Origin of the sequence: Aquitalea sp. (genome assembly GCF_030150775.1) — a bacterium.
Taxonomy (GTDB): Bacteria; Pseudomonadota; Gammaproteobacteria; order Burkholderiales; family Chromobacteriaceae; genus Aquitalea; species Aquitalea denitrificans.
The window spans coordinates 111,386-165,806 of record NZ_JASLFG010000057.1 but is presented as its reverse complement, the minus strand read 5'-3'; the positions used below and the strand labels follow the sequence as shown (position 1 = coordinate 165,806).

The following is a 54,421-nucleotide window of genomic DNA, read 5'->3' as shown; positions in this document are numbered from 1 at the left end:
TGCGGTGCGGCCACCGTAGTGGCCACCCAGTACACACTGAAGCAACTGCCTTCCCCCGGCGTACTGCTGACATCGATACGTCCGCCCATGGCTTCGGCCAGGCGGCGGCAAATGGCCAAGCCCAGCCCGGTGCCGCCATAGCGGCGGGTGGTGGTGGAGTCGGCCTGTTCGAAAGCAGTGAATACCTTGCCCATCTGCTCCTCGGTCATGCCGATGCCGGTATCGCGGATATCCAGCTGCAGCCGCAGCATGTCGAAAGTGTCTTCCAGCGGCGCGATGCTGACGCTGACGGTAATGCCGCCCTGATGGGTAAACTTGATGGCATTGCTCAAAAGATTGCTGCTTATCTGACGCAAACGCGTGGCATCACCCAGCAGCCAGGCACTGCCCGCCGGACGCAGCCATGACACGGTCAAGCCGGACTCGGTCGCCTTGGGTTCAAACAGATTCACCACGCTGTCCAGCAGGCTGTACAGATTGAAGGGGCGCTGCTCCAGTGTCAGCTTGCCGGCATCAATCTTGGACAAATCAAGAATGTCGTTGATCAGCGCCAGCAGCGATGTACCACACTCCTGCAAGGTCGCCACCTGCTCGCTCTGTTCCTGTGTCAGCCGGCTGTGTGACAACAGTTCGGCCATGCCCAGCACGCCATTGAGCGGGGTGCGGATTTCATGGCTCATCACCGCCAGGAATTCCGATTTCGCCTTGGCCGCCATTTCAGCCTTGAGCAGCGCCTCTGACAATTGTGCCATTCGCCATTCAACAATTTTTTCCAGCTGTGCCGCCACGGTGGACAGCTCGAAATTGGCGTCATACAGCGCACGGCTACGCTGTTCCAGCAGGATTTCGGCTTCCTTGCGCGCGCGCTTTTCGCGCTGATAGCGCTTTTGGTAGCGCGCTAGCTGGTCTTGCAAATGGGTCAATTCATCCTGAGTCATACATGTTCCACCACAAAACGCACCTGACTGCCGGTTTCATTCAGCGGCTCGACAGCAATGCGGGCCTGCTCGCCAAAGTGGTCGAGCGCCCCCTGGATCAGCCCGGCCGCCAGCGGAGCCAGGCAGCGTGGCGAGTTGTACAGCAACTCCAGACGCTTCAGGTCGCGGCTCACTACCGTTATCTGTGGCAACTCGGCATCCGGATACAGTTTTTGCACCTCAATATGGATGTACTGGTCGACATTGCCCAGCACGGCAAAGGCATCGGCACACCCCTGTATGCTGTAGGGATAGAGCGTGGTAAAGCGGCCAAACAGATAATGGCCGAACATGTAGATGATTTCCTGGCTATCCATGCCGGTACGCTGTGACAAGGCAGCCAGCAGACGCAACAGCTCGGCAAACGGATAAGAACCGACGGCGGTATACGCACCGTCGGATGCGGTGTGGGCATCCTCGATGATGTCGTCCAGCATGTCGGCAGAGAAGCGCTCCTCCACCATTTCCATGAATTCGGTAAACACCACGCCTTTCATGCCGCTTCCTTTCCCCATCGCTGCCAGCCGCCCCCTTAACAAGCCATGCCACAGACGGCACTGCACCGGGTGATTAATTCAATGTAGGAACAAATAATGGCAAAAACCAGATAGCAAGCCTTACAAAACACGCTGTTCAATAAAGCTGGCTTGCATCAACAAAGCCGGCGGGCGCAGACTCGAAGCCTGTCAACTAGCCAGGAAAGGCGGGCAAGATGAGTCAGGCCATCCGTTTTCATCGCCACGGCGGCCCAGAGGTATTGCAGCTGGAAGAAGTAGCCATCAGCAGCCCCGGCCCGGGCGAGGTACTGCTGCAGCATGCGGCCATTGGCATCAATTTCATCGACACCTACCAGCGCAGCGGACTGTATCCGGTCAATCTGCCCAGTGGTCTTGGTAGTGAGGCCGCCGGTACGGTACTGGCTGTCGGTGCCGGGGTAAGTCATATCGCAGTAGGCGATCGGGTTGCCTATGCAGGTGGCCCGCTGGGTGCTTACAGTAGTCAGCGGCTGATTCCGGCCGCCGTGCTGGTGAAACTGCCAGATAGCATCAGTGACGAAGTCGCCGCCTGCATCATGTTGCAAGGCATGACAGTGGAGTACCTGATCCGGCGCACATTTGCCGTACAGCCGGGCATGACCGTGCTGTGGCATGCGGCTGCCGGTGGCGTGGGTCAGATTGCCGTGCAATGGCTGGCATCAATGGGGGTAGAGGTGATCGGTACCGTCGGCTCGGCGGCCAAGGGAGAACTGGCGCGCCAACTGGGCTGCAGCCATGTCATCAACTACAACGAGGAAGACGTGGTGGCGCAGGTGCGTGCGCTGACCGGCGGCAAGGGTGTGCCAGTGGTGTACGACTCGGTGGGGAAAAGCACTTTCGAGATGTCGCTGAACAGCCTGGCACCGCGTGGCACCTTCGTCAGCTTTGGCAATGCATCCGGAGCGGTACCGGCCTTCGAGCCGCTGCTGCTGTCACAAAAGGGATCACTGTTTTTCACCCGTCCCAAACTGGGTGATTACATTGCCAGCCGCCCGGAACTGGAAGCATCCGCCCAGGCATTGTTTGAACGTCTGGCCAGTGGTGCCATCAGGATTCAACCATCCGCCCGTTATGCACTGGCCGATGCAGCGCAGGCGCACCGCGATCTGGAAAGCCGCAGCACCACGGGTTCGCTCATCCTGCTGCCGTAATACGCCACGCAAGGTAAAGCCAACAGCGGTTAAGGAGCGACTGCCGGGACTCAGTGCCCGGCAGGCAGCGCAGCAGGTACCGGAATCAGCGCCTTGCGCACACATTCGCGCCTCTGCTGACCAGCGTTTTCCGCGCAGTTCAATTCGGCAGCGGCACGTTGTTCACAACGTGCCTTGCTGGTAGCCCGACTACAATCGGGAGCAGGCAACTGCTCGCGCACACAGCTGCGTCTTGCCTGGCCTTCACTGCCATCACATGCCGTCTGTGCGGCCTGCAGGGCTTCGCAATGGCGTGCATCGCGGCTGCGCTTGCAACTGAGTGCTGGCGTGTACTGCTCGATGCAGGATCGGCGTGCCCCTTCTGCCATGTCATTGCAGCTAAGCCAGCCCTGACGGTAACTGGCACAACGTTGCGGTGCCATTGCCTTGTTGCAATCCGGTGCCGCCAATACGGCCACCGACCACATTGCCGACACCAGCATGGCCATTCCAGCCAGCCGGCTACCGCTATTCCACATTCCCCAAGCTTTGTTCAAGGCCGTGATCCTTGCCACTGGCAATCTCCGGCTACCCATGCAGCCGGCTCAATCGTTCTGGTACTGCTCCTGCGACTTTTGCCGTTTGTCACGCCAGAAGTTGCGCTGCCCCGGCGGCGGCAATGGCGGACGGGAAAAACCATCCGGCGCAAACCGGTCTGGCCCGCCAGCGCCACCTGATGGCAAGCCCGGCGGCAGATGCTTGCGCTGCAGCCGTCGTGCATCTTCCGGCGACAAATCACCGGCCTGCACCGCCTCCTTCAGACGCAGATTGCGCAAACGGCGTTCCTCACCCGCCGACGGGCGGGGAAAATGCGGAAACTCCGTCACGCCATCTTCCGGGCCATTCGGGCCCTGTGCCGCCGCCGGCAAGGCGCAAGCCGTCACCGTGGCAAACAGCAAGACATAAATGGCATGGTACTTCATGGCTTTATTTTAACCTGACATCAGGCCTCCTGCCACGGCGATGCTTGGGAATCGCGGCAGAAGGCGGGTGGAGAGAAGCGCCTTGGGCGCCGACAATATTATTTCTCGCCTGTCGGGCGGCGCATGGTACCGGACATGACCGCCGACTGGCTGCCGGTCGCTTCGACCGGTACCACCACGCCAGACGACCCGGACTGCGCCAGCGCCATCTGGCGGGCTTCACGGATATCCGCACCATTGCCACCATGCTCGGTGGCACTGGCCAGTGGCGACAGCGCCAGGGCAGAAACAGCAACTACCATTAAAATCAGTGGCTTATTCATCATGATGATCTCCGGCAGGCAGGACACGCTTGCAGTCTAGAAGCCCGCTTTTGCGCAACCGTGTGCCGCATGTTACCAAATGTTAACTTATGTGAATGCCCGTCAGCGTTGACACATAAATTCATGATCCCCCATCGCCTGCCGGGCCGGGGCAGGTTAAGCTTTGCCATCAGCATGCGGGCCGGATCGCGCTTGCCCCGGTCACCAAGGAAAACATCATGGAACACAACAAGATTCTCATCGTCGACGACGACGCCAAGCTGCGCGAGCTGCTCACCCGCTATCTGGGCCAGCAAGGCTATGTGGTGGATACCCTGCCAGATGCACGCGAACTGGACCGCAAACTGGCCCGCAACCGCCCGGACCTGATGGTGCTGGACGTGATGATGCCCGGCGACGACGGCTTGGCCGTGGTACGCCGCCTGCGCGCACAGGGCGAGACCGTACCGGTCATCATGCTAACCGCACGCGGTGAAGATGTGGACCGTATCCTGGGTCTGGAAATGGGTGCCGACGATTATCTGCCCAAGCCCTTTAATCCGCGCGAACTGACGGCGCGCATCCAGTCAGTATTGCGCCGTCATCATGCCACGCCGGCATTGGCCGCCCGCCACGAATCCGACGAAATCATCGAATTTGGCGACTTCCAGCTCAATCTTGGCCGCCGCGAATTGCAAAAGAGCCAGCAGGTACTGTCGCTGACCACCGCCGAATTTGCCGTGCTCACCGTACTGGCCACCCACCCGCGTCGCCCGCTCACCCGCGAACAGCTGATGGAGATGGCACTGGGCAAGGGCAATGGCGAATCGCTGGACCGCAGTATCGACGTGCACATCTCGCGCCTGCGCAAGACGCTGGAAGGTGGCGACAGCCCGCTGCGCTTCATCCAGACGGTATGGGGCTATGGCTATGTCTTCGTGCCTGATGGCAGCGAACGGGAGTAAGCGGTGCTGCGACGCATTACCGGTTCCCTGCTGTTTCGCCTGATCGTGCTGGTGGTGGTGGTGGTGGTCACCACCCAGGTAGTCACCGTATACATTGCGGCAGGCGAGCGTCACAAGCTGATGGACAAGCAGCTGTATGCCCAGGTGGTCGACACGCTGGCCTTTCTGGAAGGTTCGATGGACAACATGAACCCGGCGCAGCGCACCGCGTTTCTGGCCAGCTACAACCGTCCCGGCCTGCCACGGCTGCTGCCGCAGGAGGCCTCCGCCCGCCAGCAATTCGACCGCGAGCTGCCGCGCGTGGCCGACAGCCTGGTCAGCCGTCTGAGCAAGGGACTGGATGATACGGTGCACGGCTACATGGTGCACCGCGAGGACCGCAACGAGCTGTGGGTGAACGTACATGTACTGGACACCCCCTACTGGCTGGTGATCCCCTTTGGCCGTTACAGCGACCGCCCCATCTATTCATTGATGCAGGCCGCCTTGCTGGCAACCTTGCTGGCAACCTTGCTGGCCTCGCTGGTGGCATGGCGCATCACCCGCCCCATCGGCAAGGTCGTGGAAGCCTCGCGCGAACTGGCGCGCGGCAATATGCCACCGGCGCTGCAAGAGGACGGCCCGCGTGAACTGGCAGCCCTGGCGCGCGGCTTCAACCATATGGCCAGTGCGCTGGACAGTGCCGCCCGTGAACGCCGGCTGATGCTGGCCGGCCTGTCGCACGACCTGCGCACGCCGCTCACCCGGCTGAAGCTGATGCTGGAATTGCAAGACACGAGCCCGGACACCCCGGACATGCTGGCCGATATTGACGAGCTGTCGCGCATCGTGCGCCAGTTCATCGACTTTGCCCGCGCCGAGGAATCGGCCCGGCTCGAACCGGTGGCACTGGCCGAACTGGCCGACAGCGTGGTGGCACGCCTGGCCCGCAGCGGGCTGGATGTCAGCCTGCTGCGCCATGCCGAACCCGAGCTGCAGGCCGATGCACTGGCACTGGAACGCCTGCTGTCCAACCTGCTGGAAAACGCCCGCCGCTATGGCAAACCGCCGGTACGGGTGGAAGTCGACCAATGTAACGGCATGGCCGTGCTGAGCGTGATCGACCATGGTACGGGTATTCCCGCCGCACTGCGCGAGTCGGCCCTGGCCCCGTTTGAACGCCTGGCCGAGCACCGCGGCACCGATGGCGGCAGCGGCCTTGGGCTTGCCATTGTTTCGCGCGTGGTGAAACAACACCATGGCCAGCTGCAGTTTGCCGATGAGGCAGACGGTGGCTTTCGCGTGCGCATTCTGCTGCCACAAACCAGCTTGTCTACAGCCTGAAGCCGGCTGGCGGCTCAGGACTGACGCCGCCAGCCCAGCAGCAACACCCCACCCAGAATCAGCAATCCACCCAGCAGCATCAGCAGCCCTACCGGCTCATGCAGGAAGATCACCCCCCACAACACGCCAAACACCGGCACCAGATAGGTGACACTGCTGGCACGGGTAGCGCCCAGCCGGTCGATCAGCCGGTAAAAAATCAGGTAGGCCAGTGAGGTACATCCCAATGCCAGCAGCAACACCGCAGCCCATACCATGGGTGACGGCGGCTGCGCCGGCAGATTGAGCAAGGCCAGCGGCGTGACCAACACGGCACCGCTGAACAGGCTGCCAGTAGCCGTCACCAGGGGCGGCAGGCCCGGCAGCCAGCGACGCGCCATATGGCCGGACCAACCGTAACAAGCCGTTGCCCCCAACATGGCCAGCACCGGCAGCAAAGACTGCACATCAAAGGTGGCACCACGCCCCAGCATCAACACCAGCACGCCAGCCAGACCCAACAGCAAGCCACTTGCGCGTGGCAGCGTCATGCGTTCACCCGCCAGCGGTATCGCCCACAAGGCCGTCATCAACGGCGTGGTAGCATTCAGTACCGACGCTACACCGGCAGGCAGGCTGAGGCTGGCCCAGGCGATCAGGCAAAACGGCAGTGCCGACAGAAAAACCCCCACCACGGCAATGCGCAGCCAATGCTGCCGCCACAGCGGCAGGCCACCGCGCAGCAGCAGGACCGGCAGCAACACCAGTGCCGCCAGTGCCAGTCGCAGCGCAATCAGCGCAAAGGCCCCCAGCTCGGGTACTGCCACCCGCATGAACAGAAACGAGCCCCCCCACAATGCCGCCAGCAGCACCAGTCCAGCCATATCGCGATTCATCGTCGCACCTCCCTGTTGTCATGGCTGCCAGCATAAATGGACAGGCACTGGCCCGCACCCGCTTTGTTGCGCCCTAATTCCTATGCGGGGGATAACTAGTTACTGCGGTGAATAGCCAAGGCCCCGGACAAGGCTGCACACTCGACACTACCCCCCTTGTAGAGTGCCTACCCGTATGGATATCCACGATTTCAACGCTCTGCTGGCCGCAGCCCGCCAGCAAGCCGAACCGCAGCATCTGCTGATGGTGTTTTCCAAGGCCGTACTGCATGACGACCACAAACCGCAAGAAGCCGAGCGTTTTGCCCGTGGCGAAGGTGGCATCCTTCTGCCCGTCATGTGTCTGGACCGTGCAGCCAGCGAACTGGTGGATTTTGCCAGCCTGCAGGCCGAATCTGCCCGCATCGGCGAGCCGTGGCAGATCATGTTTGTCGCCTGTCTGGACGGCAAGGCCGGTCGCCAGCCTGAGGCTGCCGATATTGAAGCGGCGCTCAAGCGCATGATCCAGACCATCCAGACCGGTGGCGATGTTTCCCGCTACCTGGCCTTCAACCTGCAAGGCGAGCCGGTACGCTTTCACTGAAACCGGCCATGCAGCCAGCCATGGCACAAGCCCGCGCCGGACGCTAAGCTGAAGCACCCTGTGCGACCCGATCCACCATCCGGTCGCACAGCATCTGCCCTCAGCCACGCCCGCCGGAGCCTGCATGAACCTGTCCCTGCTCAGCCGCTATGCCTTTTTCGTCGCCTGCATCCTGTTCAGCCTGATCGGCCTGGTATTGCACCAGATCGAATGGCTGTGGCCCTTCACCCTTGCCGCCATGGCCCTCAGCCTGTTGGGCGTGCTGGACCTGACACAAACCCGCCACGCCGTGCGGCGCAACTACCCGGTGCTGGGCAATATCCGCTATCTGGTGGAAGCCATCCGCCCGGAAATCCGCCAGTACCTGCTGGAAGCCGATGGCGAACAGCTGCCCTTCTCGCGTGACCAGCGCTCGCTGGTTTACGCCCGCTCCAAGAACACCCAGGCCGACAAACCCTTCGGCACCCTGCTGGATGTGTATGGCAGCGGCTTCGAATTCATCAGTCACTCCATCCGCCCAGCCCCGCGCAGCGACCCGGCCGGGTTCAGGGTGCAGATTGGCGGCCCGCAATGCCGGCAGCCCTACTCCGCCTCGGTATTCAATATTTCTGCCATGAGCTTTGGCGCGCTCAGCACCAACGCCATCCGCGCCCTCAATCAAGGGGCCAAGCAGGGCGGCTTTTACCACGATACCGGCGAGGGCAGCATCAGCCCCTATCATCTGGAACACGGTGGCGACCTGGTATGGGAGCTGGGCAGCGGTTACTTTGGCTGCCGCGACGAGCAGGGCCATTTCGACCCGGAGCGCTTTGCCAGACAGGCGCAAAACCCGCAGGTGAAGATGATTGAAATCAAGCTCAGCCAGGGAGCCAAGCCCGGCCACGGCGGCATTCTGCCCAAGCACAAGGTGACGCCAGAAATTGCCGCCACCCGTGGCGTGCCGCTGGGGCAGGATTGCGTATCGCCCTCCAGCCACAGCGCGTTTTCCACCCCGCTGGAGATGATGACCTTCATTGCCCGGCTGCGTGAGCTGTCCGGCGGCAAGCCGGTAGGTTTCAAGTTTTGCCTGGGCCATCCGTGGGAGTTCATGGCCATTGCCAAGGCCATGCTGGAAAGCGGCATCCTGCCGGATTTCATCGTGGTGGACGGCAAGGAAGGCGGCACCGGCGCGGCTCCGCTGGAGTTTACCGACCACATTGGCGTGCCGCTGCGCGAGGGCCTGCTGTTCGTACACAACACCCTGGTGGGGCTGAATCTGCGCGACAAGATCAAGCTGGGTGCCAGCGGCAAGATCATCAGCGCCTTCGATATTGCCAGCGTGCTGGCCATCGGGGCCGACTGGGCCAATTCCGCCCGTGGCTTCATGTTTGCCGTGGGCTGCATCCAGAGCCAGAGCTGCCACACCAACCGCTGCCCCACCGGCGTGGCCACGCAAGACCCGCTGCGCCAGCGCGCACTGGTGGTGCCGGACAAGGCCGAGCGGGTGTATCACTTCCACCGCAACACCCTGCATGCGCTGTCCGAGATGCTGGCCGCCGCCGGCCTCACCCATCCGGAACAACTGGAAGCCCACCATCTGGTACGCCGAGTAAGCGATACCGAAATCCGCCTCTACTCGCAGCTGCATGTGTTCCTGCAGCCGGGCGAGCTGCTGGGCAGTGACATCAAGGCCGAGTTCTATGGCCGCATGTGGCGCATGGCGCAGGCGGGCAGCTTTACTCCGGCCACGCACCGTGCGTGATTTGACAAGATAATGAGGCGGGCCGGATAAGTGTTTGCTGTTCGGCCCCTATATCAAGCAAGCCTATTCTGCACGAAAATCTGCCCAATCCGGAGTCCAACCAACACGGTCATTACATTTTCTTGAATAGATAGACCTTACTCTGTTGTTCATCAACAATAAAACAAACATCTCCAGCCTTTACATTGAAGGCTGAATCGCTTGTTCCATCAACTGGCTGCTTCTTTTTGAAGCCATAACCTTAATCGGACGCGGAGAACAGCCAACGACTAGCAGCCCTATCAATAAAACTAGCCATTTCATAGACGGATTCAGAGACCGGATACCTAATCTATCCATCCAGCCCCATGGTCAGGACAAATGATGAGCGCCTTTAATATTGTATAGTCTTTGGGGTCGGCTTTAAAAAAACTAAATTCCCCATCATCAATTAAAAAGCAAGACTCATTCTTTTTTAGTCTAAATTTCTCCTTCTTCAATTCTGAAGTTTCGAAGACAATCCTACTGTCATTTTGCTCAATATGTTTGATCAGTTTTATATTTTTGTGCCAAAAAATTGGCCTAGCAACTAGGTAGTATATAAATACAGTCCCAGCGCCAAGAATCATGCCGATGAGCAGTGTAGGTAACTTCATGATCTTGCTTTATCCTGAGGTAGATATTTATCTAAAGAAAACACTAGACTTGTCCAATACTGCCCATATACAGCACCAATTATATGAAAACTATAATCCGCTATAGCATCATAGACCCTTTACCCAACCGGCACCTAAGCCTGGGCAGATGACAAATTTGTTTAGTATCATAAAATCTTTCGGATCAATCCTAGCAAATGAGCTGGACTTATCATCCATTCGATAGCAACGTGCTCCCTTATGGATTAAAAATGCAGCTTCCTTCCCCTGTTCCGTTTTAAATGCCGTAATGACTGCGGACTCAAAATGTACTTCAATCACTTCAACCGAATTACTCCAAAATACAGGACTAGCCAGCCGATGGTATAGAGGTGCTATTAATGCGCCAAGAATAATACCGATGAACAACATAGTTAATTTCATTATCTTGTCTTTGGATAGTAATTTTTCTTTACCAAACGATTCGACTTTCCTAATACTGCCAGTAATTCAGCCGGCGTGACCGGGAATGGCAACCATCGTGGATCATGTGCAAGTATTCCAACAAGTTCCAAGGCATCTGCCACGTTTGAAGAACATGCGTTGTTTAACACGCTGTAACTGGACGGGTTATTTACCTATTAACTGCTGCACTTATTTTTTGAACTCGCTCACCTATATTATTCACTTTTAATATTTTTAACATAAAATTCAAAGAATTTTCCATTTTCATACCCATCAACAATGATCATATATTCATGGGTTTTGTCGAATTTATTATTTGCGATAATGTCCATGCAAGATGGCAATGCCATGCCATATGTAATTATACTGGGCAATGCAGGTGTGCATTGTTTAGAATCGTCATTAGTAACAATCCAACCCGCATAACCGCTTTTGTTTTTCGATTGATCAGCTACTTGAATACTCCGAATAACAATGTTTTGCGTTTTATATAAAGCTTTAGCATCTTCAATTGCCTGTCCCATATAAAATACGGGATTATTCTCTTCATCTCCAACTTTTATACTGGGAATTTCTGGAAAATTTTCATCACGCCACTCATTAGGCTTTGCCTCCGGCTCAGGCAAGCATGCTGTTAATGTGATTAATAAAAAAATATAAATTAAGTATTTCATCTTCTATCCGTTGCATTTACAGGCAGCAGTCTTTTGTCTGCTGGATTATCGAGAAATGGCTTTATAACTTCAAGCAAATATTGAACTCTTCTTATTGAGTGGTTTTCATTTGTAAATATTGTAATATCATAGTACCCAGCTACCAATTCTGCTTGCTGCTCATTATTATATGTAGAAAAATGACGTGGAGCTTCGTGCTCCCATGGAATATAATAGGCATCCCTTCCAATTTCGGCTGGTGTTATTGGCCTTGGAGGTTGCAAGTTAAAATCGGCAATGCTTCTTTGCCATATATGTGTCATTTCATGAATAAATAACAATGTTGCCAATCTTTTTATTCTGATATTACCATCAGGATTTGAAAAATCATTTTGAAAATAATGGCTATTTGTTGGATTTTCAGGCTTAGGAGGAAAATATAATACTCCCTTTTCTGCAATAACTCCGGGGCTTGGTTTATTTTCCTCTATTTTATGCACTGCAGCTAAAATTCTCACTCTTTCATAATTAATCGTATCCCTAAATAATTTCTTACAAATTGAAATTTCACCAAGCGTTAATTTTCTGACTATATCAACGTGCTTTGTTACATAGGAATAGCCAAGATTGTTAGGATTGGTTTTTACATCAGACAGTGAAAGTCTCAATATTAATTTGCAAGTACGTTCACAATTGTCAATTGGTTCGATATTGTTCATTTCACTCCACTTCCAGTGTGATGGATAAAATTTCGACTGGCTTATCAGATATAACTCGAGAAGTCTTGCCATCATGATTTAGGTAGCCAGAAACTTCCCGGCCATCTTCTAAATAAAGTGTATAGCTCATCTCGGTCAATGGAGAACCATCACTTAAATTGATTCTAAGTTGCTCATCATGACTATTAAATATGTTTGGAAATTCTAATGTCGAGGCGTAGCTAGTAGATACTTTGCTTATATGCGGAGAGGATTCAGGCTGGATGTGACGTGCTGCTATTTCGTCTGCGAGGATGTGATGAGCTACATGCTGTGAAACCGCATTTAGCCGTGGTTTTGGCTCACACGCACAACAACAGATATCACCATGCAAGGCTACGGCTCTTGCTTGGCCTGCGTGAATTTCGTTCATTACATTCCGTGGCCCTATGCAAATAATATGTCCGGTAGTATTACAGGCAGGGCATTGAAACCGGTCCCGTTCCAGTATCATGTTCAAGCCCCTGATCTTGCCACGCCCGGTTCCAATGATTCTGGCCGGTGGCTTGCTGGTACTCATATCACCGCTTACGGCAATGGCACGTTTCCTCATGTCCTGCTCCTGTTTTGTCTTGCGACACCAATCAATACGGTTATTGACACCGAACCCCATTACCGACCAGGCATGGAAATTCCTGATCAAGGGAGATCAAATAATTTGTTTGGCAAATTCAGAAAACAAGGACAAGAAATTTGATTAGCTATTCGCTGGCGTGTCTGCCTTGCCATCTGCTGAATACAGAAAGCACGACAATAGATTCATTTCCAGCATCGCTGTAACTGGCAGGTCTGACAGATACAGGCGATTCGTCACGCTGGCATCTATTTGGAGAGGAAGGAAATAAAACAAGGCCGCAGCGCGGCCTTGTTATTTGATTTACTACACCACACTTTCAAAGCCGGACAACACGTTCACCGCATTCACGCCGATGTCCTCCACCGCATAGCCGCCTTCCATTACAAACAGCGTGGTCAAACCCAGCCCGGCGATGGTCTCACCCATGCGCAGGTAGTCGGCATTTTTCAGCTTGAAACGGGAGATCGGGTCGTGCTCGAAGGTATCCACCCCCAGCGACACCACCAGCGCGTCCGGTGCGTAGGCGGCAATCTTGCTGCAGGCATCGGCCAGAGCCGGGCCGTAGTGCGACCAGTCGGTGCCATGGGCCAGCGGGTAGTTGTGATTGAAGCCCAGCCCGGCACCCTCCCCGGCCTCGTCGGCATGGCCCAGGAAGAAGGGGTATTCCACCGTCGGGTCGCCATGCAGGGACAGGAACTGCACATCGCTGCGCTGATAGAAAATGCTCTGCGTGCCGTTACCGTGGTGGTAGTCCACATCCAGAATCGCCACCCGCTTTGCACCACGGTCCAGCATGGCCTGGGCGGCGATGGCGGCGTTGTTGAGGTAGCAATAGCCGCCCATGTAATCCGCCGCGGCATGGTGGCCGGGCGGGCGGCACAGCGCGAAGGTGCTGTGCCCGGTGGCCAGCATGGCGTCCAGTCCGGTCAGCGCCACATTGGCCGAGGAACGGATGGCCTGCCAGGTGCCGGCGGTGATCGGCACCCCGGCATCGAAGGAGTAATAGCCCATCAGGCCGTCGATGTCCTGCGGAATGCGGTCGGTACGCAGGCCGCGCACCGGCCATACCAGCGGTAGCGCGTCGTGGTTGCGGCCTTCGGCCTGCCACAGGCTCCAGGCCTGCTCCAGAAAACGCACATAGCCGGCGTCATGCACGCGCAACAGCGGCTCCAGCCCGTGTTCGGTGGGGGCAATGATGTCGCCCAGCCCGGTTTGCCTTACCCGCTGCAACACCATGTCGGCGCGGCTGGGCATTTCAAAGCAGGGCTTGAGGGTGCCGTCGATCAGCTCGGCATTGCCGTGGTGCAGGTGGTGGTCGTCACTGTAAATCGTCAGCATGCAGGTCTCCTTGCCGCGGGCGAAGTGCCAGCGGCATTGTGTTGTGTTTGCAAGGGAAAGCCGGCCTCAGCCGGCGACACTTATTTCTTCAACTTGGTCCACACCCGGTCGCGCAGGGCATTGGCCTTGGCCGAACAGTTCTTGTTGGGCACAAACAGCGCGCGCATGGCGGCGGTGGGGTTGATGGCCGGGTCGGCCTTGAGGTCGGCGACAAAATAGGCAGAACTGCCCTTGATTGCGTTGTTGTAGCCGGTGAAGTTGGAGGCTTCGGCAATATTCTTCGGCTCCATCATCCAGTTGATGAACTTGAGCGCGTTATCGCGGTTTTTCGCACCCTTGGGGATCACCAGATTGTCGTTCCAGAACGGGATGCCTTCTTTCGGATAGACAAACACCGCCGACTTCAGCTTCTGGCGGGTGCGGTAGGCGGCACCGTTCCATTGCTGGTGCATGATGACTTCCTGCGCCTGCATGCGCTCGATGGTGCCGTCGGAGTTATACATGGCCAGCATGGGCTTTTGGGCTTCCAGCAGGTCCTGGATGCGCTTGGCCTGCTTCGGGTCTTCGGTGCACTGGTCCAGCTTCAGGTAGATGGCCGCCGCCTTGTACAGCTCGGCCACGTCATTGAGCGCCACCACCTTGCCCTTGAGCGCAGCCGGCGGGGTGAAGAAGCTCTTCCAGCTATTGTCCAGCTTGCCGCCCGGCACACGGCTGGCGTCATAGGTAAAGCCGGTCACGCCCCACATATAAGGTGCGGAATATTCGCGCTGCGGGTCGAAATCCGGCTTGTTGAGCGGAGCCTGCACCAGCTTGAAATTGGGCATCTTGCTGACGTCGATTTTTTCCAGCAGGCCTTCGTCGCGCATGATCTTCACCATGTAATCGGATGGCACCACCACGTCATAGCCCTTGGCCCCGGCCTTCAGCTTGGCCAGCAGGGATTCGTTGGAATCAAACACATCCAGGTTCACCTTGATGCCGCTTTCCTTCTCGAAGCGCTTGAGCAAATCCTGCGGAATGTAGTCGGACCAGTTGTACAGGTTCAGCTCACCTCCGGCCATGGCCGAGGCCGATACCAGCAGACCAGCCGCCAGGGCCAGCGAATGCAGTTTGCAGACTTTCATGGCATTTCTCCTTCGTATGTTGTGCAACAAGCGAAACATGAGGGGCGGAACAGCCGCCGACCCGGTTCAGGACTTGCGCTGGCCCATCCAGTAGGACAGCGCGACAAAAGCAATCGACACCAGCAGCATCAGCGCCGACACCGCATTCACTTCCGGGGTAATGCCCATGCGGATCAGGCCGAAGATGTACACCGGCAGCGTGGTGGCACCGGCACCGGCCACAAAAAAGGTGATGACGAAATCGTCCAGCGACACGATAAAGGCCAGCATGGCTCCGGACAGCACGCCGGGCAGGATCAAGGGCAGGGTCACCCGGCGGAAGGTGGCAAACGGCCCGGCGTACAGGTCCGCCGCGGCTTCCGCCAGCCGTGGGTCCAGCCCTTCCAGCCGGGCGCGGATGGGCAGGTAGGCAAAGGGAATGCAGAACACGGTGTGGGCAATCAGCACCGTCATCAGCCCCAGGTCCAGCCCCAGCGCCAGGAAAAACAGCAAGGAGGCCACGGCGGTGACGATTTCCGGCACCAACAGCGGCAGGCCCAGCATGGCATTGATGAAGGCCTGGCCGCGAAAGCGCTTGCCGGCCATGGCCAGCGCCGCCATGGTGGCAAAGCTGGTGGCCAGCACCGTGGCCCCGCAGGCGATGATCAGCGAGTTCTTGGTGGCCCGCAGGATGTTGTCGTTGTCCATCACCTTCAGATACCAGTCGAAGGAAAAACCGGTCCACAACGTGGCAATGCGGTTGGCGTTGAAGGACAGCACCACCAGCACCACGATGGGCAGGTAGAGATAGACAAAGGCCAGCATGGCGGTGGGGGTGACACCACGAAAGCGCCACAGGGTATTGGATGCTTGCATGTCATTCTCCCGGTGGGCGCTGGAAGCGCCTGGTGTAGATCCACATCACCAGCAGCACCAGTGCCAGCAACATGAAGGACAGCGCGGCACCGAACGGCCAGTTACGCGCAGTACCAAACTGGTTCTGGATCAGGTTGCCTATCATCAGGCTCTTGCCGCCGCCCAATAGCTCGGGGATGTAATAGGAACCGATGGCCGGGATGAACACCAACAGGCAGCCCGCCACGATGCCGGGCATGGCCAGCGGCAGAATCACCCGCCGCAGGGCCTGCCAGCGGTTGGCACCCAGGTCGAACGCCGCTTCCACCAGCCGCCAGTCCATTTTTTCCAGACTGGTGTAGATGGGCAGCACCATGAAGGGCAGGAAGGAATAGACAAAGCCGATGGCCACCGCCGTGGGGGTGTACAGCACATCCAGCGCGCCCTGGCTTAGCCCCAGCGCCGCCAGGCTGCTGTCGATCAGCCCGCCGTTGCGTAGCAGCAGCATCCAGGCGTAGGTACGCACCAACAGGTTGGTCCAGAACGGGATGGAAATCAGCAGGATCAGCCGCTGGCGGGTTTTTTCCTCTTTCAGCGCGATATACAGCGCGGTGGGAAAGCCGATCAGCAGCGTCACCACCGTGGCAAAACCGGCCAGCAAAAACGAACGGCCGAAGATTTGCAGGTAATCGCTGTTCAGCGTCAGGCTGTCGTCCAGATCGCGCTCGTACAGAAACTGCACATAGGCATCCAGGCTCCATTCATGCCAGCGCACGCCGCCATAAGTGTCCGGCGCCAGCACCGACATCCAGGCCATCAGCAGCATGGGCAGCACCATGAATAGCAGCAGGGTGAGCGTGGTGGGGGCCAGCAGCAGCTTGCGGCGCAAGCGCCGTTGCGGGTCAAGCGACATGGTCGGCCTCCTGCAGACGATGGAAGGCACCCGGCAAGGCGGTAATTGCCACGGCATCCCCTTCCCGCGCCAGCCGCGCCGCGCCGGCGCTGTTGCTGCTGCGCACGCGACAGGGCTGACCGTCGGCCAGTTGCACGGTGTAGACGGTATCCACGCCGCGATACACCACCTCGGACACCACACCGGCCAGCCCGCTGCCGCTGGTGGACAGTTGCAGGCGCTCCGGGCGCACCGCCAGTGCGGCAGCCCCCTCGTGCGACTGGTCCAGCACCTGGCCAGGCAGGCTGCCTGCCTGGCCGAAATGCAGCAGTCCATCGGCCACCCGGCCTTGCAGGAAGGAGGTTTCACCGATGAAATCCGCCACGAAGCGGTTGGCCGGGCGATCGTAAATATCCTCCGGGCTGCCCACCTGTTGCAGCTTGCCCGCCGACATCACCGCGATGCGGTCGGACATGGTGAGCGCTTCTTCCTGATCGTGAGTGACGAAGACAAAGGTGATGCCGGTTTCGCGTTGCAGGCGCTTGAGTTCCACCTGCATTTCCTTGCGCAGCTTCAAATCCAGTGCGGACAAGGATTCGTCCAGCAGCAAGACCTTGGGCGACGGTGCCAGTGCACGGGCCAGCGCCACCCGCTGTTGCTGCCCGCCGGACAGCTGGTGCGGACGGCGGCGGGCAAAACCGCCCAGCTTCACCAGCTCCAGCTTTTCCGCCACGATGGGCTTGATGTCGGCGGCTTTGACACCGCGCATTTCCAGCCCGAAGGCCACGTTTTCTTCCACGGTCAGGTGTGGAAACAAGGCATAGCTCTGGAATACGGTATTTACCGGGCGCTGGAAGGGCAGCTTGCCGGACAGCGATTCGCCATACAGGCGGATGTCGCCACCGCTGACATCCTCGAATCCGGCAATCATGCGCAGCAAGGTGGTCTTGCCACAGCCGGAGGGGCCAAGCAGGGTGAAAAATTCGTTCTCGCGGATTTTCAGCGCAATGCTGTCCAGTGCCAGTACCGCGTGTTCATCATGGCCAAAACGCTTACAGACATGGTCGATCTCAATTGCCACACGATTGCCGGTCATGGCAGTCCTCCTGTGGAAACCAGTGAAATGAGCGTGCCAGCCCGGTCTGCCGCCGGCAGAGCAGTGGCACTACGTGCAAGGGAATGGAATCAGCCGCAGTGCGGCGTGCGGGTATGATCGTCCAGCGTCAGCAGCGGGCGAAAGCGGTCTGGCAGGCAGCCGCACGCACACTCAAGGGCCGCAGGCTGGTATGCGCGCCCGGCCCTGCTGTCTGAAGGTTCAGGGATTTGGCCAACTGCCAGTTGTGCTGGCGCGGGGCTGGTGCAACCGCCATCTGCTTGGCGACAACAGCGATCTTGCTCATGTGGTTTCTCCTCCGTTTTGTGTGATCGGACATGGTGCCGCCGCGGGCGATGACAGCATGGGGCTGCCGCTCGGGCTGGCATTGCGAGCAAGAGATCCGGCCTGCCTGCGCCATACCGTGGCTGTGGTATGGCACTACCCTGGCTAGGATGTGCAACAGGTCTGGTCAACTACCCGGAGTGGTCCGTCTTTTTTTATTCATTCTGCCAACAAGCCCGGCAGCGGAAAGATACATAGCGGTCAACTAAGGGATAATTACGGCCAAAAAGGCGGCAACAGAATGCGACTACACGCTGTGCGCCAGCTGAGCCGAGCGCTGCGTTTGTCTACTGGCCGAAGAGCAAGAACCAGCAGGGAAACCGGGGCTGACGGGAAGATGGCAACAGACCTTAGCGCCGCAAATCAGATGGCCGTTTGCCGGTCCAGCGGGCAAAGGCATGGCGAAAACTGGCTGATTCGGCAAAGCCCAACCGCTCCGCGATCATGCCGATCGACAGGCTGGTTTCCTGTAACAAATGCAGGGACTGCTGGTGCCGGGCCTGATCCAGCAAGGCCTGGAAGGAGGTTCCCAATGCTGCCAGCTTGCGTCTGAGCGTGCGTTCGGACATGTGCAAGGTGGCGGTCAGCTCATCCAGCCGGGCAAAGCGTACCGGGTCGGACTGAATCAGACGCAGCACCCGTGCCACCAGCGCCGAACCATGACTGCTGGCCCATTGCTGCTGCTGGCGCTGGCATTGCTCCTGCGCCATGTGAAAGCTGACCGCATCGGCCAGCGGCTGTGGCCGATCCAGCCATTTGGCCGGAAACACCAGCGCATTATCCGCCATGGCAAAGCTGCCGGCCTGGCCAAAAATGGCCGGATAAAGCCCGGCATGCGCGGGCTGGGAAAAGCGCATGTGTACCGCCTTGGGCGACCAGCGCACCCCCATGCAGTCACGAGCGATGGTCCACATGGAAGACAGGCACATCTCGGCATTGAAACTGAGCAGATCGGCGCGGTAGCGATAATCATCGGCAATCAGCCAGGCGTCCTTGTCTCGCAGCTCCAGCCGCAGGGTGAAATAGCTGGCCAGCAGCAAGGGAAAGCGGATGGCAGTTTCCAGTGCCACCCGCAGCGTGGGGCTGACCAGCATGGTGTAGCCTAGAATGCCGTAGTTGGAGGTATGCATGGCATGGCCCAGCCGCAGGCCAAGGGCATCGTCCTGTGACAGGCATCGGGCATTGTCGAAGACGGTGAGTTCCTGATGGTGGTTGATCAGCCGGGCCGGCTCCAGCAGACGCTCTGGCGGAATGCCGCTGCCTGCCAGCAGATCGGCCGCGGCAATGCCTTGCTCAGCCAGCACGTTTACCGTGGCCACGATGGCATGTAGCGACACTGGCCGACTGGATGGGCTGTCGTGGCCGGGCAAAGGGGCTGGGGCGGGACTGGCAGGCCGGTTCATGGTTCATCCTTGCATTAGCCATTGCCGGACAGACAAGCGCTGCCGAGCGTATTTCACATGCGGTTAGCTGCCTGATCTTGCCGCCTTGCCAGCTGCACGGCAAGCTGCCTGACCCGATGTCCTGCACCTTTGCTGCAGCATCAAATTTTGTAAAAACACTTGTAAATCCGGTGTCCCAGCCGGAAGAATACGCGTGCGCACGCAGCCCGAATCCACTACGGTATGGCTGGCAGGCGCAGACACCATCTTGCCACTGCCGTTTGCCGGCAGGTCGATTGCCCGCACAGGGCCGATGCGGCAATGACCTTTCACTCGCAAGATTCCGTTCTGGATGGATAAAGCCGATACCATGATCACACTGAAGAAAACCGTTGCCTCTTCCTGCTTTCTGATGCTGGGCCTGCTGTGTGGCCAGGCCAATGCCGCCGTTTCCCTGCTGTCGGTATCCGACAGCGTGAGCGCCACCGTGGGCAGCGTGTCCACCTCGCTGCAGAATTCGTCCAAGGCCATCGGTAATATCGCCGAGGGTGATTACAAAGTGGTTGCCGTCGCCCAGGCCGACCAACCGGGCAAAACCCAGCTGACGCTGGTACCGGTAGCCGCCGCCAACACCACAGAACCCTTCAACCTGTTTGTGGCCCAGGCCGATGTGAAGCACGGCGGCGTGGAAGTAGGCCAGATCGTACATGCCCAAAAACAGGCGTATGGCCTGGCCTTTGCCCGCGCCGACAACCAGCAGCCGTTTGCCCTGCTGCTGGATCAGGCGTGGAAGTCTGAAGTGCAACCCAAGGTGGTGTCCTGATTCTGCCTGGCATGTCGCCAAACCTGCGCATGAAGGCGTGGTGGCTGGCAGGGCTGTTGGCGGTGTCGGCCTGTCTGGTCAAACCGGCCGCTGCCGGCTCGCTGCTGTTTTGCGAGCAGTCATCGCAGCAGAGCGTGGCACGCAAGAGCGACCTGCTGCTGTTCAGCCAGCAGGTACGCCAGCTGCTGGATGAATCCGGCCATCAGGCGGCCATCATCTCCCGCTCCGGGCTGGACCTGGAACGCTTTCATATCCGCCTGTCGCACGCCGGCATCAGCCTGCGCAACAATCCCAATTCGCCATGGTCGGTACGCCAGCTGTATTACGCCTGTGACGAGCAGCGACCGCATTTGTACGATCAGGGCCTGCCGGGTTTCCTGATCGACCAGCCACAAGGCAGCAATGTCTACCTGTCCATCCTGCTTTTGCCGGCCAAACAGGAAGACCAACTGGTACAGGCCGCGCTGGACAACAAGCTGTCACTGCAACTGCTGGGGGCGGATTACAGCGCCAACGCCTACCCCTTTTCCACCCGCTACCAGAACTGCAACCAGTGGCTGGTAGAGCTGCTGGCCCACGCCTGGGGGCAGTTGCCGCGCGCAGGTGATGGCCGCAAGCAGGCACAGGACTGGCTGCAACAACAGCGTTACCGCCCGGATACCATCGATGTGAAACACCGCTACATGGTGTGGGCCACCAATGTGGTACCGCTGGTGCACAATGGCGACCACCCGGACAGCGAGTTGGCGGAAAACCACTATCTGCTCAGCCTGCCCACTGCCATTGAAGGTTTTGTGCGCCAGCAGGCCGAAGGCACCGAGCGCATCCAGGTTTGCCTGCGCGGCAAAACCCTGATCACACATCGAGGCTGGGACGACATGGCGGATGATTGCAGCGCCGCCGCCGGCGACACAGTGCAGCAGCTGGATTAAGCCTGTCACGCCATCGCTTAACCTTTCTTTACCTTATCTTTACATCTTGCACCCTCATGTCGCCGCTGCCACATGCCGATAATGCAGCATCCGATCATCATTTGTATGCAGCGAGACCGTGATGGATATCAGCAAAACAAACGCGGTGAACAATAGCGGCACCAGCACGCTAGCCAGCCCCGGCAAGACAGCCGCCAAGGGCAGCAAGGACGGCACCACACTGGACAAGGACGGCAAGACGGCCAGCAACGCTTCACCTTCCACCATTGTGAAGCTGCAAAGCCAGGGCAAGGCCGATGCTGCGGGCAGTGACAGCAATGCCGCCAGCGCGGACGATAGCTCGCCTTCTGCGGTGAAGTCCTTCACCTATGGCGTGCTGAATCTGCCGGACCCCGCCGCCGACCCAGCACCGGCCCCCACCCAGACAGAAAACAGCTACTTCACCGCCGGGCGCTGGGCAGCGGCGGCGGTAACCGTCGGTACCCTGATTTCGCTGGTGGTCTGACACCACGCCTCCCACATGCCAAAGGCCGCTCTGCAGCGGCCTTTTTGCTTGGTAAGCCCAGCTCAGCGCCGGGCAATCAGCACAATCCCCATCCCCACCAGCAACATCCCGGCCAACTCACGCTCCAGCGGCCATTCTCCCAGCTGCAGCGCGGCCATGGCCACCGCCAATAACGGTATCACCAGCGCATTGAAACTGAGCGTACTGGCCGGCAGGCGTTTCAGCAGCCACAGCCAGGCCAGCCAACCCACCGCACTGGACAACACCCCGGCATACAGCAGTCCCAGCACAAAACCGACCGACCATTGAATATGGGCAAAGTCCGCCCACGGCCACAAAGCCAGCAGGGGCAGCAGGCCAATCAAGGCCTGCCAGGCAGAAAAATTCAGGCTGTCGAGCTGGCCACCGCGCGTCGCCCGCTTGCTCAGCACCGAACCCAGCGCCCAGAAGAAGCCGGCCAGCACCGCCAGCAACATCGGCAGCACCCCGCCATGCATTTGCCAGGGCGCCACAATCAGCATCAGCCCGACAAAACCGGCAACCAGCGCCTGCCGGGTACGGCGGCCAAACGGTTCGGCCAACAGCCAGCGTGACAGCAGCGCCACCCAAAACGGCATGGTGAACACCAGCACCGAAGTCCGCCCGGCGGCCCCCGTCACCAGCGCCAAGGTGATGGACAAGCTGTACAGACAGGTGGTGCTTAACCCTACCTGCGTAGCCTGCAGCAGGCGTTGCGGCCGGATGGCCCTGCCGCGCGCGAGCAGCACGCCAAACAGCGTCAGGCTGCCCAGCGTGGTACGCAGAATCAGGTGAGTGATGGGCGTGGTAGCCTGCAAGGTCTGCTTCATCACCACGTAGTTGTAGGCCCACAAGGTAACCAGCCCGGCAAACAGTGCCAGCGGTAGCCAGCGTGACTGCGTAGCCTTGTGGGACAGAAAAGGGTTCAGGGTAGTGCTGGAAGCTGACATGCGGCATCTCCGATGGATGCCGCCAGTTTAAGCAGCGCACCAGCTTGCACTGATGCGTTTTACTGCAGCAGAATGCACGCAAACTGAAGATTTCGAATATCCAATGCAGGAATACTGAGATGGCCGAGGACAAACAGCTGGACAGCTACGACCGCAAACTGCTGGCCCTGCTGCAGGAAGACGCGCGCCGCACTCACGACGAACTGGCCGAAGCCGTCAGCCTGTCGCCCACCGCCGTTACCCGACGGCTCAAGCGGCTGCGCAGCGAGGGTATCATCCGCCGCGAAGTGGCACTGGTAGACCCGGCGGTGCTGGGTCGGCCACTGCGGCTGGTGGTGAACGTGATTCTGGAACGGGAGCGCATTGCGCTGGTGGATGCCTTCAAGCAGGCCATCCGCGCCGCACCGGAAGTGGTGGAGTGCTACCACGTGACCGGGCGGCCGGACTTTGTGCTGGTGGTGCTGGTACGCGATATGGGTGATTACGAGCGCTTCTGCCGCGAGCACATCATGAGCAATGACAATGTGCGCGAGTTTGAATCGCTGGTGGTGATGGAAACCACCAAGTACAGCACGGCGGTGCCACAAGACACAGCGGGCTAAGGCAGATAAGCCCGGCCCGCCGCATAGGGATCAGCCTTCGTGCAGCAAGGCATGCTGGATTTCCGACAGCGCCTGCGGCACGCGCATGAAATTAAGCGGCATGCCCAGCCGCCGTGCCATGTGCGAGGAAGAGAACATGCCACACAGCTGGTAATGACCGGTGTTCAGATCCAGCTCTGCCACCAGCGCATGCTGACGGCCCTGCTGCTTCAACGTGGCCACCATATGCCCCACGGTGGCGTTCTGCACATCAGCCAGCGACAGCATTTCCAGCTCGCTGCGCGGGGTCATCACATCGCGCACCAGTACTTCATCGTGGCGTTTGCCATGTTCCAGCATGCACTGCACCGGGCGCTCGCCCAGAATGTCGGAAGCCGTGATCAAGCCCACCAGCCGGCTGTCGTCATCCTGCACAAACAGCAAGCGGATACCGCGGCTGATCATCAGATTGTGGGCATGACGCAGCATTTCATCTTCGCCAATACTCACCGGGTCGATGATGCGCAAATCGGTCATCACCTCCAGGGCCGGACTTTTCAGATTGATGGGGCGCTGCGGGCGCTGGTCCAGATGAACCAGATCGGTATGTTTGGGCATGGCCATGGATGGCAGCGCTTGAAATGAAGTTTCCATGTGACTCTCCAGCTGGATCGATGTTGTTGTCTGGCTAGGCTGCAAGGCCTGGTCACAGTGGCGCGGCAGGCTGGCTGACACGTCGCTGACGGGCTGTACCGGCGCTGTCTCCCCCACACCGGTCCAGATTTCATTCTAGGCAGGATTTTCCGGATGCAAGGCCGCTGTTAAGCCCAAGCTGCAAATAAGTGTTGCCTGTTCAGCAATTGCTGGCAGTGTCACAAGCAATGCTGACAAATCATCGGCCTCCCCTGCCTGACCTGCCCCTTGTACGGCATCTTTGCCATGTCGGCCAGACACCACGGTCACGCCTGCGCGTAGCATGACCAGTACAGCCCGCCATGGCCGCAACAAAAAAACCGCCGATGACGGCGGTTTCTTTTCTGGCTGCAAGGCTGCAAGGCTTACATCTGCATGATGGCTTCCAGCTCTTCCACCGTCTTGGGGATGGGTTCACCCAGCACACGGCTGCCGGTTTCGGTCACCAGCACATTGTCTTCAATACGGATGCCGCCAAAACCGGTCATGTCGGCAAAGCGCGCGTAGTTGATGTACTGGCTGTGACGGCCCTCCGCCTGCCAGGACGCAATCAGTGCCGGGATAAAGTAGATGCCCGGCTCCACCGTCAGCACCATGCCGGCTTTCAGCGCCTTGCCCAGCCGCAGATAGCCCAGGCCGAACAGCCCGCTGCGCTGCACGCTGTCGTCATAGCCCACCAGCTCCTCGCCCAGGCCTTCCATATCGTGCACGTCCATGCCGATCTGATGCCCCAGGCCATGCGGGAAGGCAATGGCGTAAGCGCCGGATTCGACAATTTCCTCCACCAGGCCATGGAAGAAGCCCAGCGCACGCATGCCTTCCACCATCACAGCTGCGGCCAGCTTGTGCACATCCAGATAGCGCACACCTGGCCTGATGGCGGCAATGGCCTGCAACTGCATGTCCAGCACAATGTTGTACAACTCGCGCTGTTGCTGGTTGAAACGCCCGCCCACCGGGAAGGTGCGGGTGATATCGCTGGCATAGCCGCCACCGGAGGTACAGCCGGTGTCGTTCAACACCAGGTCACCCTTTTGCAGCACATTGTCGTGAGCATGGTTGTGCAGCACCTCGCCCCGGCGCGAGAAAATGGAAGGATAAGCCAGCTGCCAGTCGTGACGGCGCATGATGCCTTCCATGATGCCCACCACCTGATGTTCCACCACACCGGGGCGCGAGGCCTGCATGGCGGCCACATGCATGGCACCGGTCACCGCCAGCGCGGCTTCCATTTCCGCCACTTCTTCCGCGCTCTTGATTTCACGCAGCGCCACCACCGCGCGGGTCAGCGCAGCGGAAAAACCTGCCGCCACCTCGGCCGGATGCACGCCAAGCAGGCGGCCCAGCTCCAGCCTGGTCTCGCCACGGTAGGGTGCCAGATAATGCACGGCGCGCCCGGCAGCACGGGCTGCGGCCACGGCCTGCTCCAGCGCGGCATAAGGCTGGCTGTGGCTGATGCCGGCAGTGGCGGCGCGCTCGGCCAGCGTGGGCTGCGGCCCGGTCCACACAATGTCGGCCACCTCCGGCTCATTGCCGAACAGGGTGGTAGTGCCTGCGGCAGTATCAATCAGCGCCGCCATGCCCGGCTGGTTCTGGCCAAAGAAGTAGCGGAAGCTGGAATCCTGCACAAAGGGAAAGATGTTGTCGTGGTAGTTCATCGGCGAATCCACATTGCCGACAAACAACAACAGGCTGTCCGGCATGGACTGCTGCAGCGCGCTACGGCGCTGTTGATAGGTAGCAGCAGAAAACATCACACACACTCCTTTATCTGGCCATACCATCAGCGCAAGTGCCGGCTAGCTGGCATTTTATGGCGGAAAATCGCTCAAACTGCGGATTGTATACAGCCCGGCAACTGTACACGGCAGAGCCCTACATGGCTAGCACCACCACTGCCGTGACCACCAAAAAAATCTGCGCCAACATCCATATCAGTGCAATGTCATGCTACCCGCCGAACATTACTTTTCACCAACAGCAACCGTACTGCAATTCATAACTTGAACTGTCATTTTTTCAAAAAAATCTGCCAAATCATGTGATGGATTGCCTAGGGTCGAGCTACCTCTCACACCAGATATTTCCTCCAAACCGCCACGTAAATCACTACAAAAACACTACCCATTCCCGTATTGATTAGGAAATTTCTTAACTACATCAGGGGTTTTATATCGCAATTTATCCAGAATGGTCATTAACCATTTCAGCTACACCACTTGAATCCGGTTACTTATCAGATAGAAAATTATTTCGTTGATACATTTTATTCGTACTGAATACTAGCACTCACTTACTCGGCACATTTATTTAAAATAAATAAACACCTCAAGAATCATGCTTAAAAATTGCGTTCCCTGCTGCATTTCATGATGTGCATGCATGACTCACCATCTCAACAACATTAAATAAGTTGATAATCTATCGCGAGGATCACATGAAATACTTCTACACCATTTTACTTGTCTTGCTATTTTCACCAATAAGCTTCGCCGCATGTATTAATCCATCCACTAATCCCAAACAGGTCATTAACATTCCAAGTTTCACCTACAACCGCAATACCATTCCTATCGGAGGAGTTATTGGCAGTGAGTTGATCGGTCCACCATTTGATGTAACAACTTGTGACGCAGGTGATACCTGGAGAAATATTACCTTTAACCGACAATCTTTAACTACCGCCACAACCATCAATGGACGTACTGTTTTTTATTCTGCAAACACCCAATCTGTTGGATTTAGTATGGGCATAGAAATGCTCAATGCCTGTACAAGCCAAGGCACCATGTGGATAAGCTCTAGCGTTAATTGCGCAGACACTGCAAACCTTGATAAAACTTACACATACCAAGCTCGTCTACATATCATCCTATACAAGCTTTCCAATAATATACCAGCCACTTCTATTATCATTCCCAACTCGTCGAATTTGTTTGCACTGTCCAGCAGCTCGAACAATGATACTTTAGTTGCCTATTATTTATCTGGCAATATTTTCAAAATAATAACCAATGCAGGCTGCACATTACAAAACAGTACTGTCAGTGTCGCTTTACCGACTGTCTACGGCCAGAAATTTCAGAATGTTGGCAGTACCTCTGGCAGCACTCCATTCAATATCAGTATTAATTGTCCAAGTCCTACACAGCTTGCTCTGACCTTTACTGACAATAATAAAATAGGGCAAACCGGCAGCGCACTTACCCCTACAACAACATCCACCGCAACAGGGATTGGCATTCAGCTGCAATATAACGGGCAGGTAGTCAACTTTGGCCCGGACTCCTCTGACCCCGGCACCATTAACCAGATAGTGCTGAATTCTAACCTCACCGGCGTTCAAAGTTTCCCGTTCACCGCGTCTTATGTCCGTACCGGAGCAGTGACACCTGGCTCACTCTCAGCCACGGCCACCTTCACCCTGTCCTACCAATAAAAATGACCGCTTGCACATGCAGGCGGCCATTGTTTTTTCTGACTCAACACTCAGTTTTTGCCCTGCATCACCGGCTTGCTGGCCGACGGGCACGGCCCATTCTTGCCACTGTCCCGCAAAGCATCACATCTTTCGCACCCAATGCTTACAATAGGATAGCACTAATTTATATTAAGAATTTTCTTACAGAAATAGAAAACTATCTGTTTTATATATTTAGAGAAAAATCTTCTGGATGACTTCAGAATATTCGTCAAACCCCACCATTCACTTTCCTACAAGGTAAAAAAATGGCAAAAAACACTTATCGCATTTTATTGGCAATATTTTTTTCCGCCATTTATTCAACCTCTTCGGCAAACATATATTGTACTGGTCTAAATAATGTTGGTTCTCATGCATTATGGACTGCAAGCTCAATAAATATCATGCCGACGCCGATAACATGGATAGGAGCCGCCAACTCCATGACAATTGGCGCAGCACTTTCCACGGCAACAACCGGCACTGAAAAAAATGTATTCTATTGCCAAAACCCTACTCTCTTTTCAAAAGCACAAACTGCCAACCCCCAAGTATGGGTCTCCCCCAAAGACACACCACTCAGTGGCATTACATATACGATAAATGGCACATCTTACCCAATATTTCCTACGGGTATAGTAGGAGTCGGCTACATTTTACAGGTAGGTAGTCCTGATGCCAACTTGGGAAAAACTTTACCACTTGGATCATCTGCACAACAGATATTGAACGCACCCAATGACGGCTGGGCATCATATGGTTTTAATTATCTCTTACAATTCGTCAGCACTGGCACTCTCACTACAGGGACTAATTTTACCGTATCCAAAACTATAGCCGACATCCAGATGAGAGATGGTGCCACCAATGTAACCACAACGGTCCCACTTATCTTGAATAGCACATCACTCACTATTACCGCCGCATCGTGCTCTGTCAACGCTAAAAACCTCAATGTCAACTTACCCTCCGCCACGGTAAATAATTTTGCAAATGTAGGCAGCACTTCAATATTTACTCCATTCAGCATAAATTTAACCTGCCCAAACAGTGTAAATACATACATGATTTTTACCGACAACAATAATATTGTCAATACAAGCAATCAGATTTTAATCAATAGCAACTCTATCGCCAAAGGTATTGCCGTACAAATTAAAAAAGGTGATGGCAGCCTGGTATCACTTGGCCCGGATTCACCCAATATCAACACTACAAATCAGTTTCTGGTAAAGAGTAATATGATAGGAACACAATCCATTCCATTTACTGCTGGAATTATTCGCACTGGGCCAATAACACCTGGCGCATTTACAGCCGAGGTTACATTTACTTTTTCGTATCAGTAAACATGTAAATCCAGCTCCGCAAACTGACAGATTCTTTCTATACATTTAAAAATGGCCGCTTGCACATGCAGGCAGCCATTGTTTTGTCTGGCGCAATTTTCAGTTTCAGCCCTGCATCAGCGCCTTGCCGGCTGATGTGCTTTTATGGCCAGCCTTCAGCAGCCCACTGACACTTCCACCGGAGAGCACCCTCATGCCCGGCAGGTTCTGGCCAAAGAAATAGCAAAAACGGGAACCCTGCACAAAGGGAAAGATGTTGTCGTGGTAGTGCATCGGCGCATCTACATTACCGACCAATATCAACAAGCTATCCGGCCTGGGCTGCTGCAACGTGCTACGGCGCTGCTGATAGCAGGCAGCAGAAAACATCGCAGAAATCTTATTACATACCAATTAAATATTGCTTTGACATATTTACTGCTAGTCAATTTTTGAGACAGAGAAATTTCCAATGCTTTTCAGGAAAAATCATTGATATGGCATTATTTTATTTGACTAGAATTTAAAACCTGATTCAGCCTTGAAAAGCTCAAATCAAGCACGTAGGCCAGCATTCTTGCATCATCAATAAAATTACAACATCGCACATTAAACTCAATTAACAGGAAACCATATGAGGTTTGTTATATATAAACCGGCAAACATGGCTTTGCCATGTAGCACAAGCCATTTTTTTATATTGATAATACTTTCATTCTTCCTTTCCCACGCAGGACTTGCTGCCTGCACTGGAAGCGAAGTTGTAGTTACGATACCAAACCTTAATTTCAATTTAAACAACATTCCACTGCAGGGGAAAATTAGCAGTGAAATCATTACGCCGGAGCAATCGCTAGGCTCGTGCAAGGCTACCGGCACTGAAAACCCTAGCCTTTCATATCGAACAGTAAGTGATCCCGGAGGTAGTTCAAGCCTGATCATGGGAAAGATGATTTATACGACGAGTGTGCCTGGAATTGGCTATGCAATTGGACTAGAACCCACAAATTTTTGCTTGGGAAATGGAATTTATTGGGTTCCCTTTACTACCTGCAAAGTACCTGTCAGCGGTACAACCACCGCAACATTCAATGCCAAACTCCACTTCCAACTTTACCGGATTGGCGCCATCAGCAATGCCACCAACATAACCATTTTCAGAAATAATTTTGCCATAAGAGAATATAATCTCTTCGATAGCGAAATAACATTCACGTCTACATATCAGTCATCTTTGCCATTCAATATGACTGTTAATACTTGCAGCTTACAATCAGCCAGCATTAGCAATATCATCCTCCCTAAAATAACCAGCAATGCCTTGCCCAGCATAAATAGTCGTGCAGGCAGCACGCCATTCATCCTGACGATTAATTGTCCGAACAATACCAATCTGAATATCACTTTTACCGACAATAACAAGATTGGCCAAACCACGAATATTCTGACCTCTACTACAGCATCGATCGCCAAAGGCGTAGGTATTCAATTGCAATACAACGGTAATATCATCAGCTTTGGTCCGGACTCAGCCGAGCCTGGCACCACCAACCAGATTGTGCTGAATTCCAACCTCGCCGGTGTGCAAAGCTTCCCGTTCACCGCCTCATATATCCGTACCGGTGCGGTGACACCCGGCTCCATGTCAGCCACAGCCACCTTCACCCTGTCCTACCAATAAAAAATGGCCGCTTGCACATGCAGGCGGCCATTGTTTTGTCTGGCGCAATTTTCAGTTTTTGCCCTGCATCACCGGCTTGCTGGCCGGCGTGCTTTTGGGGCGCGCCTTCAAGAGCCAGCTTACGCTGCCACCGGCCAGCACCGCCCACAGCGGCGAACCCAGCCCGGCGATGGTGACACCCGATGCAGCCACCACAAAAGTGAGCAAGGCGGCTTCGCGGTGGCCTTCGTCCATCAAGGCGGCAGTGAGCGAGGACGCCAGCGTGCCGAACAGCGCCAGCCCGGCGGCAGTCACCACCAGCGCCTTGGGCAGCAGCAGCACCAGGCCGGCCAGTGCGCCACCGGCAATGCCCAGCACGATGTAGAGCGCACCGCACACCAGCCCGGCCATATAGCGGCGTTGCGGGTCCGGATGGGCTTCCGGCCCGGTGCAGATGGCGGCGATGATGGCCGCCAGCGTCACACCATGCCCGCCCAGCGGGGCGGTGATGACCGAGGCCAAGCCCAGCACGGTAACCGGCGAGCGGGCCGGAATGTGATAACCGGAAGCAGACAGCACCGCCATGCCCGGCAAGAACTGGCTGGTGAGTGCCAGCAGCGCCAGCGGCAGCGCCAGGTTGATGAAGGCCGTCCACGACCACTGCGGCATGGTGAACAAGGGGCCGCTGCTGCCCTGCCAGCTGCCCGCCGTACCATACATGCCTTGCCAGCTGGCAATGGCCAGCCCCAGGCCAATGGCGGCCAGCAGCGCAAAGCGCGGAAACAGCTTGCGGCCGACAAAGAACAGTACCGTCATCGGCACCACCAGCAGCGCCTGCTGGCTGGCGGCACCGGCCACATCGGCAACAAAGTGGAACAGGATGCCGCCCAGCATGGCGGCAGCCAGCGAGGCCGGGAAAATCTTCATCAGTTTGTCGAAGGCACCGCTCACCCCCACCAGGGTGACAATGACGGCGGCAGCCAGAAACGCCCCCACCGCTTCGCCATAGGGCACGCCGGGCAGCGCCGCCAGCAACAGTGCAGCGCCGGGCGTGCTCCAGGCGGTAATCACCGGCACCCGCCAGCGCAGGGTCAGCCAGATACCGGCCACGCCGGAGGCAATGGACACTGCCCATACCCAGGAGCCAAGCTGGGCGGCACTCAGCCCGGCGGACTGGGCAGCGTGCACAATGATAAGAAAGGGGCCGGAATAACCCACCAGCAGTGCCAGCACTGCGGCAAGCCCGGCCGAAGGCGAGAAATGGGACCAGCTGAACGGCACACGATCAGCATGCGTCTGGCTGGCAGCGGACTCTCGCGGGGAAAGCGTGGACATGGATGAACTCCAGGATGCGTCAATGCACACAGGGTAAACAATGTCGGCCGGTCTGCCTTCCCACACGCCAGGCAAACAGCGTAGACTGGGCTGAATCTGTTATATAGAACAGCGATGACCGACACTCCGCTCTACCTGCATATCGCCCGCCAGCTGCAAGCGCGGCTGGACAGTGGCGAATGGCCGCCGGGCAGCCGCCTGCCCGCCGTGCGTCAACTGGCGGCCGAACACGGCGTCAACACGCTGACGGCACTGGCGGCCTATCGCTATCTGGAAGAACAACAGCGTGTGGTGGCACGTCCGCGCAGCGGTTTCTTTGCGGCCTTGCCGCGTCATGTGGCGGAAAACAGCCATGCCACCCTGCCCGGCCCCACCGCCGCCGCACTGGTGGACGTGGACAGCCGCATGAGCAATCTGATCCGCCTGTCGGCGTCCTCCACCCGTCAGCAATTGCATATGGCCGAGGCGCACCACAGCCTGTATCCGGCGCAGGAATTGTCCCGGCGCATGCAAATGCGGCTGGCCCGCCAGCCGGAGCTGATTGGCGCTTACCTGCCCACCGCCGACCAGCAACAGCTGTACCAGCAAATACGTCGGCTGGCGGCTAGCTGGCAGCTGGATATTCCGGCCGACCACATCCTGTTCACCCAGGGCATCACCGAGGCCATCAGCCTGTCGCTGCGCCACCTCACCCGCCCGGGCGATGTGGTGGCAGTGGAAACACCGGTGTACTTCGGCCTGCTGCAAACCCTGCAGACGCTGGGCCTGAAGGCGCTGGAAATTCCCTGCACGCCGGATGCCGGGCTGTCGCTGGAGGCGCTGGAATTCGCCCTGCGCCACGGTGCCCCGGTGAAATGCCTGGTGACGGTGACCAACTTCCAGAACCCCACCGGCGCGCTGATGCCGGACGACAACAAAAAACGCCTGCTGCAACTGGCGCGCCGCTATGGCCTCACCATCATCGAGGACGATGTGTTTGGCGAGCTGTATTTCGGCAACCAGCACCCCAGCCCGCTCAAGGCCTGGGACCGTGACGGCGACGTGATTTACTGCTCGTCCTTCACCAAGAGTTTTGCCCCGGCCTTCCGCCTGGGCTGGCTGTCCGGCGGGCGTCACCACGCCGCGCTGGAACGGCTGCGCGAAAGCAGCAGCCTGGTCAGCCCGGCCATCTTGCTGGCGGTATTGTCCGAGATGCTGGCCAGCGGCGACTACGCCCGCATCAGCCAGCGCATCCGCCAGCAGCTGAAACAGCAAATGGAACAACTGAGCGATGCCGTGCTGGACGCCTTCCCGCGCGGCACCCGGGTACGGCGGCCGCAAGGTGGCATGCTGCTGTGGGTGGAAGGCCCGGAAGGGCTGGACAGCCAGGCCTTGCTGGAAGCCGCGCTCTCCCGCTCCATCAGCTTTGCGCCCGGTCTGGTGTTCTCCGCCGAGCCGCGTTTTGGCCACTGCCTGCGTATCAACTGCGGCCAGCCCTGGTCCACCCAGCTGGCCGAGGACATTCACTTGCTGGGCTGGCTGGCAGCAGAACAACTGGCCGGGCGGCTGTGATGGAGCAGGTGGATTGCGTGGTAATAGGCGCGGGCGTGGTGGGGCTGGCCATTGCTCGCCAACTGGCCATGGCCGGGCGCGAAGTGCTGATTTGCGAGGCGGAAGGCCAGATTGGCCAGCACTGTAGCAGCCGCAACAGCGAGGTGATTCACGCCGGGCTGTACTACCCCACGGGTAGCCTGAAGGCGCGGCTGTGCGTGCAGGGCCGGGCCATGCTGTACCGCTATTGCGCCGAGCGGCACATCCCGCACCAGCGTATCGGCAAGCTGCTGCTGGCCAACACAGCTGACGACATGCCGCGCTTGCAGGACATTGCCCACCGCGCTGTCGCCAATGGCGTGGACGACCTGCAATGGCTGGATGCCGCCGGGGTGCGGGCACTGGAACCGGCGCTGCACACACATGCTGCCTTGCTGTCTCCCTCCACCGGCATTATCGATAGCCACGCCTTGCTGCAAGCCCTGCTGGCTGATGCCGAAGCCCACGGCGCGCAACTGGCCTGCCACTCCCAGCTCAGCCGTGGCCGGGTAATGCGGGATGGCATGGAACTGGAAATCGCCGGCATCACCATCCAGGCCAAATCAGTCATTAACGCAGCCGGGGCCTGGGCACCTGCCGTTGCCGCCAGCATGGCCGGTGTTCCACGTGAAACCATCCCGACAGCCCACTACGCGCGTGGCGTGTATTTCAGCCTGAGCGGGTGTTCGCCGTTTTCGCGGCTGATTTACCCGCTGCCGGAAGCGGGCGGGCTGGGCTGCCACCTGACGCTGGATCTGGCCGGACAGGCACGCTTCGGCCCGGATGTGGAATGGATAGACAGCGTGGACTACCGGCTGGACCCAACGCGCGCTGCTGCCTTCTATCACAGCATCCGCCGCTGGTGGCCGCAGTTGCCGGACGGCGCGCTGCAGCCGGGCTATGCCGGGGTACGAGCCAAACTGGCGGGGCCGGGCGAGCCGGATGCCGACTTTGTCATTCAAGGCCCAGCCCAGCATGGCGTGGCCGGGCTGATCAACCTGTACGGCATTGAATCCCCCGGCCTGACCAGCTGCCTGGCGCTGGCTGCGCTGGTGGGTGCCATGGCCAATCACACCACATGAGGCAGACATGACAGACAGCCCCACCCTGCACTCCATCAATCTGGCAGCGGTCAGCCCGATGCTGATCGAAGGCCGCCGCATCATGAGCGGCATCAACAAGCTGCCGGTCAGCACCCTGCAACGGCCCGAAGCCATTGCGGTGGGCAAGCTGGGGCTGGCGGGCGACGAGCAGGCCGACCCCACGGTGCACGGCGGGCTGGCCAAGGCTGTTTACGCCTATCCGCTGGAACACTACCCGTTCTGGCAGCAAGCCTGCCAGCAGCATGGTTCGCGCCATGCCGGCAGCCCATTGCACCACGGCATGCTGGGAGAAAACCTCACCATCAGCGGCCTGCTGGAACAGGATGCCTACGTGGGCGATGTGCTGGAATTTGCCGATTGCCGACTGCAAATTACCGAGCCGCGCCAACCCTGCTTCAAGTTTCAGGCGCACATGGACATGCGCCTGGCGGTGAAGCTGATGGCGCAAAGCGGCCATTGCGGCTTTTATCTGGCGGTACTGCAAACCGGCACACTGCGCGCCGGGGAGTCCTTCCGCATCCTGCCCGGCCCGCGCCAACTGAGCATGGCCGAAGCCTTCCGCCGCCGCTTGCGCCGGCTGGATTGAAGCCGCCGCGTAAGCCGACAGCATTTGGCGAAATGCGCCGCTCATGTAGAATCAGGCAGCCTCCAACACCGCAGCATACTGACAAACGACCCGCCACCATGATCATTCTCAATCAGCGCCAGCAGGAACTGCTGGGCATCGTCCATCGCGAAAGCTATGTCACCGTGGAAAAGCTGGCCGCCCATTTTGGCGTCACCCACCAGACCATACGCCGCGACATTGCGCTGATGGCGGAACACCAGCTGCTGCAGCGCTATCACGGCGGTGCCAGCGTGCTGTCCAGTGTGGAAAACGTGGCCTACAACGCCCGTCAGGTGCTGTGCATCGAGGAAAAGCGCCGGCTGGCCGCGCTGCTGGCCAAACAGATTCCCGACAATGCGTCCTTGTTCATCAATATCGGCACCACCACCGAGGAAGTGGCCAAGGCACTGCACCGCCATCGCGGCCTGCGGGTGATCACCAACAACCTGCACGTGGCCGACATGATGTGCGACTACCCGGACTGCGAGGTCATCGTGCTGGGCGGCGTGTTGCGCAAGCGCGACCGCGGCATCACCGGCGAAGCCACGGTGCAGCTGATCCGCCAGTTCAAGGTGGACTACGGCATCATCGGCATTTCCAGTATCGAAAACGACGGCGTGCTACGCGATTACGACTATCGTGAAGTACGCACCTCGGAAGCCATCATCCAGCAATCGCGCCAGGTGCTGCTGGCGGCGGACCATTCCAAGTTCGGCCGCCCGGCGCTGGTGGAACTGGGCCATCTGTCCCAGGTGCATGCCTTGTTTACCGACAAGCCGGTGCCGCCGGAAATGCAGGCGGTGATTGCCGAAGCAGGTACCCAGCTGTTTGTGGCGGACTAAGACCCGCTGACAAAACCCCCGCTCCTGCGGTGCGCCTCCTTGCCGTACACTTTGTACTGTCTGCGTCGGCGCGCCTTGGCCCGGATTCTCTACGCGGTTTTGTTAACAGCGCTGAGCGAACCTCTGCCACGCCAGCCTGCCCAAACCAGTTCCCGCCACGCGTGTGCACAATCGGTTCACGATCTGGCGAACGACGGGTCAGGCAAGGCGAAAGGGCGTGAAAAAGCGCAAGGGACATGGCGTCCATCCGCATTTTGAACGACATTCCAACGCAGGATCGCCCGAGTATCACCGCTCGTTAACTGCTTCCAAGGAGTCATGCATGTCCGCATTCACCCGCCACACCCTGTCCATCGGCCTGTCTGCCCTGCTGCTGGCCGCCACTGCCCAGGCCGAACTGGCCAAGGGTGCCGCCGCACCGGACTTCAACACCGAAGCCTCGCTGGGCGGCAAGCGCTTTCAGTACTCGCTGAACGAGGCGCTGAGCCACGGCCCGGTGGTGCTGTATTTCTATCCGGCGGCCTTTACCAGCGGCTGTACCGTGGAAGCCCACCTGTTTGCCGAAGCCACCGACAAGTTCAAGGCGCTGGGGGCCACGGTGATTGGCGTATCCGGCGATGACATCGAAAAGCTGCAACGCTTTTCCGTGTCCGAATGCCGCAGCAAGTTTCCGGTGGCGGCGGACGGGGATCGCAAAATCATGAAAGCCTACGACGCGGTGATGATTCCCGGCACCAGCTACGCCAGCCGCATTTCCTACGTGATCACCCCGGATCACAAGGTGTGGTACAGCTATAACGCCATGGCCCCCGACCAGCACGTCAGCAATACGCTGAAGGCGCTGGAAGCGTGGAAGGCGGCGGGTCACTAAGACCCGCTCACAAAACCCCCGATTCTGCGTTGCGCCGACTTGCCGTACTCACTGTACTGTCTGCGTCGGCGCGCCTTGACTCGGGTGCTCTACGAGGTTTTGTGAGCGGCTCTAAACCGGTCTCAGCCAGCCCGCGCCGCCAGCGCCGCCCCGCCGATGATGGCAAGGCAGGACAGCAACAGGCTCCAGCTGGGCGTGGCCAGACCTGCGCCCAGCAGCAATAGTGTAGAGATCAGCGGTGCTGCGTAGGACAGCACGCCAAGCAGCGGCAGATTGCCCTGCTTCATGCCGATATCCCAGGTGAAGAAGGCAATGCCCACCGGCCCCAGCCCCAGCGCCAGCACGCCCAGCCAAGCCGTCCACGGTGCCATCCATACCGTGGTTTCGCCATACAGATGACACAGCGCCGCCAGCACGGCAGTTGCGGCACAGAACCAGCCCACCGCATCGGTCGGCACCTGTGCCACCAGACGGCTGGCCACCGAATACAGCGACCAGATCAGCGCGCACAACAGCGCCATCAGATAGCCCGGCAGATACTGGCTGGCAAAACCGCCCAGCCCGCCGCCCAGCAACAGCCAGCAGCCGCCTAGCGCCAGCAGGCCACCCAACAGATGCCAGCGTGACAGGCGATGGCCGGGCAGCAAGGCGGAAAACAGCAGAATCAGCAGCGGCCACAGATAGGCCAGCAGGCTGACCTGCACCGCCGGGGCCAGCCGCATGGCCAGAAAATAGCAAAAGTGATAAGCAAACAGGCCACCCACTCCCAACGCCCAGGCTAGCGGCGGCTGACGCAGAAAGCCAAGCGGTGACTGACCGGTGCGCAGCCATTTGGCCAGCATCAGGCCGAAGGCCAGCGCAAAGGTCATGGCCAGCAGCTGGAATGGTGGAAACACCCCGGCAGTCAGCCGGGTCAGCAGGGCAAGACTGCCCCACAGCATGATGGACAGACTGCCGATCAGGGTAGCCTGGTGACGGGTAAGCATGGGAAACACTCTCAGACAAGCAAAACCGCAGTGTAGGCAGGATGGCACGCGGCGACTTTGCCGGTCCGGCGGGCTTATTTGGCCGGATGGCGAAAATGGCTGGGCGCAACGCCGAAATGGCGGCGGAAGCGGTCGCTGAACGCGGACAGGCTGGCATAGCCGCACTGCTCGGCCACCTGCTGCACCGGCAAGCTGCCCTGCTCCAGCAACAGCCAGCCATGCTGCATGCGCTGCTCCAGCTGGTACTGGCCGGGGCTCATGCCCAGCTGACGGCGGAACAGCTCCGACAGCTGGCGCACGCTCAGGTGGGCCGCCGCCGCCAGCTGTGCCAGGCTGATGTCTTCGGCAAAGCGCGCATCCAGCACCGCACGGGCCGCGGCCACGCGCCGGTCCAGCCGGCTGTCGGCACCGGCACGTTCCGCCAGCAGCTGGGTGAGCAACAGCAGCATCTGCCGCCGGCTGTGTTCTGCCGCTGCCGGGCGGGAGAGCTCGGCACGTAAAAACCCGACATAAGCCAGCAAGCTGGCATCCAGCGGCAAAAAGGCAGGCAGGCTGGCCAGTTGCGGTGCCAATGCCGCCGGGACATTGGCCACCACGAAGGCATTGTCACCGGGCGCAGCAAAGCCATGGCTGTTACCTGCGGCAATCACCGCCAGCTGGCCGGCCTGCACCACGCCGCCACGGCCCTCGACATCCAGCTCCAGGCAGCCATGCGCCGGCAGCACCAGCTGATGGTAATCATGCTGATGCTGGTGGCTTTCCTGCTGGTAACTGCGCAGCTCCAGCAGCAGGTCGTCTTGATGGGGCATGGCGCTATGGTAGCGGCACGGAGCGGGGCTGCGTAAAGGGTCACGCAAAAAAAGCCCACCAACAAGGGTGGTGGCCACAGATTACTCTCGCTTTCTGCAAGGAAAGCGAGGCTCCCTTGCAGGGCAAGGGCGGGGGAATTGGGAATAGATAGAAAGGCTGCGGAATCAGTCAGTAAATCGAAAGGCCCGGCTTTGCCGGGTCCTTTGCAATCGCACCAAATCACTTTGTCAGCAGCCTGGGCCTACGGGAGGAGATGGGCGCAAGCCCTGATACAACAAGATACGACCACAACAAATCGTGACGCTTAACCCGGCTGGGCGCTGTGTACTGCCGGGCTATCCGGCTGCACCGCACGCTGGCGGTAAGCGGCCAGCCAGTCTGTCAGCACCGTGCCGGCATTGGCAGGCAGATGCAGACGCAGCTTGCTGCGCCGCCACAGGATGTCTTCCGCGCTAACCGCCCATTCCTGATCCACCAGATAGTTGAGTTCTGCTTCGTACACGCCCGGCAGGATTTCCGCGCCCAGCTCGGCCAGACTGCGGGCGCTGCCGATCAGGGTGTTCAGGCGCGTACCATAGGTTTTCACATAGCGTTGCAGCAGCGCTGCCGGCAGCCAGGGATGGCGCTGCTGGCTGACGGTAAGGAAAGCCGTCGCATCGGCATTCGGCATGTCGCCGCCCGGCAGCGGCACACCGGCCGTCCAGGTAGGTTGGTGATTGCCCAGCAGCGGGGCCAGCCGGTCCACGGCTTCTTCGGCCAGCTTGCGATAGGTGGTGATCTTGCCGCCAAACACCGACAGCATCGGCGCGCCATTGCTGTCCAGCTCCAGCGCATAATCGCGGGTCACACTGGAGGCATTGCTGGCGTCGTCGTCCAGCAGCGGGCGCACGCCGGAGTAGGTGCTCAGTACATCGTCCGGGCCAATCTGGCTGTTGAAGTAGCGGTTGCTCATGCGGCACAGGTAGTCCACCTCGTCGGCATCAATCTGCACGGTACCCGGATCGTCGTGGTATTCCACATCGGTGGTGCCGATCAGGGTGAAGTCGTTTTCGTACGGGATGGCAAAGATGATGCGCTTGTCCGGGTTCTGGAAAATATAGGCATAGGGGTGATCAAACAGCTTTTTCACCACGATGTGGCTGCCTTTCACCAAACGGATGGACTTGGGCGATGGCAGCTGCAAGGTGTCTTTCAGCAGACTTTCCACCCAGGGGCCGGCGGCATTCACCACGGCGCGTGCCTTCACCTGTTCCTGACGGCCATCTTCGTGTTGCAAGGTGCATAGCCAGTGCTCGCCTTCGCGCCGCGCTGCCACACAGGCGGTGCGGGTGACAATGCGCGCGCCGTGTTCGGCTGCCGCCATGGCATTGAGCACCACCAGGCGGGCATCCTGAACCCAGCCGTCGGAATAGACAAAACCACGCTTGAACGCGGCTTTCAGCGGTGCGCCGGAGGGGTGCTTGGCAAAGCTGATGGTTTCCGAGCCGGGCAGTACTTCGCGGTGGGCCAGGTGGTCGTACAGAAACAAGCCGCAGCGGATCATCCATTCCGGGCGCTGGGCCTTGTCGTGCGGCATCACGAAACGCAGCGGCCAAATGATGTGCGGCGCAGCCTTGAGCAGCACTTCGCGCTCCTGCAGCGCCTTGCGCACTAGGCCAAACTCATAATATTCCAGATAGCGCAGGCCGCCATGTATCAGCTTGGTACTGGCCGACGAGGTGTGCGAAGCCAGATCATCCTTTTCGCACAGCAGTACGGACAGGCCACGGCCTGCCGCATCGCGGGCAATGCCTGCACCATTGATGCCGCCGCCAATCACCATCAGGTCATAGAGTTTCACAGTGCAATCCTCGGTCTTGTCTGTATCCGGCCTGCGCCTGTCACTACAGGGCAAGAAGGCGGATTTTGCTGGTTGATGCTTGTTAGCATAGAGTCATGCGAATATAAATTCAACATCAAATGTTCGTTTGCGTTCGTTTTGTGCGCTGCAATGTGCGTATTGACCACAATGATCTTTGTTTAGTTTTCCATCTGCCAGCCAGACAGCACCACCCTGTCTAGCACGAGCACAGGCCGCCCAACCATGCACAGCCGGCCGCACCAGCACGACATGCACATAAAAAAAGCCACCCGCAGGTGGCTTGCCGGCCCCGCAAGCACGGGGCGACCAGGAGCAAATCGGTTTACAGATGGGTATAGGTAAGCGCTGCCAGCGTGCCACCCAGCAAGGAGCCGACCACCGGCACCCAGGCATAGCCCCAGTCGCTGGAACCCTTGCCCGGAATGGGCAGCAGCGCATGCATGATGCGCGGGGCCAGATCGCGCGCCGGGCTCATTGCATAGCCGGTGGTGCCGCCCAGCGACACACCGATACCCAGTACCAGCAAGGCCACCGGCAGGGCATCCATCGCGCCCAGCGACAGCTTGGGTGCCACCATGCTGAGAATGGCAAACACCAGCACAAAGGTGGCCAGCACCTCGGACAACAGATTGCCCGGCAGGCTGCGGATGGCCGGGCCGGTGCAGAAGGTGGCCAGCTTGAGATCGGCGCAGTCGGTGGTCTCGTAATGCTTGCGGTACATCACCCACACCAGCAGCGCGCCCATCATGCCACCCAGCATCTGCGCCAGGATGTAACCCGGAGCACGTGCCCATTCAAACTTGCCGGCCACCGCCAGCGCCACGGTAACCGCAGGGTTCAAGTGCGCACCACTGATGGCCGCGACGCTGAATACACCGACAAACACCGCCATCGCCCAGCCAAAGGCAATCACGATCAGGCCGCTGTTATGGCCCTTGGTATTGCTCAGCAGCACATTGGCCACCACGCCATTGCCCAGCAACACCAGCAGGGCGGTTCCGATAAATTCACCAAACAAAGGGTTCATGCAGGGTCTCCGCGCCATGACTCCCGCTACCACCGGCTACTCTGGCAGATGGCTGCTCTTTCATGGCGTCAGTTACTGGCAGCAGGCCCGGGCGGGACGATCTTGCTGTCGTCCGGCTCCGGCTTGCTGTCCGTCATCACACAAGGAAATCACACAGCCGGACCGCTGGCAGTAAGCCCCCTGTGCACGACCCGGGCATGGCCGTGACAGGAATGGCGACGGCTGTGTGCAGGAAGGTCATCAGGCGTCGGCCCAGGCCTTGGCGGCATTGACGGCGCGCACCCAGCCACGGACATTGGCCTCTACCTGTTCCGGGGCCATGCTTTGCCGGAAGCGGCGGTCCAGTTGCCACTGGCCCTGGATGTCCTCCACCCCGGCCCAGTAGCCCACGGCCAGACCAGCCAGATAGGCCGCGCCCAGCGCGGTGGTTTCGGTAATTTTCGGCCGTACCACGTCCACGCCGAGAATGTCGGACTGGAACTGCATCAGCAGTTCGTTGACGGTGGCTCCGCCATCCACGCGCAATTCGGCAATGGCCATGCCGGCATCGGCTTCCATGGCCTTGAGCACGTCCATGGTCTGGTAGGCAATGCTGTCCAGTGCAGCGCGGGCAATGTGCGCGGCCTTGGTTCCCAGCGTGGCGCCGACGATGGTGCCGCGCGCATCCTGGTTCCAGTGCGGCGCACCCAGGCCGGCAAAAGCCGGAACCAGGTAGACGCCGTCACTGTCGGCCACTTCCTGCGCCAGCGGGCCGACATCGGCCGAGTGGCGGATGATGCCCAGGCCGTCGCGCAGCCATTTCACCACCGCGCCACCAATGAAAATGGACCCTTCCAGCGCGTAATGCACCTTGCCATCCACTTGCCAGGCAATGGTGGTCAGCAGCTTGTTGGTGGATTCAATCGGCTGTTCACCGGTATTCATCATCATGAAGCAGCCGGTGCCGTAGGTATTTTTCACCATGCCCGGACGGGTGCACTGCTGGCCGAACAAGGCAGCCTGCTGGTCACCGGCTACGCCGGCAATCGGGATTTCCACCCCCAGATGGGCGGCATGGGTGTGGCCATACACTTCGCTGGAGCTTTTTACTGCCGGCAGCATGCTGGCCGGAATGCTCAGGATGTCCAACAGTTCGGCATCCCACTCCAGCGTGTGGATGTTGTACAGCATGGTGCGTGAGGCATTGGACACGTCGGTCACGTGTACCTTGCCGTGGGTGAAGTTCCAGATCAGCCAGCTGTCCACGGTGCCGAAGGCCAGCTTGCCGGCCTCGGCACGGGCACGTGCGCCCGGCACATTGTCCAGAATCCACTTGATCTTGCTGCCCGAGAAATAGGCATCCACCAGCAGGCCGGTCTTGTTGCGGATGGTGTCGGCCAGGCCGCGTTCTTTCAGCTGGTCGCAGAAAGCGGCGGTGCGGCGGTCTTGCCAAACGATGGCGTTATACACCGGCAGGCCGGTTTCGCGGTCCCACACAATGGTGGTTTCGCGCTGGTTGGTGATACCGATGGCGGCAATGCTGCGGCCGTCGATACCGGCCTTGGCCACGGCTTCGGCAGCCACACCGGCCTGACCGCCCCAGATTTCCTGCGGGTCGTGTTCCACCCAGCCCGGCTGCGGGTAAATCTGGCGGAATTCCTTTTGCGCCAGCGATACGATGTCGCCGGCCTGGTTGAACAGAATGGCACGCGAACTGGTCGTGCCCTGATCCAGCGCCAGAATGAACTGGTTCTTCATGTGAGATGTCTCCTTGGCAATCCAAAGGCCGTTGCTGGCCGAGCGTTTTTGCTGACTGGTTTTGACGGCATCGCCTCAAGCCCTGCGGTACGCCGGGGCGGGCTGGCAATCTTTGTTATGTTGTTTTTTGTATTTATGATGTTCGTTTTATTTTCGGCCAATTCTAGTTAACACGCTTCAGCTGTCAATCAGCACGCATAAAACTTTCGTACATGTCTGAAATCCGACCTCGCCATCGCCGGTTCCAGCGCATTTTGCAGCGCAAGATATCGTAAATGCGAATGGTCTGTAAGTACCGAACTACAAGGATTTGCGCTTTTCTTGCTTTGCAGCAAGCAAGCGTTGCGGCATAGAGGGGCAAAATAACAACACCAATGGCAGGCTGCGCAAGAAAAACGCGCATAAAGCGCGCCCGGATTTTTTCCCAACTGACAAGGTGGCAACACCCAGCCCAAGTGCCTGCAAGGTAGCAAAGCCACTACATTCCAGTTGTGGCAGCATGTTGCGAAAAGCAAGAGACCAGAGTCGGCAACCCGCCGACTGATCAGGTCCACCCGACAACACCCCGCCAGCGCAGACCGGCACCGACAAGGACAAGTACATGCTCCGCAATACCAAGATTCTCGCCACGCTGGGCCCGGCATCCAGCACCCCGCAGCAAATCCTGGCGCTGGCCCGCGCCGGGGTGAACGTATTCCGTCTGAACATGAGTCATGGCAGCCACGACGATCACCGTGCCCGGCTGGCTGCCATCCGCGCCGCCGAAACCGAGCTTGGTCGCCCCATTGGCGTGCTGGTGGACCTGCAAGGCCCCAAGCTGCGCATTGGCACCTTCCCGCAAGGGCCTGTCACCGTGCGCGTCGGCCAGCCCTACCGCTTTGTGCTGGACCTGGTGGACGGCGATGCCAGCCAGGTCACCCTGCCGCACCCGGAAGCCTTTGCCGCGCTGGAACACGGCCATCACATCCTGGTGAACGACGGCAAGCTGTCGTTTCACGTGGAACGTGTGCAGGACCGGGTGATTGAAACCACGGTGGTGGTGGGCGGCGAGCTGTCCGACCGCAAGGGTTTCAACCTGCCGCAAACCATCCTGCCGCTGTCGGCCATTACCCCGAAAGACCGCAAGGACGCCGAATTCGCCCTGCAGGAAGGAGCGGACTGGATTGCGCTGTCCTTTGTGCAAACAGCTGAAGATGTGCGCGAACTGCGCCAGATGATAGGCAGCAGCGTGGGCATTGTGGTGAAGATTGAAAAACCGTCCGCCGTGGACCAGCTGGACGAGATTGCCGAACTGGCCGATGCGGTGATGGTGGCACGCGGCGACCTGGGCGTGGAGCTGCCGCCGGAAGACGTGCCGGTGGTGCAGCGCCGTATCGTGCACCAGTGCCGCCACCTGGGCCGTCCGGTGATTGTGGCAACCCAGATGCTGGAATCCATGATTACCGCCCCCACCCCCACCCGTGCCGAGGCCAACGACGTGGCCACCGCCGTGTATGAAGGTGCCGATGCAGTGATGCTGTCGGCGGAAACCGCCGCCGGCTCCTTCCCGATAGAAGCGGTGCAAATCATGGACCGGGTGATCCGTCGCGTGGAAAGCGCACCGGACTACCGCCGCGTGATGTCGCTGGACTACAGCGCCGCCGATGCCCCGGAACAGGCCGACGCCATTGCCGCCTGCGTGCGCAAGGTGGCCGCCATCCTGCCGGTCACCGTCTCCGCCGCCTTCACTACCTCCGGTTCCACCTGCCTGCGGCTGGCACGCGAACGGCCGCATACGCCCATCATGGGCATCTCGCCACGGCTGAGCACCGCCCGCCGTCTGACTCTGGTATGGGGCGTAGTGGCCTATAACGGCCCGGATGCAGAGAATCTGGAAGACATGGTGGTGAAAACCACCTTCTGCGCCACCAAGCTGGGACTGGCTGAGCAGGGCAAGCCAATGGTGATTATCGCCGGTGTGCCGTTTGGGACACCGGGTGCCACCAATCTGCTGCGTATTGTCTACCCCTGATTCTCCCTGCACATGAAAAAAGCCGCCAGAGGAGCCATTCCCTGGCGGCTTTTTCATGTGCGCTCCAATCAGTCGGTGCCGTAGTGCGGCGAGTACGGCCCGAACAGCAAGCCATTGTAATGACCGGCCGACAACAAGCGATTGCTGGTAATACCAGCCACATCATGGCCGCTGTCGCTCAGGTTGTTGGCAATCTGCTTGATGGCCGCGGAAATCAGCATGCCCACCAGGCCACCGTTATTGTTATTGTTCTGGTTTTCGGCGCTGGAAGCACTGGCACTGCCGCTCCACAGCTCGGTACCTGTACGCAGGTCCACCAACCGGGCCGAAGCCGCCACCACGGTGACACTGTCCAGCACGGTGTAGGTGGAACCGTATTTGCTGATGGTGACATACAGCCCCGCATCGGCACCAAAGATGTCACGCAGCTTGGCCGGTGCCACTTGATGGATATCACCGGCCACGGTCAGGCCGTTCTGCTTGAAGGTGCTGTCCACCAGTGCCACCGGCAGTACATAGTAGCCGGCTTCAGCCAGCGGGTAGGTCAGCACCGACAGTACGCTGTAGCTGGCGTTGACATCCGGCGAGTTGTTCAAGGGCGGCAGCACCAGGATGCTTCTGGGCTTGCTTTCCTTGTACGCAGTGTAATCACGCTTGGCTGGCGGCTGGCTGGCGGCGCAGGCAGACAACAGGGCTGCCACGGCCAGGCAGCTGATCAATCGGAAAAAATGTCGCATGGTCGGTCCTTACTTCCGGTATTTCTTCAGCAGGAAATCGATATAGGCTGCCGACTCGGGAAAGGCGGCTTTCTCGGCCTCTAGCTGCTGCAAGGCCAGGTCGTCGCGCCCGGTTTCGGCATACAGCATGCCCAGATGCGCCCGGTAGCCCGGCGGGGGAACATTGCCCTTGGCAGCAATGCGCTCCAGACCTTTTTCCAGCTCGGTGATCTGCTGTTGCGGGCTCTGGCCCTTGAAGTGCTCATACACCTGCGGTTGATAGCCTTCCCACTGGTACAGTGTCTTGGGTACCTGTACACAGGCCGCCAGCAGACAAAGGCTCAGCAGCGGCAGGACCCGGCGTGATGCTTTGGAAATCGTCATGACCAAGCACCCCGCCTTAGTTACGAGCCGGTTGCCAGGTACCGGCATCCACTGCTTCGGTCAGGCGGTTTACCGCTTCGCGGATGGCCAGATCCAGTACCTTGCCATTCAGGGTGGAATCATAGCTGGCGGTGCCGCCAAAGCCGATGACCTCACGATTGGACAGGCTGTACTCACCGGCACCCTGGGTGGAATACACCACTTCGGATGTGGCAGTGTTGACGATATTCAGATTCACTTTGGCATAGGCAATCTGTTGCTTGCCACGGCCCAGAATGCCAAACAGTTGCTGATCGCCCACTTCCTTGCGGCCAAATTCGGTGACATCGCCGGTGATCACGTAATCAGCGCCCTTCAGCTTCTGCGCCTGTTGCTTGATGCTGGCTTCCTGCTTGGTTTCCGCCATATTTTCGCGATCCAGCACATTAAAGCGGCCAGTCTGCTGCAGATGGGTAATCAGAATGGTCTTGGCCTGGCTGCCCAAACGGTCAACACCATCAGAAAACAGCCCGCGCGCATAACTGGACCGGTTATCGAACTTGCCGATGGAAATCGGTGCGCGGACACCCGTATAAGGTTTGGCAACGCTATTGACCTGTGCCACGGCCAGGGATTGCGAGCTCTCGGTCGCGCAGCCAGTCAGGCCCGCCAAGACGCCCAGCAGCAACAGGGCAGTTGTTTTCTGTTTCACGACAATTCTCCACGAATATTCATCACATCTTGATTGGCAATGGCCGCATCCCCGCTGCAAGCCATTAAATGGGCTACGCTACCATACCATTTACATTAATTTAACCATTTAAAATGACGATGAAATACATTATGCCCTGATGAAAATCGTAGGCTTTTGATCTGCAAGAAAAAGCCGTCGCCACCTCAGAAAATACATGGCACACGGAATGATGAATACTTGATGCAGATCAGCCGGTTCAGACCACAGCAGGCGGGCACCATCAGCCAGCTCAACGCTCTGGAGGCGGACTTGACCACCGCTGCGCCAATGCTGGCAGCCTGCGTAAAAATGCATCTACCTCAGTCGCCCACAATGCTGACGCATGTCGGCTCAGGCCGTGGCCGTCACCATCCGCCACGGCGGGTGCATGGACAAAATATGTCGGGCTACCGCCAGCAGCGAAAGCCTGGTGCCAGGCGACAGGCTCATCCGCCCCCCAGTACTGGTCGTTCACTGCGTAAATCCACAGATTGGGCAGCGTGGTATGACGGCCAAAATCGGCATACAAAGCGGCCAGGGCTTGCGGCTCGCAGCTTTGTCCGGGCGATTTTTCCGGATTGCCCCCGGCTCCACCGGCAAAATTGATATAGCCGATCACGCCCGGCGGTGAACTGGCCCCCACAGCCACCGTCAGCAGACCACCAACCGACTGCCCCTCCAGCACGATGGGCTGGCCCGCCCCCCAGGGCTGCTGGCTGATCCAGCGCAGTGCTGCTTGTACGGCCACGCTGCCGCCAGCGGCTGTCTGGCGATAATCCGGATGGCTGCTGCACACCCCCGCTGCCAGCATGCGGGCGCTGTGATATTCCGGATCGCCACCGCCGGTATTGCCATAGCCGGGACGTATCGGTGCGACGACGGCAAAACCCTTGCCCAGCCAGTAAGCCAGCTGACTGCGACCCAGCGGGTACTTCAGCTGATGCCGCTGCTGTGTGCTGCCGGCGCGGCCATGGGAAAACAGCAATACCGGAAACGGACCAAGACCCGCGGGCAGATACAGCAGTGCAGGCATGTCCAGCGTACTGCCGAAGATGCCGGCCCCAGGCAAGGGAATGCTGACATCCTGCGGGCCGGGCACCGTGGCCGCAGCCGCAGGCAGGGCCAGGCTGCCGGCCAGCAATAATGTGCTAGATAAACGGCAACATTCACGCCACATAACCGAACTCCAGAATCCGGGCCAGCAGGGCGGCCAGGCCGGCAGGGTTGTCCTCACTCATGGCATGGCCGGCATCGGCCAGCACATGCACCGTCACGCCATCTGCAGGCAGCCGGTCCAGGTCTGGCTGCGGCAAGGAGCGCGCGCCGAATACCACGCTGCGCGGCATGGTGAGCGCCAATAACTGGCTACGCCAGCTGGGTTCTACACCCTCAACCAGCGATACCGCCGCGCGGTGCACCGCCGGTGCGTGACTGGCGGCCAGCGAACCGGCCCACAGCGGGCTGCCTTCGCGGCTGGCCAGCCGCGCCATGCGCCGTTGGCCACGACTGACAAACTCTTGTTCGCTCATGGCCGCCAACGTACGGCTGAACACGCCGCCACCGGCATCCAGATTCGGTTCCAGCAACACCAGCCGTGTCACCGGTGTCGGACGCAGGCGGCTGGCTGCAATGGCCACGGCCCCGCCCATACTATGGCCGACGATGTCCAGCTGCGGCAGGCCAAGATGATCGATCAGGCCCGCCACGGTTTCGGCATGCGCGGCAATGGTGTAAGCAAAGTCGTCAGGCCGGTCGGAAAAACCGGCACCCAGCAAGTCCAGCAACAAACGCCGTCTTCCGGCCAAGGCCGGATCGGCCGCTATGCGGGGAAAATCGCTGGAGGCAGCACACCCCAGGCCATGGACAAACAATAGTGGAACACCGCTGCCGGGCAGATCGTGATAACGCAAAGCCCCATACGGGCTGTGAAATACTTGCATGAGGATGCCGGGAAACAGATGAAATGAGCGTGGCGCAGTCTACCGCAGCCATGTGACAAGCGGCAGATACAAACGGAATGCAAAACAGGCCGCACGAAAGCGGCCTGCTGCGAATGGAAGGCAAGACTGGTGTTAATCAGTTCTTGCTGTAGATCTGGTCAAACACGCCGCCATCGGCAAAGTGTTTTTTCTGCGCGCTGCGCCAGTCGCCAAACACGTCCTTGAGGGTGAACAGCTTCACCTTGGGGAACTGGCTGGCGTATTTGGCCGCAATCTTGGGGTCACGCGGGCGGTAGTAGTTTTCTGCTGCAATGGTCTGGCCTTCCGGGGTGTAGAGGAACTTCAGATAGGCCTCGGCCTGCTTGCGGGTGCCTTTCTTGTCCACCACCTTGTCCACCACGGCTACCGGCGGTTCGGCCAGAATCGAGATGGACGGGGTGACGATGTCGAACTTGTCCGGACCCATTTCCTTTACCGCCAGCACAGCTTCGTTTTCCCAGGCCAGCAGCACATCACCCAGGCCGCGCTGGGTAAAGGTAAGCGTGGCACCGCGCGCACCGGAATCCAGCACCGGCACATGCTTGAACAACTCAGCCACATAAGCACGGGCCTTGGCTTCATTGCCACCATTCTTCTTCAACGCATAGCCCCAGGCGGCCAGGTAGTTCCAGCGTGCGCCGCCGGAGGTTTTCGGATTGGGGGTGATCACCTGCACGTCATTGCGCACCAGGTCATTCCAGTCCTTGATGTGCTTCGGGTTTCCCTTCTTCACCAGGAACACGATGGTGGAGGTATACGGCGAGCTGTTGTCCGGCAGACGGGTCTGCCAGTTTTTGGGCAGCAGGCCCTCATCGGCCAGCACATCGATGTCGTAAGCCAGTGCCAGCGTGGCCACATCCGCCGCCAGGCCATGCTGGATTGACAGCGACTGCTTGCCCGAACCACCGTGCGACTGTTTGATGGTGAGCTCTTCACCGGTTTTCTTCTTCCACTGCTCGGCAAAAGCCTTGTTCACGTCCTGATACAGCTCGCGGGTGGGATCATAGGACACGTTCAGCAGTTCGGCGGCCTTCAGCGGCGTAACGGCCAGCAGCAGCACGGCTGCCAGCGCTTTCAGATTGGTGCGGATAGTCGTCATGTTGCGGCTCCTGAGTCGATGGGCTTCTGTTGATAGAGCACACTGTAATCAGGATTTATTTAGCACTAGAAATGATTGTTTTTCATTCTGTTATTCGAAATTAATCTAAGCAATGGCATGTCATACATGCCTCTGAAAATTTCATATTGGAATATAAAAACAATTATTGATCACTTTTTGCAATATTGATTTTACCCTATAGTGACCCCATCCGTTTCCGAGGGCTTGCTCATGACCACCATTGCCGACGACTTCGATTTCATCATCCAGCCTGGCTGGAGAGGCAGTGCTGCCGATCACTGGCAAAGCCACTGGCAACAGCGTCTGCAGGCTATCCGTGTGGAGAATGCCAACTGGGAACAGCCCGATCTTGAGGGCTGGCTAGCCGGGCTGGATCAGGCACTGTCACAGGCACGCCGTCCGGCCATCGTGATTGCCCACAGCCTGGGCTGCATTACCGTGGCCCACTATGCGCGACGTCATCCGGACAGGATTGCCGGAGCATTGCTGGTGGCACCAGCCGATGTGGAAAGACCCTTCGTACCGCGCGAACTGATGCCGTTTGCCCCGCTGCCACGCCAGCCGCTGCCCTTTGCCAGCCGTGTGGTGGCCAGCGACAACGACCCTTTCTGCAAATCGGCGCGCGCCGCCCGTATGGCCGGCTACTGGCAAAGCCCGCTCACCTGGCTGCGGGAGGCCGGCCATATCAACGTGGCGTCAGGCCATCACCAGTGGGAAGAAGGTCTGGCCCAGTTGCCGCCCCTTCTGGAGCGTGCTCGCGCCCGGGGCAGCATCGCCGCCTGATGCTCGGCTGGGGAACTGTCTGCGCCGGAAAGTCATCAAAGCTGCTTTGACCACGCTCTCTGGCGGTGTCACACTGCCAGCCTTGTGTTCTCTGATGCCATTTCCGAAAAGGATGTCTCATGTTTGCTGCTAGCCCGATCAAGACCGCCATTGCCGCCCTTGCCCTGACCCTGCCCATGCTGGCTCATGCCGATGCAGCGCAGGATGCGGCGGCCCGGGAACTGGCTCAGGTGATCGGCCTGAACAATATGCCGAATGACCTGGCCAACCGCACCACCGGCTCCGCCGGCCCGCTGCTGCAGGAATACTTCGTCAAGAACAAGATCAACCTGAGCCAGGAACAGCAGAAGAAGGCTCAGGACGGCTTCAAGTCCTATGCCGAAGGCATGCACAAGACCGCAGCCGATTATTTCAACTCCGCGGCAGTGAAAAAGCAGTTTGAACAAGAAGTGGTGAAGAGCTATAGCGCGCAGTTCTCCGCCGCCGAAATGCAGCAGATCGTTGCCTTCTACAAGACACCGGCCGGCCAGAAGCTGATGAAGCAGCAGCCGGTGGTGATCGACAACATCATGAAGAATATGCTGACCTCGGCCGAAAAAACCCTGCTGCCGAAAATGCGCACTGCCGCCGAAACCTACGGCAAGTCCATCAGCAAATAAGTACGCGCATCACAAAGATCAAACGGCCCTGCGGGGCCGTTTTTCATTGATCCTGATGCGGCACCATCAGGACACTCTTGGTGAATGTGCAGGGCTCGGCACCCTGATTGTGATAGCTACATGGCTGATCCAAGGCAAAGCCCAACGACTGCCCGGCCTGCAGCATGTGGTTTTGCTGCAGCAGTTGTACTTGCAGACTGCCTTCCAGCACATACAGCAGCTCCTGGCAGCCGGGGGCGTCGGCCTCGGCGTGATAGCTGTCACCTGCCGCCAACTGCCAGCGCCACAGCTCCAGTGCCATGCCCGGCATGGCCACCGACTCCAGCAGGCTGGCATGGCTGTCGGCGTGTTCGCCCTGCCAGATGCGCAACGGCAAAGCCTGGGCCTTGTCCGTTAGCGACGGCGGGCGCACCACATCGACAAAACGCAGGCCCAATGCCGAGGCCAGCTTGTCCACCGTGGCAATGCTGGCATTGCTTTCCCCGGCTTCGATATTCACCAGCATGCGGCGGCTGATGCCCGCCCGCGTGGCCAGCACTTCCTGACTGTAGCCTTGCTGCATGCGTGCCTGACGCAGATTGTCAGCCACGTTCTGCATCACTTCCAGTGACCCGTTTGCTTGCTTGCTCATGGCGATGTGCAATATATTGCCCAGACGATGATTTGTGCATTATATTTCACTGAAACCCCACCCGCAACGAGACTCCGCCATGACCACGCTGACCGCCACCGCCGGCCTGCCGCCACACCACTCCCGTCTGCCCGACCTGGTGCTGATCGGCGTCACCATGATCTGGGGCTTCACCTTTCTGGTGGTGCAGCATGCATTGCAGTGGGCCGGGCCTTTCGGTTTTGTCAGCCTGCGTTTTGGTGTGGCAGGCTTGATTGCCCTGCTGCTGAGCTGGCGTGAGCTGCACGGCCTGAGCCGACGCGAACTGCTTACCGGCACCCTGGTGGGTTGTGTACTGTTTGGCAGCTACAGCCTGCAAACACTTGGCTTGCAGCTGATTCCCAGCAGCAAGTCAGCCTTTTTGACCGGCCTGTATGTGCCACTGGTACCGCTGTTCCAGCTGCTGCTGTTTCGCCATAGGCCGCGGCTGGCCGCCTGGTTGGGCATCATCGTGGCTTTCGCCGGGCTGGTGCTGCTGTCCGACCCGCGCGGCTTGCATTTCAACTTTGGTGCCGGTGAATGGCTGACGCTGGCCGGTGCCGCGATGATTGCGCTGGAAATCAGCCTGGTGAGCCGCTTTGCCGGCCAGTGCCACCCGCGTCGCGTGGCAGTGGTACAGCTGCTAACCGTGTCGCTACTGGCGGCACTGGGCTGGCTGGCCAGTGGCGAGGCCGTGCCGCAAGCGCACCCGGTATTGCTCATCAGCCTGTTGGGCATGGGCCTGGCCACGGCTGTCATCCAGATTGCCATGAACTGGGCACAGAAAACCGTACCGGCCACACGGGCCACCATCATCTATGCAATGGAACCCGTCTGGGCCGGACTGGTGGGTGCAATCGCCGGTGAGCAACTGGGCATCATGGCCATCAGTGGCGCGGCGCTGATCGTGGCCAGCGTGCTGATCAGCCAACTAGGCGGCAGCAAGTCGCACTGACAAGATGGGCAAGGCCCCACACAAACGGCTTGCCTGCACTGGCAGACAGGCGCATAAACGGCCAGGAAACTTCACCGGCCCGCCATGATGACCGACTACACCGTGCTGCTAGACCAGGTTCGCCACTGTCGGCTATGTGCCGACCAGTTACCCCTCGGCCCACGTCCGGTACTGCAGCTGCATCCGGCAGCCCGGCTGCTGATTGCCGGCCAGGCCCCCGGCCGCAAGGTACATGCAACCGGCATTCCCTTTGACGATGCCAGTGGCGTGCGCCTGCGCGACTGGCTGGGCCTGGATGCCACACAGTTTTACGACCCCACCCTGCTTGCCATTCTGCCCATGGGGTTTTGCTATCCCGGCACCGGTCCGCACGGCGATCTGCCACCACGGCCAGAGTGTGCCGCCCACTGGCGCGTTCAGCTGCTGCAGCAATTGCCCAAGCTGCAACTGACGCTGGTGCTGGGTCAGCATGCGCTGGCCTGGCATCTGCCGGCTGCCGGCAACATCACCCAGGCGGTACGCAACTGGCAGGCCGGCTGGCCGCATATCCTGCCCTTGCCACACCCCAGCCCGCGCAACAACCTGTGGCTAAAGCGCAACCCATGGTTTGCCGCCGAAGTGCTACCGGCCCTGCGTCAACGTGTCCAGCAGTTGCTGGGCACGGCATAAACCACATTCCGCAGCTTGTTTGACCAAGCGGTTTGCCAAAGCCGGGCCGGCATGATTACGCTTGGCACTTGTCTGCTTTTTTTCTGGATGTCATGAAACCTGTCGATCTGATCAAGGGCCTGCTGGCCATCGTGCTGGCACTGGCTTTTCTGCTGTGGCTGTATGGCACTTTCAACAATCAGCCGGACTTTGTCACCACGGCCATGTGGATGGGCGATGCGCTGGTAATGATTCCGGCCTACCTGATTCCCGCCATTACCGCCTGGCTGGTAAAAAGCCCACGCCTGAAAACCATCATCCTGATCAATGTCCTGGGCGGCTGGCTGCTGATTCCCTGGATCATCGCCATGGGCATGGCCATCAAGCGTGACGACCTGCGCACACAGGACTGAAGCCGCCACATAAGGCGCTTGATACTGGCGGCAGCCTTCCCGTAAGCTGCCGCCATGTCCGCTCCTAACCCCCACTCGCTGTTTTCCCGCCTGCTGCGCCCCTTCCTGCACGACCGGCTACTGCATGTATTGCTGATACTGATGGTGCTGCTGTGGCTACCCCAGCCACAGGCAGGCAGCCAGTTTGCCAGCTGGATAGAC

61 protein-coding genes (2 of these 61 cut by a window edge) are annotated in these 54,421 nt (G+C 58.8%); 25 read left to right on the top strand and 36 right to left on the bottom strand.

Translation table 11 applies throughout. From position 1 onward, the window contains the following. Nucleotides 1-938 carry the 5' portion of an ATP-binding protein gene (locus QVF59_RS19910; protein WP_159880639.1) on the bottom strand. Its footprint begins 448 nt before the window's first position, so only the first 938 of its 1,386 coding nucleotides appear in the window; its start codon is at nt 936-938; its stop codon lies off the left edge, out of view. Continuing rightward, nucleotides 935-1,474: a heme NO-binding domain-containing protein gene (locus QVF59_RS19905; RefSeq protein ID WP_159880638.1), complete on the bottom strand. Its 540-nt coding sequence runs from the start codon at nt 1,472-1,474 to the stop codon at nt 935-937. Before QVF59_RS19905 ends, QVF59_RS19910 begins: the two co-directional genes overlap by 4 nt. A gap of 215 nt (nt 1,475-1,689) precedes the next feature. On the opposite strand from QVF59_RS19905, the gene QVF59_RS19900 reads away from it, so the two are divergent. Continuing rightward, nucleotides 1,690-2,664, top strand: coding sequence for a quinone oxidoreductase family protein (locus QVF59_RS19900; RefSeq protein ID WP_159880637.1), 975 nt, complete (start codon nt 1,690-1,692; stop codon nt 2,662-2,664). A gap of 50 nt (nt 2,665-2,714) precedes the next feature. Here QVF59_RS19900 and QVF59_RS19895 read toward each other — a convergent pair whose 3' ends face one another. The 3 genes from QVF59_RS19895 to QVF59_RS19885 all read right to left on the bottom strand — a co-directional run bounded on the left by QVF59_RS19895 (nt 2,715) and on the right by QVF59_RS19885 (nt 3,952). Continuing rightward, the gene (locus QVF59_RS19895) at nt 2,715-3,200 is read right to left on the bottom strand and encodes a hypothetical protein (protein ID WP_287882168.1); all 486 of its coding nucleotides are present in this window, start codon (nt 3,198-3,200) and stop codon (nt 2,715-2,717) included. A 48-nt stretch (nt 3,201-3,248) separates the two neighbouring features. Beyond that, on the bottom strand, nt 3,249-3,626 hold the full coding sequence (locus QVF59_RS19890) for an NADH dehydrogenase [ubiquinone] 1 beta subcomplex subunit 11 (protein WP_159880635.1): 378 nt from the start codon (nt 3,624-3,626) through the stop codon (nt 3,249-3,251). A gap of 98 nt (nt 3,627-3,724) precedes the next feature. Continuing rightward, nucleotides 3,725-3,952 carry a hypothetical protein gene (locus tag QVF59_RS19885; protein WP_287882166.1) on the bottom strand — a complete coding sequence of 76 codons (228 nt, stop codon included), beginning with the start codon at nt 3,950-3,952 and terminating at the stop codon, nt 3,725-3,727. A gap of 215 nt (nt 3,953-4,167) precedes the next feature. On the opposite strand from QVF59_RS19885, the gene ompR reads away from it, so the two are divergent. Next, nucleotides 4,168-4,893 carry an osmolarity response regulator transcription factor OmpR gene (gene ompR / locus QVF59_RS19880; protein WP_159880633.1) on the top strand — a complete coding sequence of 242 codons (726 nt, stop codon included), beginning with the start codon at nt 4,168-4,170 and terminating at the stop codon, nt 4,891-4,893. A 3-nt stretch (nt 4,894-4,896) separates the two neighbouring features. Continuing rightward, nucleotides 4,897-6,216: an ATP-binding protein gene (locus QVF59_RS19875; RefSeq protein WP_287882162.1), complete on the top strand. Its 1,320-nt coding sequence runs from the start codon at nt 4,897-4,899 to the stop codon at nt 6,214-6,216. A 14-nt stretch (nt 6,217-6,230) separates the two neighbouring features. Here QVF59_RS19875 and QVF59_RS19870 read toward each other — a convergent pair whose 3' ends face one another. Continuing rightward, nucleotides 6,231-7,091, bottom strand: coding sequence for a DMT family transporter (locus tag QVF59_RS19870; protein WP_287882160.1), 861 nt, complete (start codon nt 7,089-7,091; stop codon nt 6,231-6,233). 175 nt (nt 7,092-7,266) lie between these two features. Here QVF59_RS19870 and QVF59_RS19865 point away from each other — a divergent pair, with 175 nt between their 5' ends. Together QVF59_RS19865 and QVF59_RS19860 are read left to right on the top strand one after the other, a co-directional pair. Further along, nucleotides 7,267-7,674, top strand: a complete 408-nt coding sequence (locus QVF59_RS19865; protein WP_287882158.1) for a ribonucleotide reductase subunit alpha — start codon at nt 7,267-7,269, stop codon at nt 7,672-7,674. A 124-nt stretch (nt 7,675-7,798) separates the two neighbouring features. After that, entirely contained in the window at nt 7,799-9,415 is a 1,617-nt protein-coding gene (locus QVF59_RS19860; RefSeq protein WP_287882156.1) for an FMN-binding glutamate synthase family protein, read from the top strand. Nucleotides 9,416-9,741: 326 nt separating this feature from the next. Here QVF59_RS19860 and QVF59_RS19855 read toward each other — a convergent pair whose 3' ends face one another. The 5 genes from QVF59_RS19855 to QVF59_RS19835 form a co-directional block, all read right to left on the bottom strand. Then, the gene (locus QVF59_RS19855) at nt 9,742-10,050 is read right to left on the bottom strand and encodes a hypothetical protein (RefSeq protein WP_287882154.1); all 309 of its coding nucleotides are present in this window, start codon (nt 10,048-10,050) and stop codon (nt 9,742-9,744) included. 108 nt (nt 10,051-10,158) lie between these two features. Further along, the gene (locus QVF59_RS19850) at nt 10,159-10,473 is read right to left on the bottom strand and encodes a hypothetical protein (protein ID WP_287882152.1); all 315 of its coding nucleotides are present in this window, start codon (nt 10,471-10,473) and stop codon (nt 10,159-10,161) included. A 236-nt stretch (nt 10,474-10,709) separates the two neighbouring features. Continuing rightward, nucleotides 10,710-11,168: a hypothetical protein gene (locus QVF59_RS19845; protein ID WP_287882151.1), complete on the bottom strand. Its 459-nt coding sequence runs from the start codon at nt 11,166-11,168 to the stop codon at nt 10,710-10,712. Further along, nucleotides 11,165-11,866: a hypothetical protein gene (locus QVF59_RS19840; protein WP_287882150.1), complete on the bottom strand. Its 702-nt coding sequence runs from the start codon at nt 11,864-11,866 to the stop codon at nt 11,165-11,167. The genes QVF59_RS19845 and QVF59_RS19840 overlap by 4 nt, the downstream gene beginning before the upstream one ends. A gap of 1 nt (nt 11,867) precedes the next feature. After that, nucleotides 11,868-12,278: a hypothetical protein gene (locus QVF59_RS19835; RefSeq protein ID WP_287882148.1), complete on the bottom strand. Its 411-nt coding sequence runs from the start codon at nt 12,276-12,278 to the stop codon at nt 11,868-11,870. 27 nt (nt 12,279-12,305) lie between these two features. Between QVF59_RS19835 and QVF59_RS19830 the strand changes: the two genes are divergently transcribed. Next, nucleotides 12,306-12,602 (top strand): hypothetical protein, encoded by a 297-nt coding sequence (locus QVF59_RS19830; protein WP_287882146.1) that lies wholly within the window; start codon nt 12,306-12,308, stop codon nt 12,600-12,602. A gap of 183 nt (nt 12,603-12,785) precedes the next feature. Here QVF59_RS19830 and QVF59_RS19825 read toward each other — a convergent pair whose 3' ends face one another. From QVF59_RS19825 to QVF59_RS19795, 7 genes are all read right to left on the bottom strand, one after another. After that, a complete protein-coding gene (locus tag QVF59_RS19825; RefSeq protein ID WP_287882144.1) occupies nt 12,786-13,820 on the bottom strand; it encodes a histone deacetylase family protein in 1,035 nt (344 codons plus the stop codon). Between the two features lie 80 nt (nt 13,821-13,900). Further along, complete coding sequence (locus QVF59_RS19820) at nt 13,901-14,944, bottom strand: extracellular solute-binding protein (RefSeq protein ID WP_287882142.1); 1,044 nt, start codon at nt 14,942-14,944, stop codon at nt 13,901-13,903. Nucleotides 14,945-15,010: 66 nt separating this feature from the next. After that, complete coding sequence (locus tag QVF59_RS19815) at nt 15,011-15,799, bottom strand: ABC transporter permease (RefSeq protein WP_178971740.1); 789 nt, start codon at nt 15,797-15,799, stop codon at nt 15,011-15,013. A 1-nt stretch (nt 15,800) separates the two neighbouring features. Further along, nucleotides 15,801-16,691 (bottom strand): ABC transporter permease, encoded by an 891-nt coding sequence (locus tag QVF59_RS19810; RefSeq protein WP_287882138.1) that lies wholly within the window; start codon nt 16,689-16,691, stop codon nt 15,801-15,803. Next, nucleotides 16,681-17,766 carry an ABC transporter ATP-binding protein gene (locus QVF59_RS19805; protein WP_287882136.1) on the bottom strand — a complete coding sequence of 362 codons (1,086 nt, stop codon included), beginning with the start codon at nt 17,764-17,766 and terminating at the stop codon, nt 16,681-16,683. The genes QVF59_RS19810 and QVF59_RS19805 overlap by 11 nt, the downstream gene beginning before the upstream one ends. A gap of 127 nt (nt 17,767-17,893) precedes the next feature. After that, a complete protein-coding gene (locus tag QVF59_RS19800; RefSeq protein ID WP_287882134.1) occupies nt 17,894-18,070 on the bottom strand; it encodes a hypothetical protein in 177 nt (58 codons plus the stop codon). Nucleotides 18,071-18,458: 388 nt separating this feature from the next. After that, nucleotides 18,459-19,511: an AraC family transcriptional regulator gene (locus QVF59_RS19795; RefSeq protein WP_287882132.1), complete on the bottom strand. Its 1,053-nt coding sequence runs from the start codon at nt 19,509-19,511 to the stop codon at nt 18,459-18,461. Between the two features lie 349 nt (nt 19,512-19,860). Between QVF59_RS19795 and QVF59_RS19790 the strand changes: the two genes are divergently transcribed. The 3 genes from QVF59_RS19790 (at nt 19,861) to QVF59_RS19780 (ending at nt 21,750) form a co-directional block, all read left to right on the top strand. After that, nucleotides 19,861-20,313 carry a hypothetical protein gene (locus tag QVF59_RS19790; protein WP_159880619.1) on the top strand — a complete coding sequence of 151 codons (453 nt, stop codon included), beginning with the start codon at nt 19,861-19,863 and terminating at the stop codon, nt 20,311-20,313. A gap of 11 nt (nt 20,314-20,324) precedes the next feature. Then, complete coding sequence (locus tag QVF59_RS19785) at nt 20,325-21,245, top strand: DUF2145 domain-containing protein (RefSeq protein WP_287882130.1); 921 nt, start codon at nt 20,325-20,327, stop codon at nt 21,243-21,245. Between the two features lie 121 nt (nt 21,246-21,366). Then, complete coding sequence (locus tag QVF59_RS19780) at nt 21,367-21,750, top strand: hypothetical protein (protein WP_159880617.1); 384 nt, start codon at nt 21,367-21,369, stop codon at nt 21,748-21,750. A 62-nt stretch (nt 21,751-21,812) separates the two neighbouring features. On the opposite strand, the gene QVF59_RS19775 is transcribed toward QVF59_RS19780, so the two are convergent. After that, nucleotides 21,813-22,718 (bottom strand): DMT family transporter, encoded by a 906-nt coding sequence (locus QVF59_RS19775; protein WP_287882128.1) that lies wholly within the window; start codon nt 22,716-22,718, stop codon nt 21,813-21,815. Between the two features lie 119 nt (nt 22,719-22,837). Here QVF59_RS19775 and QVF59_RS19770 point away from each other — a divergent pair, with 119 nt between their 5' ends. Continuing rightward, nucleotides 22,838-23,320 (top strand): Lrp/AsnC family transcriptional regulator, encoded by a 483-nt coding sequence (locus QVF59_RS19770; RefSeq protein ID WP_159880615.1) that lies wholly within the window; start codon nt 22,838-22,840, stop codon nt 23,318-23,320. A gap of 30 nt (nt 23,321-23,350) precedes the next feature. On the opposite strand, the gene QVF59_RS19765 is transcribed toward QVF59_RS19770, so the two are convergent. Then, nucleotides 23,351-23,953, bottom strand: coding sequence for a CBS domain-containing protein (locus QVF59_RS19765; protein ID WP_159880614.1), 603 nt, complete (start codon nt 23,951-23,953; stop codon nt 23,351-23,353). Between the two features lie 404 nt (nt 23,954-24,357). Beyond that, nucleotides 24,358-25,746 carry an aminopeptidase P family protein gene (locus tag QVF59_RS19760; RefSeq protein ID WP_287882124.1) on the bottom strand — a complete coding sequence of 463 codons (1,389 nt, stop codon included), beginning with the start codon at nt 25,744-25,746 and terminating at the stop codon, nt 24,358-24,360. A 683-nt stretch (nt 25,747-26,429) separates the two neighbouring features. Here QVF59_RS19760 and QVF59_RS19755 point away from each other — a divergent pair. Continuing rightward, nucleotides 26,430-27,431 carry a fimbrial protein gene (locus QVF59_RS19755; protein ID WP_287882123.1) on the top strand — a complete coding sequence of 334 codons (1,002 nt, stop codon included), beginning with the start codon at nt 26,430-26,432 and terminating at the stop codon, nt 27,429-27,431. Nucleotides 27,432-27,721: 290 nt separating this feature from the next. Beyond that, a complete protein-coding gene (locus QVF59_RS19750; RefSeq protein WP_287882121.1) occupies nt 27,722-28,804 on the top strand; it encodes a fimbrial protein in 1,083 nt (360 codons plus the stop codon). 105 nt (nt 28,805-28,909) lie between these two features. Here QVF59_RS19750 and QVF59_RS19745 read toward each other — a convergent pair whose 3' ends face one another. Then, nucleotides 28,910-29,173, bottom strand: coding sequence for an aminopeptidase P N-terminal domain-containing protein (locus tag QVF59_RS19745; protein ID WP_287882119.1), 264 nt, complete (start codon nt 29,171-29,173; stop codon nt 28,910-28,912). A 244-nt stretch (nt 29,174-29,417) separates the two neighbouring features. On the opposite strand from QVF59_RS19745, the gene QVF59_RS19740 reads away from it, so the two are divergent. Continuing rightward, nucleotides 29,418-30,464, top strand: coding sequence for a fimbrial protein (locus QVF59_RS19740; RefSeq protein WP_287882117.1), 1,047 nt, complete (start codon nt 29,418-29,420; stop codon nt 30,462-30,464). A 51-nt stretch (nt 30,465-30,515) separates the two neighbouring features. Here the strand turns inward: QVF59_RS19740 and QVF59_RS19735 are convergent, their stop codons facing one another. Continuing rightward, nucleotides 30,516-31,778 carry a benzoate/H(+) symporter BenE family transporter gene (locus tag QVF59_RS19735; RefSeq protein WP_287882116.1) on the bottom strand — a complete coding sequence of 421 codons (1,263 nt, stop codon included), beginning with the start codon at nt 31,776-31,778 and terminating at the stop codon, nt 30,516-30,518. Between the two features lie 114 nt (nt 31,779-31,892). Here QVF59_RS19735 and QVF59_RS19730 point away from each other — a divergent pair, with 114 nt between their 5' ends. The 5 genes from QVF59_RS19730 to QVF59_RS19710 all read left to right on the top strand — a co-directional run bounded on the left by QVF59_RS19730 (nt 31,893) and on the right by QVF59_RS19710 (nt 36,770). After that, a complete protein-coding gene (locus QVF59_RS19730) occupies nt 31,893-33,329 on the top strand; it encodes an aminotransferase-like domain-containing protein (protein ID WP_287882114.1) in 1,437 nt (478 codons plus the stop codon). Further along, nucleotides 33,329-34,429: an NAD(P)/FAD-dependent oxidoreductase gene (locus QVF59_RS19725; protein ID WP_287882112.1), complete on the top strand. Its 1,101-nt coding sequence runs from the start codon at nt 33,329-33,331 to the stop codon at nt 34,427-34,429. The genes QVF59_RS19730 and QVF59_RS19725 overlap by 1 nt, the downstream gene beginning before the upstream one ends. Nucleotides 34,430-34,436: 7 nt before the next feature. Then, the gene (locus QVF59_RS19720) at nt 34,437-35,036 is read left to right on the top strand and encodes an MOSC domain-containing protein (RefSeq protein WP_287882110.1); all 600 of its coding nucleotides are present in this window, start codon (nt 34,437-34,439) and stop codon (nt 35,034-35,036) included. Between the two features lie 98 nt (nt 35,037-35,134). Next, entirely contained in the window at nt 35,135-35,899 is a 765-nt protein-coding gene (locus QVF59_RS19715) for a DeoR/GlpR family DNA-binding transcription regulator (protein ID WP_045845984.1), read from the top strand. Nucleotides 35,900-36,221: 322 nt separating this feature from the next. Further along, complete coding sequence (locus QVF59_RS19710; protein ID WP_287882108.1) at nt 36,222-36,770, top strand: peroxiredoxin; 549 nt, start codon at nt 36,222-36,224, stop codon at nt 36,768-36,770. 122 nt (nt 36,771-36,892) lie between these two features. Here QVF59_RS19710 and yddG read toward each other — a convergent pair whose 3' ends face one another. The 6 genes from yddG to QVF59_RS19680 all read right to left on the bottom strand — a co-directional run bounded on the left by yddG (nt 36,893) and on the right by QVF59_RS19680 (nt 43,692). Next, the gene (gene yddG / locus QVF59_RS19705) at nt 36,893-37,756 is read right to left on the bottom strand and encodes an aromatic amino acid exporter YddG (RefSeq protein WP_287882106.1); all 864 of its coding nucleotides are present in this window, start codon (nt 37,754-37,756) and stop codon (nt 36,893-36,895) included. Between the two features lie 74 nt (nt 37,757-37,830). Next, a complete protein-coding gene (locus tag QVF59_RS19700; RefSeq protein ID WP_287882105.1) occupies nt 37,831-38,565 on the bottom strand; it encodes a helix-turn-helix transcriptional regulator in 735 nt (244 codons plus the stop codon). A gap of 305 nt (nt 38,566-38,870) precedes the next feature. Continuing rightward, nucleotides 38,871-40,406, bottom strand: a complete 1,536-nt coding sequence (glpD, locus tag QVF59_RS19695; RefSeq protein WP_287882104.1) for a glycerol-3-phosphate dehydrogenase — start codon at nt 40,404-40,406, stop codon at nt 38,871-38,873. 343 nt (nt 40,407-40,749) lie between these two features. Beyond that, nucleotides 40,750-41,454 (bottom strand): MIP/aquaporin family protein, encoded by a 705-nt coding sequence (locus QVF59_RS19690; RefSeq protein WP_045845980.1) that lies wholly within the window; start codon nt 41,452-41,454, stop codon nt 40,750-40,752. A 240-nt stretch (nt 41,455-41,694) separates the two neighbouring features. Continuing rightward, the gene (gene glpK / locus QVF59_RS19685; RefSeq protein ID WP_287882100.1) at nt 41,695-43,191 is read right to left on the bottom strand and encodes a glycerol kinase GlpK; all 1,497 of its coding nucleotides are present in this window, start codon (nt 43,189-43,191) and stop codon (nt 41,695-41,697) included. A 300-nt stretch (nt 43,192-43,491) separates the two neighbouring features. After that, nucleotides 43,492-43,692 (bottom strand): hypothetical protein, encoded by a 201-nt coding sequence (locus QVF59_RS19680; protein WP_159880598.1) that lies wholly within the window; start codon nt 43,690-43,692, stop codon nt 43,492-43,494. Nucleotides 43,693-43,792: 100 nt separating this feature from the next. On the opposite strand from QVF59_RS19680, the gene pyk reads away from it, so the two are divergent. Next, entirely contained in the window at nt 43,793-45,202 is a 1,410-nt protein-coding gene (pyk, locus tag QVF59_RS19675) for a pyruvate kinase (protein WP_287882098.1), read from the top strand. 68 nt (nt 45,203-45,270) lie between these two features. On the opposite strand, the gene QVF59_RS19670 is transcribed toward pyk, so the two are convergent. From QVF59_RS19670 to QVF59_RS19645, 6 genes are all read right to left on the bottom strand, one after another. Next, entirely contained in the window at nt 45,271-45,939 is a 669-nt protein-coding gene (locus QVF59_RS19670; RefSeq protein ID WP_287882096.1) for a DUF799 domain-containing protein, read from the bottom strand. A gap of 9 nt (nt 45,940-45,948) precedes the next feature. Beyond that, a complete protein-coding gene (locus QVF59_RS19665) occupies nt 45,949-46,302 on the bottom strand; it encodes a DUF4810 domain-containing protein (protein ID WP_287882094.1) in 354 nt (117 codons plus the stop codon). A gap of 16 nt (nt 46,303-46,318) precedes the next feature. Then, complete coding sequence (locus QVF59_RS19660; RefSeq protein WP_287882092.1) at nt 46,319-46,993, bottom strand: CsgG/HfaB family protein; 675 nt, start codon at nt 46,991-46,993, stop codon at nt 46,319-46,321. A 271-nt stretch (nt 46,994-47,264) separates the two neighbouring features. Beyond that, nucleotides 47,265-48,191, bottom strand: a complete 927-nt coding sequence (locus tag QVF59_RS19655) for an alpha/beta hydrolase family protein (RefSeq protein WP_287882090.1) — start codon at nt 48,189-48,191, stop codon at nt 47,265-47,267. After that, a complete protein-coding gene (locus QVF59_RS19650) occupies nt 48,181-48,954 on the bottom strand; it encodes an alpha/beta fold hydrolase (protein WP_287882088.1) in 774 nt (257 codons plus the stop codon). The genes QVF59_RS19655 and QVF59_RS19650 overlap by 11 nt, the downstream gene beginning before the upstream one ends. Before the next feature lie 136 nt (nt 48,955-49,090). Further along, nucleotides 49,091-50,092 carry a sulfate ABC transporter substrate-binding protein gene (locus tag QVF59_RS19645; protein WP_159880592.1) on the bottom strand — a complete coding sequence of 334 codons (1,002 nt, stop codon included), beginning with the start codon at nt 50,090-50,092 and terminating at the stop codon, nt 49,091-49,093. 231 nt (nt 50,093-50,323) lie between these two features. Between QVF59_RS19645 and QVF59_RS19640 the strand changes: the two genes are divergently transcribed. Together QVF59_RS19640 and QVF59_RS19635 are read left to right on the top strand one after the other, a co-directional pair. Next, on the top strand, nt 50,324-50,896 hold the full coding sequence (locus QVF59_RS19640) for an RBBP9/YdeN family alpha/beta hydrolase (protein WP_287882084.1): 573 nt from the start codon (nt 50,324-50,326) through the stop codon (nt 50,894-50,896). A gap of 119 nt (nt 50,897-51,015) precedes the next feature. Then, on the top strand, nt 51,016-51,555 hold the full coding sequence (locus tag QVF59_RS19635; RefSeq protein WP_159880590.1) for a DUF2059 domain-containing protein: 540 nt from the start codon (nt 51,016-51,018) through the stop codon (nt 51,553-51,555). A gap of 43 nt (nt 51,556-51,598) precedes the next feature. Here QVF59_RS19635 and QVF59_RS19630 read toward each other — a convergent pair whose 3' ends face one another. Then, a complete protein-coding gene (locus tag QVF59_RS19630) occupies nt 51,599-52,186 on the bottom strand; it encodes a helix-turn-helix domain-containing protein (protein WP_287882082.1) in 588 nt (195 codons plus the stop codon). 79 nt (nt 52,187-52,265) lie between these two features. On the opposite strand from QVF59_RS19630, the gene QVF59_RS19625 reads away from it, so the two are divergent. The 4 genes from QVF59_RS19625 to QVF59_RS19610 form a co-directional block, all read left to right on the top strand. Then, entirely contained in the window at nt 52,266-53,159 is an 894-nt protein-coding gene (locus QVF59_RS19625) for a DMT family transporter (RefSeq protein WP_287882080.1), read from the top strand. An 84-nt stretch (nt 53,160-53,243) separates the two neighbouring features. Beyond that, nucleotides 53,244-53,828, top strand: a complete 585-nt coding sequence (locus QVF59_RS19620; protein WP_353851356.1) for a uracil-DNA glycosylase family protein — start codon at nt 53,244-53,246, stop codon at nt 53,826-53,828. A gap of 92 nt (nt 53,829-53,920) precedes the next feature. Next, on the top strand, nt 53,921-54,220 hold the full coding sequence (locus QVF59_RS19615) for a superinfection immunity protein (RefSeq protein WP_159880587.1): 300 nt from the start codon (nt 53,921-53,923) through the stop codon (nt 54,218-54,220). A 54-nt stretch (nt 54,221-54,274) separates the two neighbouring features. After that, on the top strand, nt 54,275-54,421 hold the beginning of the coding sequence (locus QVF59_RS19610) for an SLC13 family permease (protein ID WP_287882078.1). The gene runs 978 nt beyond the window's last position; only the first 147 of its 1,125 coding nucleotides appear in the window; it begins with the start codon at nt 54,275-54,277; its stop codon lies off the right edge, out of view.

What these genes read in the sequence shown, in the direction of transcription:
- QVF59_RS19740 (WP_287882117.1), top strand. Translation starts at nt 29,418, where the DNA reads ATGAGGTTTGTTATATATAAACCGGCAAACATGGCTTTGCCATGTAGC.
- QVF59_RS19710 (WP_287882108.1), top strand. Translation starts at nt 36,222, where the DNA reads ATGTCCGCATTCACCCGCCACACCCTGTCCATCGGCCTGTCTGCCCTG.
- QVF59_RS19845 (WP_287882151.1), bottom strand. Translation starts at nt 11,168, where the DNA reads ATGAAATACTTAATTTATATTTTTTTATTAATCACATTAACAGCATGC.
- ompR (WP_159880633.1), top strand. Translation starts at nt 4,168, where the DNA reads ATGGAACACAACAAGATTCTCATCGTCGACGACGACGCCAAGCTGCGC.
- QVF59_RS19780 (WP_159880617.1), top strand. Translation starts at nt 21,367, where the DNA reads ATGGATATCAGCAAAACAAACGCGGTGAACAATAGCGGCACCAGCACG.
- QVF59_RS19715 (WP_045845984.1), top strand. Translation starts at nt 35,135, where the DNA reads ATGATCATTCTCAATCAGCGCCAGCAGGAACTGCTGGGCATCGTCCAT.
- QVF59_RS19750 (WP_287882121.1), top strand. Translation starts at nt 27,722, where the DNA reads ATGGCAAAAAACACTTATCGCATTTTATTGGCAATATTTTTTTCCGCC.
- QVF59_RS19890 (WP_159880635.1), bottom strand. Translation starts at nt 3,626, where the DNA reads ATGAAGTACCATGCCATTTATGTCTTGCTGTTTGCCACGGTGACGGCT.
- QVF59_RS19805 (WP_287882136.1), bottom strand. Translation starts at nt 17,766, where the DNA reads ATGACCGGCAATCGTGTGGCAATTGAGATCGACCATGTCTGTAAGCGT.
- QVF59_RS19855 (WP_287882154.1), bottom strand. Translation starts at nt 10,050, where the DNA reads ATGAAGTTACCTACACTGCTCATCGGCATGATTCTTGGCGCTGGGACT.
- pyk (WP_287882098.1), top strand. Translation starts at nt 43,793, where the DNA reads ATGCTCCGCAATACCAAGATTCTCGCCACGCTGGGCCCGGCATCCAGC.
- QVF59_RS19760 (WP_287882124.1), bottom strand. Translation starts at nt 25,746, where the DNA reads ATGTTTTCTGCTGCTACCTATCAACAGCGCCGTAGCGCGCTGCAGCAG.
- QVF59_RS19835 (WP_287882148.1), bottom strand. Translation starts at nt 12,278, where the DNA reads ATGAACGAAATTCACGCAGGCCAAGCAAGAGCCGTAGCCTTGCATGGT.
- QVF59_RS19790 (WP_159880619.1), top strand. Translation starts at nt 19,861, where the DNA reads ATGATCACACTGAAGAAAACCGTTGCCTCTTCCTGCTTTCTGATGCTG.
- QVF59_RS19615 (WP_159880587.1), top strand. Translation starts at nt 53,921, where the DNA reads ATGAAACCTGTCGATCTGATCAAGGGCCTGCTGGCCATCGTGCTGGCA.
- QVF59_RS19630 (WP_287882082.1), bottom strand. Translation starts at nt 52,186, where the DNA reads ATGAGCAAGCAAGCAAACGGGTCACTGGAAGTGATGCAGAACGTGGCT.
- QVF59_RS19625 (WP_287882080.1), top strand. Translation starts at nt 52,266, where the DNA reads ATGACCACGCTGACCGCCACCGCCGGCCTGCCGCCACACCACTCCCGT.
- QVF59_RS19905 (WP_159880638.1), bottom strand. Translation starts at nt 1,474, where the DNA reads ATGAAAGGCGTGGTGTTTACCGAATTCATGGAAATGGTGGAGGAGCGC.
- QVF59_RS19860 (WP_287882156.1), top strand. Translation starts at nt 7,799, where the DNA reads ATGAACCTGTCCCTGCTCAGCCGCTATGCCTTTTTCGTCGCCTGCATC.
- QVF59_RS19770 (WP_159880615.1), top strand. Translation starts at nt 22,838, where the DNA reads ATGGCCGAGGACAAACAGCTGGACAGCTACGACCGCAAACTGCTGGCC.
- QVF59_RS19900 (WP_159880637.1), top strand. Translation starts at nt 1,690, where the DNA reads ATGAGTCAGGCCATCCGTTTTCATCGCCACGGCGGCCCAGAGGTATTG.
- QVF59_RS19830 (WP_287882146.1), top strand. Translation starts at nt 12,306, where the DNA reads ATGTCCGGTAGTATTACAGGCAGGGCATTGAAACCGGTCCCGTTCCAG.
- QVF59_RS19735 (WP_287882116.1), bottom strand. Translation starts at nt 31,778, where the DNA reads ATGTCCACGCTTTCCCCGCGAGAGTCCGCTGCCAGCCAGACGCATGCT.
- QVF59_RS19725 (WP_287882112.1), top strand. Translation starts at nt 33,329, where the DNA reads ATGGAGCAGGTGGATTGCGTGGTAATAGGCGCGGGCGTGGTGGGGCTG.
- QVF59_RS19620 (WP_353851356.1), top strand. Translation starts at nt 53,244, where the DNA reads ATGATGACCGACTACACCGTGCTGCTAGACCAGGTTCGCCACTGTCGG.
- QVF59_RS19775 (WP_287882128.1), bottom strand. Translation starts at nt 22,718, where the DNA reads ATGTCAGCTTCCAGCACTACCCTGAACCCTTTTCTGTCCCACAAGGCT.
- QVF59_RS19825 (WP_287882144.1), bottom strand. Translation starts at nt 13,820, where the DNA reads ATGCTGACGATTTACAGTGACGACCACCACCTGCACCACGGCAATGCC.
- QVF59_RS19640 (WP_287882084.1), top strand. Translation starts at nt 50,324, where the DNA reads ATGACCACCATTGCCGACGACTTCGATTTCATCATCCAGCCTGGCTGG.
- QVF59_RS19730 (WP_287882114.1), top strand. Translation starts at nt 31,893, where the DNA reads ATGACCGACACTCCGCTCTACCTGCATATCGCCCGCCAGCTGCAAGCG.
- QVF59_RS19820 (WP_287882142.1), bottom strand. Translation starts at nt 14,944, where the DNA reads ATGAAAGTCTGCAAACTGCATTCGCTGGCCCTGGCGGCTGGTCTGCTG.
- QVF59_RS19670 (WP_287882096.1), bottom strand. Translation starts at nt 45,939, where the DNA reads ATGCGACATTTTTTCCGATTGATCAGCTGCCTGGCCGTGGCAGCCCTG.
- QVF59_RS19865 (WP_287882158.1), top strand. Translation starts at nt 7,267, where the DNA reads ATGGATATCCACGATTTCAACGCTCTGCTGGCCGCAGCCCGCCAGCAA.
- QVF59_RS19650 (WP_287882088.1), bottom strand. Translation starts at nt 48,954, where the DNA reads ATGCAAGTATTTCACAGCCCGTATGGGGCTTTGCGTTATCACGATCTG.
- QVF59_RS19745 (WP_287882119.1), bottom strand. Translation starts at nt 29,173, where the DNA reads ATGTTTTCTGCTGCCTGCTATCAGCAGCGCCGTAGCACGTTGCAGCAG.
- QVF59_RS19850 (WP_287882152.1), bottom strand. Translation starts at nt 10,473, where the DNA reads ATGAAATTAACTATGTTGTTCATCGGTATTATTCTTGGCGCATTAATA.
- QVF59_RS19690 (WP_045845980.1), bottom strand. Translation starts at nt 41,454, where the DNA reads ATGAACCCTTTGTTTGGTGAATTTATCGGAACCGCCCTGCTGGTGTTG.
- QVF59_RS19655 (WP_287882090.1), bottom strand. Translation starts at nt 48,191, where the DNA reads ATGTGGCGTGAATGTTGCCGTTTATCTAGCACATTATTGCTGGCCGGC.
- QVF59_RS19795 (WP_287882132.1), bottom strand. Translation starts at nt 19,511, where the DNA reads ATGAACCGGCCTGCCAGTCCCGCCCCAGCCCCTTTGCCCGGCCACGAC.
- QVF59_RS19840 (WP_287882150.1), bottom strand. Translation starts at nt 11,866, where the DNA reads ATGAACAATATCGAACCAATTGACAATTGTGAACGTACTTGCAAATTA.
- QVF59_RS19810 (WP_287882138.1), bottom strand. Translation starts at nt 16,691, where the DNA reads ATGTCGCTTGACCCGCAACGGCGCTTGCGCCGCAAGCTGCTGCTGGCC.
- yddG (WP_287882106.1), bottom strand. Translation starts at nt 37,756, where the DNA reads ATGCTTACCCGTCACCAGGCTACCCTGATCGGCAGTCTGTCCATCATG.
- glpK (WP_287882100.1), bottom strand. Translation starts at nt 43,191, where the DNA reads ATGAAGAACCAGTTCATTCTGGCGCTGGATCAGGGCACGACCAGTTCG.
- QVF59_RS19755 (WP_287882123.1), top strand. Translation starts at nt 26,430, where the DNA reads ATGAAATACTTCTACACCATTTTACTTGTCTTGCTATTTTCACCAATA.
- QVF59_RS19870 (WP_287882160.1), bottom strand. Translation starts at nt 7,091, where the DNA reads ATGAATCGCGATATGGCTGGACTGGTGCTGCTGGCGGCATTGTGGGGG.
- QVF59_RS19885 (WP_287882166.1), bottom strand. Translation starts at nt 3,952, where the DNA reads ATGATGAATAAGCCACTGATTTTAATGGTAGTTGCTGTTTCTGCCCTG.
- QVF59_RS19645 (WP_159880592.1), bottom strand. Translation starts at nt 50,092, where the DNA reads ATGACGACTATCCGCACCAATCTGAAAGCGCTGGCAGCCGTGCTGCTG.
- QVF59_RS19815 (WP_178971740.1), bottom strand. Translation starts at nt 15,799, where the DNA reads ATGCAAGCATCCAATACCCTGTGGCGCTTTCGTGGTGTCACCCCCACC.
- QVF59_RS19765 (WP_159880614.1), bottom strand. Translation starts at nt 23,953, where the DNA reads ATGGAAACTTCATTTCAAGCGCTGCCATCCATGGCCATGCCCAAACAT.
- QVF59_RS19800 (WP_287882134.1), bottom strand. Translation starts at nt 18,070, where the DNA reads ATGAGCAAGATCGCTGTTGTCGCCAAGCAGATGGCGGTTGCACCAGCC.
- QVF59_RS19720 (WP_287882110.1), top strand. Translation starts at nt 34,437, where the DNA reads ATGACAGACAGCCCCACCCTGCACTCCATCAATCTGGCAGCGGTCAGC.
- QVF59_RS19635 (WP_159880590.1), top strand. Translation starts at nt 51,016, where the DNA reads ATGTTTGCTGCTAGCCCGATCAAGACCGCCATTGCCGCCCTTGCCCTG.
- QVF59_RS19785 (WP_287882130.1), top strand. Translation starts at nt 20,325, where the DNA reads ATGTCGCCAAACCTGCGCATGAAGGCGTGGTGGCTGGCAGGGCTGTTG.
- QVF59_RS19665 (WP_287882094.1), bottom strand. Translation starts at nt 46,302, where the DNA reads ATGACGATTTCCAAAGCATCACGCCGGGTCCTGCCGCTGCTGAGCCTT.
- QVF59_RS19700 (WP_287882105.1), bottom strand. Translation starts at nt 38,565, where the DNA reads ATGCCCCATCAAGACGACCTGCTGCTGGAGCTGCGCAGTTACCAGCAG.
- QVF59_RS19680 (WP_159880598.1), bottom strand. Translation starts at nt 43,692, where the DNA reads ATGCTGCCACAACTGGAATGTAGTGGCTTTGCTACCTTGCAGGCACTT.